The sequence below is a fragment of the Variovorax sp. Root473 genome (genome assembly GCF_001426505.1).
Lineage (GTDB): Bacteria > Pseudomonadota > Gammaproteobacteria > Burkholderiales > Burkholderiaceae_C > Variovorax.
Genome location: NZ_LMEV01000017.1, coordinates 1,679,872 through 1,729,291 on the forward strand (window position 1 = coordinate 1,679,872; position 49,420 = coordinate 1,729,291).

The window sequence follows — 49,420 nt, forward strand, 5'->3', positions numbered from 1 at the left end:
TTCATCGGACAGCTCGGGAAGTCAAAAATTCGGGGTGCGCTTGGCCAGGAAGGCATCGATGCCTTCGCGGTGCTCGGGAGAGTTCGCGTAGTCGTAGGCCGTGGCCAGCAATTGCTGCGCCGCGGCCCCGCCCGCTTTCAGCGCGGTGAAGGTGGCCTTGTGCAGGCGCGCGGCCTGCGGCGACAGCGCCGCGATGCGCGCCGCATGCGCCTGCGCGGCGGCCGGCACCTCGGCGTCGGGCAGCACGTGCAGGAGAAAGCCCGCGTCGTACAGCCGCTGCGCGCCATGCACGCCGGCGGCCAGCAGCATGTCGCGCGCCAGCGCGTCGCCGATGGCGCCATGCACCAGCGCGGCTTCGCGCGGCGCCATCGGAAAGCCCAGCTTCGCGATCGGCGCGCCGAACTTCGACGACGCACCGGCCAGGCGGATGTCGCAGCAGCTGGCCATCTCGACGCCCGCGCCCATGCAGGCGCCTTCGATCTGCGCCACCAGCGGCAGCGGGCAGTCGAGCATCGCCTGCAACGCGGCCCACACTTCGTTCTCGTGGAATTCGCGCAGGCTCGCCTCGTCGAAGCGGAACGAGGGGTACTCGGAGATGTCGCCGCCCGCGCAGAAGGCACCGCCCTCCCCGCGCACGACGACGCAGCGCAGCGCGGCGTCACCGTGCAGGCCGTCGAACACCGCGCGCAGCTCGCGCCACATGGTGCGCGTCATCGCGTTGAGGCGCCCCGGGTTCGACAGCGTGACGAACGCCACGGCGCCATCGCGGCGCAGCGAGACCTGCCGCTCGCTCATTCGAGCTTGGCGCCCGAGGCCTTCACGACGGTGGCCCATCGCTTGATCTCGGCGTTGACGAAGCGGCCGTAGGCGGCGTTCGTGACGTTCGGAATCTCTGAACCGTTCTGGGCCCAGATGGCCTTGAGTTCGTCGGTGGCGAGCGCCTTCTTCATCGTGTCGATGATCTGCGTCTGCGCTTCGGCCGGCGCGCCCTTGGGCGCCCACAGGCCGTACCAGGTGGTGACGGTGTAGTCGGTCAGGCCCACTTCGGCGGCGCAGGGCACGTCGGGGAAGGCGGGGTTGCGCTTGGCACCGGCGACCATGAGCGCCTTGATGCGGCCGGCCTTGATGTGCTGCGCGGAAGAACCCAGGCCGTCGAACATCAGGTCGACATTGCCCGCGATCAGGTCGGACAGCGCGGGCCCCGCGCCGCGGTACGGGATGTGCGTGATGAAGGTGCCGGTCTGCAGCTTGAACAGTTCGCCCGCGAGGTGGTGCGAGGTGCCCGAGCCGGCCGATCCGTAGTTGAGCTTGCCGGGGTTGCGCTTGACCGTGGCGATCAGCTCCTGGATGGTCGCGGCCTGCACCCGCTTCGGGTTGACCACCACCACCTGCGGCACGTTGGCCAGCAGCATCAGGGGCACGAAGTCTTTTTCGAGGTCGTAGTCGAGCTTGGGGTAGATCGACGGTGCAATCGCGTGATGCACGGCGCCCATGAAGAGCGAGTAGCCGTCGGCCGGCAGCTTGGCCGCGATGCTCGCACCCACGGTGCCGCCGGCACCGCCGCGGTTGTCGATGACCAGCGTCTGGCCTGCCGCACGCGAGAACTGGGCCGACAGCGGGCGCGCGAAGGCGTCGGTGCCTCCGCCGGCCGGGAACGGCACCACCATGGTCACCGGCTTGGTCGGCCAGCCTTGGGCATGTACACCACCGCAAAGGGCCACGGCCCCTGCAGCGGCGGCCGCGCGCAGAACATCGCGTCGTTGAAAACTCTGTTGCGTCATCTGTCTTGTCTCCTGTCGTCGTTGTGGAAATTGCCGCCCTCCGGCGGTCAAGGTGCGGGCCGCAGCGCTGCCACGGCGAAGCGAACGGACTCAGCCTTTTTTGAGGAACAGGCCTTCGATATCTCCCGAAACTGCGATCTTGCCTTCGGCCAGCCAGGTGCGATGGCGGTCCAGGCGCTTGAGGTCGTACAGGTAATTGACCATGAGTCCGTACGACTGCTTGAGTCCCTTGGCCGACGGATCGCCGGCCCAGTTGAGCCGCTCGACGCGCGCGCCGTTGCCCAGGTGGAAGCGCGCCACCGGGTCGGCCGGCGTGCCGTCGACCAGCGTGCGGCCCAGGTACTCGGCCGCAGCCTGCAGCAACCACTGGCGCAGCGGCGACTTGGCGTCGAGTTCCGCTGCCGCATCGACCGCGGCCAGCAGGCGCTCGACCGTGGGCGGCACCGAGCCGACGAGACGGCCCAGCTCGGCTTGGCGCTTCTCGTCCACGCGCGGGAGCAGCTCGGCGGCGTTCTTGGCGAGCCAGGTGCGCAGGCCCGGAATGGGCGACAGCGTGGCGAAAGTCTTCAGGCGCGGCAGCTCGTCCTGCAGGGTCTCGACCACGCGCTTGATGAGCGAATCGCCGAAGCTCACGCCACGCAGGCCGGTCTGCGTGTTGCTGATCGAATAGAAGATCGCGGTGGTCGCCTTGGCCGGCTGCACGGGCACGGCGGCCTCGTCGAGCAGCGGCACGATGCCTTCGCTGATGCGGTCGACCAGCGCCACCTCGACAAAGATCAGCGGCTCGTTCGGCAAGCGCGGATGGAAGAACCCGTAGCAGCGCCGGTCGCTGTCGTCGAGCCTGTTCTTCACGTCGGACCAGCTCTTGATGTCGTGCACCGCCTCGTAGCGGATGAGCTTCTCGATCAGCGACGCGGGCGAGTTCCAGTCGATGCGGCGCAGCTCGAGGAAGGCCACGTCGAACCAGGTGGAGAACAGCTGCTCCAGTTCGGCCTCGAGCGAGAGCAGGCGCTTGTCGGACTTCAGGCACGGCAACAGGTCGGCGCGCAAGTCGACCAGAAAGCGCATGCCACCGGGCTCCACCGCGAAGCGCTGCAGCAGCCGCATGCGCGGCGACACCAGCGCGCGGCGCAGGCGCAACTCGGCCTGCCCTTCGTCAGGCGTACCGACGGCGGCCTGGTGCTGGTCGCGCGCGCTCTTGAGCTTGCCCGCGTCGGCGGCGAAATGCTCGCTCATGAGGGCCCAGTAGTCGCGGCGCTCTTCGGGCGAAGCGGCGGCGTAGGCCTGCGCGATGGCATGGGCGCGGCGGCCGCCCTCGACCTCGCTCACGCGCGGATCAATCACGGCCTGCAGCTCGGCGAGCACGCGGCGCAGCATGCGCGGCGACAACGCCTCGTCGGCCTTGCGCAGCGTGGCCTGCAGCCGCTCGACGGTGGTGCGGGCGCTGGGCTTGGGCGCGTGGCGAGTTGGGCCCTTCGTGGCGCCGTGGCTCGCCACGGGAACCTTGGACGATTCGCCCATGCGCAGGCGCGCCTGGAACCACTCGGTCGCACTCATCGATCTGCTCCTGTGCCGTTGGCTGTGCCGGGGATGGTGGTGCGTGTCACGGCATCACCCTGGATTTCTGCTGTTGCATCACTTCGCGCAGCGCCTCGCGCTGGCGTGTCATGTGGGTGCGCATCGCGGCGTCGGCGCCTTCGCTGTCGCGTGCCTTGAGCGCGGCGAACACGGCCAGATGCTCCGACAGGCTCTGGTCGAGCCGTCCCGGCGCGTGCAGCTGCTGCAGGCGCGCGAGCTTCAGGATCTTGCGCAAGTCGCCGATCACCTGCGCCAGCCACTTGTTGTCGGCGAGCTTGATGATCGCCTCGTGAATGATGTGGTTGGTGGCGTAGTAGTCGTTGATGCGCCGTGCCCTGGCGTGGCGCACCAGGCGCTCGTGCAGCGCGTCGAGTTCGTTCAGCTCGGCGTCGCTGGCGTTGCGCGCGGCCTCGTAGGCGCAGCGGCCTTCGAGCAAGGCGATGACCGGAAAGATCTCGTCGAGGTCGCGCTCCGTCACCTCGTTCACGAAGCAGCCACGGCGCGGCTCGTGGCGCAGCAGCCCTTCGGCCGTGAGCACCTTCAGTGCTTCGCGCAGCGGCGTGCGCGAAATCGACAGCCGCTCGCACAGCGCAGCCTCGTCCACGAAACTGCCGGGCGCCAGCGTGCCGTCGAAGATCTGCTCGCGCAGCGTGGCGGCAACTTCGTGGTGGAGGGAATTGGGGACCAGGCGCATGCGTTCGAGACTTTGGGAGTCGGTGGCGTTTCGCGTAATTTCCTGTAATTACGCGTAATTGTGAGCGTCCCAATAGCGCCACGCAAGGGCTGCCCCCAGTCCTTGCGGCCCGGACTTACCCTGAGACAGACGAAAAAAGCGGCGCGCCTCCGAAGGTGCTGCGCCGCGATGTGCAGGTAACCGCGCGGTCAGGCGCGCGCGGTGCTTCCCGCCTTCCCTGCCCGGCCGAACCAGAACCACAGCGCGATACCGGCAATCACCATCGGCACGCTGAGCCACTGTCCCTGGCTCAGGCTGAGCGCGCGCAGCCCCAGAAAATCGTCGGGCTCACGGAAGTACTCGGCCACGAAGCGCAGCACGCCGTAACCGATGAGGAACACGGCGGCCACCTGCCCCTGCTTGCGCTCCTTGCGCGCATAGAGCCACATCACCACGAACAGCAGCAGCCCTTCGAGCAGGAACTGGTAGACCTGCGACGGATGGCGCGGCAGCGTCGATCCGCTTTGCGGAAACACCATGCCCCAAGGCAGGTCGGGACTGCTGAAGCGGCCCCACAACTCACCGTTGATGAAATTGCCCACGCGACCTGCCGCCAGCCCGGTCGGCACGCAGGGCGCAACGAAGTCCATCACCTGCCAGAACGGCCGTGCGCGCGAACGCGCGAACCACACCATGGCCCCGATCACGCCGAGGAGGCCGCCGTGGAAGCTCATGCCGCCCTGCCACACGTAGAGGATCTCGAGCGGGTGCGTGAGGTAGTACTCGGGCTTGTAGAACAGGCAGTAGCCGAGCCGGCCGCCGACGATCACGCCCATGACGCCGAGGAACAGGATGTCCTCGATGTCCTTGCGTTGCCACACGCCGGCCGTGGCCAGCGAGCGGAACGGCTCGTGGCGCAGGCGGCGCGTGCCGAGAAAATAGAACAGCGCGAAGGCCGCCAGGTAGGTCAGGCCGTACCAGTGAATGGCCACCGGCCCCAGCTGCAAGGCGACGGGATTGATCTGCGGATACATGAGCATCCGACGATTGTGCCGTGGCGCAATGACGCCGCCGGCACGGGGACATTCAGGGCAACGTCAGCGCCCGAACTTCCACCACAGCAATCCCGCCACCAAAGCAGGCACCGCGAAGACGAACAGAAAGATCGGCAGCTCCTCGGCCACCGAGTACCCGGCCTTCAGCACGCCCACGGCCATGTTGATGCCCGCGCCGATGAACCACGCCGGAATGAACCATTTGGCCGCCACGGCCAGCGCCAGTGACGAGCCGTCGCCCATGAAGCGACCGGCCAGAAGAAACACCACGAGCAGCGCGAAGCCGCCGCTCATCACCATGATTGTGTGCATCTGCCTTGTCCCTTTGAAAGCATCGTGCCGGATGGGGCCGGATCAGCGCGTGGTGTAGCCGCCGTTGGCGAAGATCGTCTGGCCCGTGATCCACCAGCCCTCGGTGACCAGGAAGCGCACGATGGGCGCGATGTCCTCGATGTCCGTGAGCCCCTTCTTCGAGTACTTGCTGAGCGCGGCGGCGCTGCTGTGGTACGCCACGGCCTCGGGGCTTTCCTGGCCGTAGAAGAACGGCGTGTCCATCGGGCCCGGGCCGATCGCATTCACCGAAATGCCGCGTTCGCCGAACTCCTTGGAGGCTGCACGCGTGAAGTGCTCGACCGCCGCCTTGGCCCCTGGGTAGATCGCATAGAACGGCGTGTAGGCCGCGAGCAGCGAGCTCACCAGCGTCACGATGCTGCCGCCGTCGGCGAGCGTGCGGCCGGCCTGCTGGATGAAGAAAAAGGCCGCCTTGGCATTGGCGTCGAAGCTCTTGTCGTAGTCGGCCTCGGTGGTGTCGAGGATCGGCTTCTTGATCACCACGCCCGCCGTGTTGATCGCCAGGTCGACCTGTCCGAAGTGCTTCACGGCCTGGTCGAACAGGGTCACGTTGTTCTCGACCACCGCGAGGTCGCCCTGCACCAGCAGCGTATCGGCGCCCTTGGCCTTCAGCGCGGCGGCGGTCTGCTCGGCCTCGGCGCGCGAGCTGTCGCTGTTGTAGTGGATGGCGATGCCGCGGGCGCCGCCGTCGACCAGCAGATGGGCGATGAGGGCACCGAGGTTCTTGCCACCGCCGGCGATGACGGCGACCTTGTTCGTGAGCGTGCGTGCGGACATGGATGGATTCCTGTGAAAAGGGTGGATGTGTGACGGGAAGCCTCAGTCTATTGATGGGAACTACCAAGATAAAGCGACCGGATGGCTCTAGACTGTTCAAAAAATCACAAACAATCGAGGCAATACAGCCACTCCCGCCATGGACCGCATCGACCTGCTCAAGGTTTTCCTCAGCGTGGCCGAGACCGGCAGCTTCACCCGCGCGGCCGACCGCCTCGTGCTGCCGCGCGCCGCCATTTCCACGGCGGTGCAGCAGCTCGAAGCGCGGCTGGGCTCGCGCCTCCTGCACCGGACCACGCGACGCGTCGGCCTCACGCCCGACGGCGAAGCGCTGCTGGAGCGCGCCCGCGCGCTCGTCGCCGACATGGAGGACATCGAGCAGCAGTTTTTGCCGGCGCACAGCCCTGTGAGCGGGCGGCTCAAGGTCGATGTGCCAAGCCGCATCGCGCGGCTGCTCATCGCACCGGCGCTGCCCGATTTCTTCACGCGCTTTGCGGCCGTCGAGCTCGAGTTGGGGTCGAGCGACCGCGCCGTCGACCTGGTGCTCGAAGGCATCGATTGCGCCTTGCGCGTCGGACCCTTGGCCAGCAGCAGCCTGGTGGCGCGACCGCTGGGGCACTTCACGCTCATCAACTGCGCCAGCCCCGCGTACCTCGCGCGCCACGGCACGCCGCGCACGCCGGCGGATCTACCGGAACACATCGCTGTGAACTACGCCTCGCCGACCAGCGGCCGCGCCGCGCCGTGGGAATGGCAGCGCGACGGCGAAACCCTGACGCTGCGCATGTACAGCCGGGTGACGGCGAACAATGCCGAGACCTACATCGCGTGTGCGCTGGCCGGCTTGGGGCTGATCCAGATTCCCGCTTACGACGTGCGCGCGCACCTGGCAGCAGGCGAGCTGGTCGAGGTGCTGCCCGACGCGCGCGCCGAGCCGCTGCCGGTGCACCTCGTGGTTCCGCACCGGCGCAACCTGTCGCGGCGCGTGCAGGCTTTCGCCGGCTGGCTCGACACGGTGTTGACCACCTCGCTCGATGCGCCCCCTCCCTCACCCGCTGGCCGGGCGTCGCGCGGCCCCTGAGTCTTCAGGCCGGCACGCGCCCCGCCCGCTCGCGCACGAAGGCCACGAAGCGCGCCAGCGCCGGATGCGACGCCTGAGCGGGCCACACGAGGCTGGTCTCGCAGACCGGCAGCGTCACGCGGCGGCGGCCCACGCCCTTGAACTCGTGGACCTGCCGGTAGACCACGCCCGCGCGCCGGAACTGCATCACGCTGTGCGGCACCCAGGCCGCGCCGATGCCGCCCGACACGAGGTTGACGATGGTCTGCATCTGGATCGCCTCCTGTGCCACCTGCGGCGTGCGTCCGGCCGCGTGGTAGAGGCCAAAGATCGCGTCGTGCAGCGAGGGCACGATGCGGCGTGGAAAGATCACCAGCGGCTCGTCCAGAACGTCGGCCAGCGGCACCGGCCACGCCCCGGCCAGCCGGTGCTGCGCGGGCAGCGCGAGCACCAGCGGCTCCACCTCGACCGGCAGGCAGGCCAGCCCCGGCGGTGCGGCGCCCGGCGAATGCAGCATCAGGCCCGCATCGATCTCGTCGCGCGCGAAGGCTTCGAGCTGCACGTCGCCGGTGGCTTCGACCAATTCCAGCGCCACCTCGGGGCACAGTACGCGGAATTCGCGCACCCAGGCCGGCAGCTGCTCGAACCCGACCGTCGAGACGAAGGCGATGCGCACGCGCCCCACCTGCCCCGCCGCGGCCGCGCGCGCCCGCGCCGGAAGCGCCTGGGCGCGCGCCAGCAGCTCGCGCACGTCGGGCAGCAGCGCCTCGCCCGCCGGCGTGAGGGCCACGCGGCGGCGCGTGCGGTCGAACAGCACCACACCCAGCGTTTTCTCGAGCTGGGCGATGGCTTGCGTGACCGGCGGCTGCGTCATGTGCAGCCGCTGGGCGGCGCGGCCGAAGTGCAGTTCCTCGGCCACGGCCACGAACTGGCGCCAAGCGCGCAGGTCGATGAGGGCATCATTCATAGGCCAAGCATATCAATCCACGCTTCAAATTGGATTGGAACCAATCAATCAGAAGTCCGATACTTGACGCTTCCCCCTCACGATCTCCCCACGACAGAAGAGACACCATGGACACCAAGCCGATCCAGATCAACCGCCGCAGCGCCAACATCGTCGAAGGCAAGAGCCGCGCCCCCAACCGCTCGATGTTCTATGCCATGGGCTACGAAGAGAGCGACTTCAAGAAGCCGATGGTCGGCGTCGCCAACGGCCACAGCACCATCACGCCCTGCAACTCGGGCCTGCAGAAGCTGGCCGACGCGGCCATCGCGGGCATCGAGGAAGCAGGCGGCAACGCCCAGGTGTTCGGCACGCCCACCATCTCCGACGGCATGGCCATGGGCACCGAGGGCATGAAGTACTCGCTGGTGAGTCGCGAGGTCATCTCCGACTGCATCGAGACCTGCGTCGGCGGCCAGTGGATGGACGGCGTGCTGGTGGTCGGTGGCTGCGACAAGAACATGCCCGGCGGCCTCATGGGCATGCTGCGCGCCAACGTGCCCGCCATCTACGTCTACGGCGGCACCATCCTGCCGGGCCGCTACAAGGGTCAGGACCTGAACATCGTGAGCGTGTTCGAAGCCGTGGGCCAGAACGCCGCCGGCAACATGAGCGACGAAGACCTGCACGAGATCGAGAAGCGCGCCATTCCCGGCACCGGCTCGTGCGGCGGCATGTACACGGCCAACACGATGTCGAGCGCGTTCGAGGCGCTGGGCATCTCGCTGCCCTACTCGTCGACCATGGCGAACCCGCACGACGAAAAGGCCAACTCGGCCAAGGAATCGGCCAAGGTGCTGATCGAGGCCATCAAGAAGGACCTGAAGCCGCGCGACATCGTGACCAAGAAGGCCATCGAGAACGCCGTGGCCGTGATCATGGCCACCGGCGGCTCGACCAACGCGGTGCTGCATTTCCTGGCCATCGCGCACACGGCGGGCGTCGAATGGTCGATCGACGACTTCGAGCGCATCCGCAAGAAAGTGCCCGTGATCTGCGACCTGAAGCCCTCGGGCAAGTACCTCGCGGTCGACCTGCACCAGGCCGGCGGCATCCCGCAAGTGATGAAGGTGCTGCTGAACGCGGGCCTGCTGCACGGCGACTGCATCACCATCACCGGCCAGACCATCGCCGAAGTGCTGAAAGACGTGCCCGACGTGCCGCGCGCCGACCAGGACGTGATCCGCCCGATCGACAAGCCGATGTACGACGAAGGCCACCTGGCCATCCTGAAGGGCAACCTGTCGCCCGAAGGCGCGGTCGCCAAGATCACCGGCCTGAAGAACCCGGTCATCACCGGCCCGGCCCGCGTGTTCGACGACGAGCAGTCGGCGCTCAAGGCCATCCTGGACGGCAAGATCAAGGCCGGCGACGTGATGGTGCTGCGCTACCTCGGCCCCAAGGGCGGCCCGGGCATGCCGGAAATGCTGGCGCCCACGGGTGCGCTGATCGGTGCGGGCCTCGGCGAAAGCGTCGGCCTCATCACCGACGGCCGCTTTTCGGGTGGCACCTGGGGCATGGTGGTGGGCCACGTTGCGCCCGAAGCGGCAGCGGGCGGCACGATCGCGTTCGTCAACGAAGGCGACTCGATCACCATCGACGCGCACAAGCTGGTGCTCGAACTCAATGTGCCCGAAGCGGAGCTCGCCAAGCGCCGCGAAGGCTGGAAGGCCCCGGCCCCGCGCTACACGCGCGGCGTGCAGGCCAAGTTCGCGTACAACGCCTCGAGCGCGAGCTCGGGGGCGGTGCTCGACAAGTTCTGAGACACGGCATCAGCCCATCATCCACGCGCCGTAGCCGAAGGCGATAAAGCCTGAACCTACGATCGCGAAGATGGCCCGGGCTTCGAAGTCCATCGCCGGGGGAAAGCTCTGCACCACGAAGTGCAGCAGCGCCCCCGTGCCGATGGTGAGAAAACCCGCACCGAACTGCTTCATCGCACTGTCGTCGGGATAGAGAAACACCAGCGCGAAGCCGGCCAGGAACACCAGGTTCGCCAGCACCGTGCCGCGCGTGCGCCATTTCTTCTGCGTGGGCGTCGGCTCGCGCACCGGCGCCGGCCGACCCTTGCGGCCTTCCTTGAGCGCCATGCCGGTGAAGAACAGCCCGAACATCGTCGGAAAGCCGCCGAAGAGGCCGAGCCCCCACACGATGCCCCACATGTTCTGGAAGTCGGCGACCAGCGCCTGGGCCGGGTTGGCGGTGCTGTAGCGCACCTCGACCGCATCGCCCCACTCTTTCTCGGACAGGCTGCCACCGAGCCCTTTCACGCGGCGCTTCTGGCCGTCGGCGGCCGTGTATTCGACGACGGGCGCGCGCGTGGTGGTGACGTAGCCCTTGCTGTCCTTGCTGCGCTCTTCCACGAACTCGACCAGGCTGCCTTGCGTGGGAGCCGTGCCCGCGATCGACTGGTAGCGCTGCCAGCCCACCGAAACCGCGCCGTACAGGCCGGCGCAGCCGATCAGCAAGGCGCCAATGCCTGCGCCCCAGAAGAAGGTCTTGAAACGCCCGACCAGCGCGCCGACGGCCGGCCCGACCAGCAGCGACAGCCCGAAGACGAGCAAGGCGTGGGTGGCGGCTTCGTCGTCCATGGCGCGCGTCCGGTCGGCATGCGGCGCAGGTGACGCAGCCGTGGGGTCAGCGGCGCGGGCGCTGTTGCCCGTTGCTGGTGCGCAGGCCCATGTTGGCCTTCTGGCGGTCGATGCGCGCCTGCTTGCGCGCCTCTTCGCGTTCGATGACCTTGCGCTTGGTATAGCCCGACGAATCGGCCCAGGCCCACCATGCCAGGGCGAGCGCGAACGGGCTCAGCACGATCCACCAGCTCCAGCCGGCGACCATGCCCACTTCGAAATATTTGAAGGCCACACCAAGCAGGCCCAAGAGCAGAAACCACATCGCGAATCCCCTCAGAGTTGGTCGGTATCGCCGCCGGTGCGTGTGCACCGCGCTACCTACAATCGCGTTGAATCGAATGTAACTCAGCCCTTACGAAAACAGCCCCATGAAAAGAACGATGTTGATGGCAGCCCTGGGTCTCGGCCTCGCGGCGCCCGCCTTTGCCGACCTGGCCCTCGCCACGTCGAAGAACTGCATGAGCTGCCATGCGGTCGAACGCAAGGTGCTCGGGCCGTCGTTCAAGGACATCGCGGCCAAGTACAAGGACGACAAGAACGCAGCCAACGCGCTGGCCACCAAGATCATCAAGGGCGGCTCGGGCGTGTGGGGCCCGGTGCCGATGCCGGCCAACAACCAGGTCAGCGAAGCCGATGCGAAGAAGCTCGCGGCCTGGGTGTTGTCGACGAAGTAAGAAGAAGAAACGAAGCGCGCGGCGCGCCCGCTCAGATGCTCGGGTTGATGTCCGTGGGCAGCGGACGGCGTTCGATGCGGTCCTCGAGCTGCCCGATGTGCGCGGCCACCGTGTTGTCGGTCTGGTCCGAACGCAGCTTGACCGCGCTTTCCAGCTGTTCCATGCGCGCCAGCAGCGCCGCGTGCCGGTCGGCGTTGTGCGACATGTGTTGCTTCTCCTGCGCTTCCAGGAAGTTGCGCAGTTCGGTGAAACGCGAGGCCTCGGCCTTGTCGGCGAGGTCGCGCTGGGTCTGCATTTCCTTCGTGTGGCGCTTGGTCTCCAGCAGCACCGAGCTGTGCAGATACAGCACGTACACGAGGAAGAAAGCCGCGAGCACGGCCGTGAGCCCCAGCATGATCAGCCCCAGCGGCGCCGACACGCTCATGAAGCCGAGCGACACGTCGGTGGGTGCCGACAGCGTGCCCCAGTTCAGCGCAGCAAGCCCCGCGATGAGCAGCACGATGACAAACAGAAAAGCGGATCTCACGCCCATGTGGCGCCTCCTTGCAAAAGATCGAACACGGTGACAACAACGGCCGCGCGCACAGCATGACGCGGCGATGACACCGGTTGTACCTCAGCCCGGAGGCCAGTTCGGCGGACATGACCGCACAAACGGCCATGTCCTACACCTGTGCTCAGCAGGTTCGTGACAACTGTTCCGGAATGGCCGGCCCCGGCCAATCCCGGGTGCAGTTCGTCAGTTCGTCTCGGACAACTGATCGAGGATCGCCGGATTTTCGAGCGTCGACGTGTCCTGCGTGATCGCCTCGCCCTTGGCGATGCTGCGCAGCAGGCGCCGCATGATCTTGCCGCTGCGCGTCTTGGGAAGGTTGTCGCCGAAGCGGATGTCCTTGGGCTTGGCGATGGGGCCGATTTCCTTGGCGACCCACGCACGCAGTTCGTTGGCGATCTGCTTGGCCTCCTCGCCGGTCGGGCGCGAGCGCTTGAGCACGACGAAGGCGCACACGGCCTCGCCCGTCACGTCGTCGGGTCGGCCCACCACCGCGGCTTCGGCCACGAGATCGGTCTTGGACACCAGCGCCGATTCGATCTCCATCGTGCCCAATCGGTGGCCCGACACGTTGAGCACGTCGTCGATACGGCCCGTGATGCGGAAGTAGCCGCGGTCGGCACTGCGCACCGCGCCGTCGCCGGCCAGGTAGATGGTGCCGCCCATCTCTTCGGGGAAGTAGCTCTTCTTGAAGCGCTCGGGGTCGTTCCAGATGGTGCGGATCATCGAGGGCCAGGGCCGCTTGATGACCAGCATGCCGCCCGCGCCGTTGGGCAGGTCTTTCCCCGTCTCGTCGACGATCGCGGCCATGATGCCCGGCAGCGGCAAGGTGCACGAGCCCGGCACCAGCGGCGTGGCGCCCGGCAGCGGCGTGATGACGTGGCCGCCCGTTTCGGTCTGCCAGAAGGTGTCAACGATCGGGCAGCGCTCGCCGCCGATGTTCCGGTGGTACCACATCCACGCTTCGGGGTTGATCGGCTCGCCGACCGAGCCGAGGATGCGCAGGCTGGTCAGGTCCCAGTTCTTCGGGTGCACTTTTTCGTCGCCTTCGGCCGCCTTGATGAGCGAACGGATCGCGGTGGGCGCGGTGTAGAACACGCTGACCTTGTGCTTCTGGATCATTTCCCAGAAGCGCCCCGCATGCGGGAATGTCGGGATGCCTTCGAACACGACCTGCGTGGCGCCAGCCGCGAGCGGGCCGTAGGCGACGTAGGTGTGGCCGGTGATCCAGCCGATGTCGGCGGTGCACCAGAACATGTCTTCGGCGCGGATGTCGAAGGTCCAGTCCATCGTGAGCTTGGCCCACAGCAGGTAGCCGCCGGTGGCGTGCTGCACGCCCTTGGGCTTGCCGGTGGAGCCCGAGGTGTAGAGGATGAACAGCGGGTGCTCGGCATTGACCGGCACAGGCGCGCACTCGGTGCTCTGTCCGGCCAGCGCTTCGGTGAAGGTCTTGTCGCGGCCCTCGACGCGGTTCCACGCGCTGGGCGTGCGCTCGTACACGAGCACGGTCTTGAGCGTGTCGCAGCCGCCCAGCGCAATGCCGTCGTCCACGATGGCCTTCAGCGGCAGTTCCTTGCCACCGCGCAGCTGGTAGTTGGCGGTGATGACGGCCACGGCGCCCGCGTCGATGATGCGTTCCTGCAGTGCCTTGGCCGAGAAGCCGCCGAACACCACGCTGTGGGTGGCGCCGATGCGCGCGCAGGCCTGCATGGCGACCACGCCTTCGATGGTCATCGGCATGTAGATGATGACGCGGTCGCCCTTGCGGATGCCCTGCGCTTTCAGTGCATTGGCGAACTGGCTCACGCGGGCCAGCAGTTCCTTGTAGGTGACGCGGGTGACGGCGCCGTCGTCGGCTTCGAAGACGATGGCGGTCTTGTTCTCGACGGGGGTGCCGATGTGCTTGTCCAGGCAGTTGGCGCTGGCATTGAGCTCACCGTCGCCGAACCATTCGTAGAACGGCGCCTTCGATTCATCCAGGGTGCGGGTGAAGGGCTTGGTCCACTGGAGGTTGTCCTTGGCCAGGCGGGTCCAGAAGCCTTCGAAGTCCTGCTCGGCTTCCTTGCACAGCGCCTCGTAGGCGGCCATGCCGGCAATGCGGGCGCCTTCGGTGGCGCGGGCGTCGGGCGGGAACACGCGGTTCTCGACCAGGACGGATTCAATGTTCTTCGATGCGCTGCTCATGCTCTTGTCTCCTGATTGAATGCGGCCGTAATGTCGGGGCACGCACTTACGGGCCACTGACGGGGTCGATGTTAGTTCGCAGGGTTATCACGAGTGCGTCACTGGGAGACCTCTAGAATCGCCCGACTTTTTTACACCTGTCTTCTTACTTCATGTCCGCCCCCGATCCTTTCGACGCCCGGAACGCACCCGTACCAGCGCGCACTTCCCCGCTGAAGCCCCTGCCCCGGCTCATCTTCGCCAGCCGCTGGCTGCAGTTGCCGCTGTACCTGGGGCTGATCGTGGCCCAGGGCGTGTACGTGGTGCACTTCCTGGTCGAGTTGCTGCACCTGGTGGAAGCCGCCTTCGGCAACAAGGACGCGCTGCAGGCCCTCATCGCGAGCATCGGTTACAAGACCACCGCACCCGTCGGCGCGCTCAACGAGACGGTGATCATGCTGGTGGTGCTGGCGCTGATCGACGTGGTGATGATCTCCAACCTGCTGATCATGGTGATCGTGGGCGGCTACGAGACCTTCGTGAGCCGCATGGACCTCGAAGGCCACCAGGATCAGCCCGAGTGGCTGAGCCACGTGAACGCCTCGGTGCTCAAGGTGAAGCTGGCCACCGCCATCATCGGCATCAGCTCGATCCACCTGCTCAAGACCTTCATCAACGCGGACAACTACACCGACAAGGTGCTGATCGCGCAGACCGTGATCCACATCGCATTCCTGTTCTCGGCCATGGCCATCGCCTACACCGACAAGCTGATGAACGAGGCGGCCGCCGCCAACACACGCCATTAAGAGGGCGTATCCCAGGCCGGCACTTCGGTGAAGCGCTCGGCCAGGAAATCGAGCAAGGTGCGCAGCGCAGACGGCATGTGCTTGCGCGAGGCGTACACCGCATACACCCCCAGCACCTGCGGCTCGTGATCGGGAAAGAGCGACACCAGCTCGCCCGATTGCAACAACCCCGACGTGAGATAGGTAGGCAGCATCGCGATGCCCGCCCCGGCCCGCGCCAGCGCCATCAGGCTGGCCGCGTCGTTGGTCGAGAGGTTGCCGGCCACCGCCACCGAGACCGGCTGGCCGTCGGCCTTGCGCGTGAAATTCCAGAGGCTGCGGCCGAAATACGAATGCGTGAGGCAGTTGCGCTGCGCCAGCTCTTCCACGCGCTGCGGCTGGCCGTGCGCCTTCAGGTAGGCCGGCGTTGCGCAGACCACCGAGCGGCACACCGAGAGCCGGCGCGCGATGAGGTTCGGATCGATCTCGGCCGACACGCGAATGGCAAGGTCGATGCGTTCGTCCACCAGGTTCACCGCGCGGTCGAGCAGCACCAGGTCGACCGCCACGCCCGGATAGCGCCGCACATAGTCGGCCACCGCGCCGGCCAGCTGCGCCTGCGCGAACGAGGTGCTGGCGGTGATGCGCAACTGCCCGCTCGGTGCCTCGGCCGGGTGGCGCACCGCGGCCTGCATGTCGCCCGCGAGTTCGAGCACCTGGCGGCAGCGCGGCAGCAATTCCTCGCCCGCCGCCGTGAGGCTCAGGCGGCGCGTCGTGCGGTGCAGCAGGCGTGCGCCGGTCCATTGCTCCAGCTCGGCCACGTAGCGCGTGACCACCGGGCGCGACAGGTCGAGCTTGTCGGCCGCGGCCGAGAGGCTGCCCGCGTCCACCACGGTGACGAACACCCGCATTGCATTCAATCGATCCATTCGAACGATTTTAGGAATAAAGAAGCGCAGATTTCGAGGTATTTCTTTCGAAACCAGAAACCTAAGATGCGATTCATCCCCTTCTCAACCTCTTGACTGGAGTCCCTCATGAGCCACATCGCCATCCTCGGCGCCACCGGTCGCGCCGGCGGCCGCCTTCTCGAAGAAGCCCTGCGTCGCGGCCACACCGTGACGGCCATCGCCCGCCACGCCAGCGCCAAGCTGGCAGGCCGTGCCAACGTGAGGGCCATCGACCTCGACGTGCTCGACGGCGCCGCCCTCGAAAAGGCCGTGGCCAGGCATGACGCCGTGTTCAGCGCCGCGCATTTCGCCACCGTGCCGCCCGCAGCCGTCATCGAGCCCGTCAAGCGCGCGGGCGTGAAGCGCCTGCTGGTGGTCGGCGGTGCCGGCAGCCTGTTCGCGGCGCCCGGCCTGAAGGTGATCGACACGCCGAACTTCCCCGATGCCTACCGCGCCGAAGCCACGGCCGGCGGCGTGTTCCTCGATGCGCTGCGCAACGAGAAGGAGCTCGACTGGACCTTCCTGTCGCCCTCCGCAGAATTCGTCGAAGGCGAGCGCACCGGCAAGTTCCGCCTCGGCAAGGACGACCTGCTGGTGAGCGCCGAGGGCCGCAGCTGGATCACCTTCGAGGACTACGCGATCGCGCTCATCGACGAGCTCGAAAAGCCCGCGCACTCGCGCCAGCGCTACACGATCGGGTATTGAGACTCGCCCCCAGGCTGCGCGCACTTCGTGTCGCTTCGCCAACCCCATACCGGGGGCGGGCCGGCCGCTTCGGGCGGCCGCGCGCGGCGGCCCCCACGAACAATCCGACGCCCGAAACTCAACGGCCCGTCATGTTCTCCGGCACCACCCACGCATCGAACTGCTCGGCCGTCAGGTGCCCCGACGCAATCGCCGCCTCGCGCAGGCTCGTGCCTTCCTTGTGCGCCTTCTTCGCGATGGAGGCCGACTTGTCGTAGCCGATGTGCGTGTTCAGCGCCGTCACCAGCATCAGCGAGCGCTGCACCAGCTCGGTGATGCGCTCGCGGTTCGGCTCGATGCCCACCGCGCAATGGTCGTTGAAGCTCACCATGCCGTCGGCCAAGAGGCGCACGCTCTGCAGGAAGTTGTGCGCCACCATCGGGCGGAACACGTTGAGCTCGAAGTTGCCCGAGGCGCCGCCGATGTTGATGGCCACGTCGTTGCCGAACACCTGCGCGGCCAGCATCGTCACGGCCTCGCTCTGCGTCGGATTGACCTTGCCCGGCATGATCGACGAGCCGGGTTCGTTCTCGGGAATGCTCAGCTCACCGATGCCGCTGCGCGGGCCGCTGGCGAGCCAGCGCACGTCGTTGGCGATCTTGTTCATGCTGGCGGCGAGCGTCTTGAGCGCACCGTGGGCATGCACCAGCGCATCGACGCTGGCCATGGCTTCGAACTTGTTCGGCGCGGTGATGAACGGCAGGCCCGTGAGCTTCGCGAGTTCGGCGGCGACCTGCTCCGCGTAGCCCTTGGGTGCATTGAGCCCGGTGCCGACGGCCGTGCCGCCCAGCGCCAGTTCGCACAGGTGCGGCAGCGCGGCGCGCACATGCGCCTCGCCATGCGCGAGCTGCGCCACGTAGCCCGAGAACTCCTGGCCCAGCGTGAGCGGCGTCGCGTCCTGCAGGTGGGTGCGGCCGATCTTCACGATGTCGGCGAAGTCTTCGGCCTTCTTGGCCAGCGTGCCGCGCAGCTTGGCGATGGCGGGCAGCAGCTTGTGCGTGATGGCTTCCACGGCGGCCACGTGCATGGCGGTGGGGAACACGTCGTTGCTCGACTGGCTGCGGTTCACGTCGTCGTTCGGGTGCACCAGGCGCCCTTCCCCGCGCTCGCCGCCGAGGATTTCGCTCGCGCGGTTGGCCAGCACCTCGTTGACGTTCATGTTGCTCTGCGTGCCCGAGCCGGTCTGCCAGACCACGAGCGGGAACTCGCCCGGGTGCTTGCCGGCGATGACTTCGTCGGCCGCAGCCACGATGGCGTGGGTCTTCTTCTCGTCCTGCAGGCCCAGCGCGTGGTTGACGACCGCCGACGCGCGCTTCACCTGCGCCAGCGCCTTGATGATCTCGCGCGGCTGCTGCTCGCCGGAGATGTCGAAGTTCTGCAGCGAGCGCTGTGTCTGCGCGCCCCACAGCTTGTCGGCCGGCACGTCGATAGGGCCGAAGGTGTCGCGCTCGGCACGGGTCTTGGGAGAAGTCGTCATGAGAAAAAAAAGCTCCGCAGTCTTGGGTGAGTGCGCCCGCTCACCGAGCGCGATGCCGAGTATCGGCGCAATAAGAATAGCTCGCATCTGACGAGGCCCTTCACCCGCGTCCCACAGCCACGATATGCCCATGGGTTGACTCACGTCATGCCAAAAAGTTATAATCATGGGCTTCCGACGACCAACAAGTCATGTTGGTCACCCTTGCACTACTCGCGGATCAGCGAATCCCGTCGCGGTGCAAGGCCCTCCACGCCGGGCCCAGCCCGGCAAACCGGCCGGATCTTTTTCCGGCCCCATTGCCACGTCACGCTCATCCAGGCGGCGCCCCTCGACCAGGCCCGTTGTCTGCGTATGAAGCATCCGGCGGGCACTGGTTTCGTCGCCAAGTCGTCTTCAGTGCCTGTCGGCAGCCCTCGGGGCTCGCCGGGCCATTGCATGCGCATGCGCAATCTTCATGCGCGCTGTCGGGCAGTTCCCTCATCGGGCTGATGGCGTGGCCGTTGCCGCCCTCCGGGGCGGTGCTGTGTCCACCCTTCACTCAAGGAGCCCCGGCATATGGCCAAAGGAATTCTCATCGACCATGTCTTCAAGGTGTTCGGCGATTCGCCCGAGCAAGCCCTCGAACTGGTCCGCCAAGGTTTTTCGAAAAAGGAAATCCTGGCGCAGACGGGCCAGTCGATCGGCGTGTTCGATGCCACCTTCGAGATCCAGGCCGGCGAGATCTTCGTGATCATGGGCCTGTCGGGCTCGGGCAAGTCGACGCTGGTGCGCCTGTTGAACCGGCTCATCGAGCCGACCGCCGGGCGCATCGTGATCGATGGCGCCGACATCAACGAACACTCCGACAGCAAGCTGCGCGCACTGCGCCGCAAGGACATCAGCATGGTGTTCCAGTCATTCGCGCTGATGCCGCACATGACGGTGCGCGAGAACACCGCCTTCGGCCTGGAGCTGTCGGGTACACGCAAGAAGGACCGCCTCGCGCAGGCCGACCTTGCGCTCGCGCAGGTGGGCCTTTCGGGCTGGGGCGACAGCTATCCCGACGAGCTCTCGGGCGGCATGCAACAGCGCGTGGGCCTGGCGCGCGCGCTGGCATCCGACCCGTCGATCCTGCTGATGGACGAGGCCTTCTCGGCGCTCGACCCGATCATCCGCACCGAGATGCAGTCGGAGCTGCTGCGGCTGCAGCAGGTGCAGCGGCGCACCATCGTCTTCATCTCGCACGACCTCGACGAAGCCATGCGCATCGGCGACCGCATCGCGATCATGAAGGACGGTCACGTGATCCAGGTCGGCACACCCGACGAGATCCTGCGCACCCCGGCCGACGACTACGTGCGCAGCTTCGTGCGCGGCGTGGACGCGGCGGCGGTGTTCAAGGCGGCCGACATCGCGCGCAAATCGCTCACCGTGGTGTGCGAGCACCCCGAGCGCGGCGCACGCGCGGCGCTCAAGCTGCTCGAAGACCAGGACCGCGACTTCGCCTACGTGACGAGCCCGACCAAGCGCTTCCTGGGTGTGGTGTCGGCCGACACGCTGCGCGGCGCGCTCGACGGGCATTCGGGCCCGCTCGGCCTGCAGCCGGCCTTCCTTGAAGACCTGCCGCGCATCGACGCCGAAGCGCCCGTGGCGGGCCTGATCGGCCAGCTCGCGCAGGCGCCGTGCGCGCTGCCCGTCGTGGCCAGCGATGGCCGCTTCTGCGGCGCGATCAGCAAGACGACATTGCTGCGGTTCCTCGACCGCGACACACCGCCGATCGAACCCGTCTCGCCGCACGCCGCCCCCGCACTCGCCGCTGAGCCGCACTGAATCCACGAAGGACCTTGAACGATGAACGACACCACATTGCCTTCCGACCTGAACGCGCCCCTGATGGACGCACCCGTTGCAGACACGCCCATTGCCCTCGATCCGTGGCAGGCGCTCTCGGCCGCGCCCGACACCGCGACCGCCAGCGCCTGGCTTGACGCACCGGCGAACGCCGTCGTCGGTCAGGGCGACACCGCCACCCACGGCTTTGCGCTGCACCGCCTGTGGGACGGGTCGCTGCCCGTCGAGGGCTGGATCAACCAGGGCCTGGGCTGGGTGGTCGAGCACTTCCGCCCCTTCTTCCAGACCGTGCGCCTGCCCATCGACAGCACGCTCAACTCGGTGCAGGGCCTGCTCACCGCCCTGCCCGCGCTGCCGATGATCGCGCTCATCGGCCTGCTCGCCTGGCAGTTCGCCGGCCGCGCGCTGGCCATCGGCACCGTCGTGTCGCTGATGCTGGTGACCGTGCTGGGCATCTGGCCCGAAGCCATGGTCACGCTGTCGCTGGTGCTGACCTCGCTGGTGTTCTGCATGGTCATCGGTCTGCCGCTGGGCGTGCTGCTGGCCAGCAGCGACCGGGCCCAGCGTGTGATGCGCCCGGTGCTCGACGCGATGCAGACCACGCCGGCCTTCGTGTACCTCGTGCCGGTGGTGATGCTGTTCGGCATCGGCAACGTGCCGGGCGTGATCGTGACCATCGTCTTCGCGCTCGCCCCGCTGGTGCGCCTGACCAACCTCGGCCTGCGCCAGGTGCGCCCCGACCTCATCGAGGCCGCGCGCGCCTACGGCGCCTCGCCCTGGCAGATGCTCGTGAAGGTGAAGCTGCCGCTGGCCATGCCGTCGATCATGGCGGGCATCAACCAGGCGCTGATGCTGTCGCTGTCGATGGTGGTGATCGCCTCGATGATCGCCGTGGGCGGCCTGGGCCAGATGGTGCTGCGCGGCATTGGCCGGCTCGACATGGGACTGGCCACCGTCGGCGGCCTGGGCATCGTGCTGCTGGCGATCACGCTGGACCGCCTGACGCAGGCCATGGGCAAGTCGCGCCGCAGCGCCGGCCACCGCTGGTGGTACACGGGCCCGGCGGGTCTCGCACTGCGCACGCTGCAGCGCCTCGTGGGTACGCCCTCACGCGGCCAGCCGCACGCCGACGACGCCGTGCCCGCCCTTTCCACGCAAGCCCCATAACGATCACGGAGGACATCACGCATGAAGACCCCACGCCTCTTCTTCGCCCGCGGCCTCCTGGCACTGGGCTTCGTCGCCTTCGGTGCGACCGCACAGGCCGCCACCGACCTGCCCGGCCAGGGCGTCACGGTGCAACCGCTGAAAAGCTCGCTCGCCGAGGAAGCCTTCCAGACGTTGCTGGTGATGCGCGCGCTCGAAAAGCTCGGTTACACGGTCGAGCCCATGAAAGACCTGGAGCCCGCCACCGAGCACCTGGCCATTGCCAACGGCGACGCCACCTTCATGGCCAACCACTGGAGCCTGCTGCACGCCGACTTCTACAAGAACAGCGGCGGCGACGCCAAGCTGTGGCGCCAGGGCACGTACTCCGACGGCGCAGTGCAGGGCTACCTGATCGACCGCAAGACCGCCGAGCAGTACAACATCACCAACCTCGCGCAGCTCAAGGACCCGGCGATCGCCCGGCTGTTCGATGCCGACGGCGACGGCAAGGCCGACCTCACCGGCTGCAACCCCGGCTGGGGCTGCGAGCTGGCCATCGAAAGCCACCTGAGCGCCTACCAGCTGCGCGACAGCGTGACCCACAAGCAGGGCAGCTACGCCGCGCTCATGGCCGACACCATCGCGCGCTTCAAGCAGGACAAGCCGATCCTCTACTACACCTGGACGCCGTACTGGGTCAGCGCCGTGCTGCGACCGGGCGCCGACGTGGTCTGGCTGCAGGTGCCGTTCTCGTCCGCGCAGGCAGGCGAACAGGCGGACACCCGCCTGCCCAACGGCCGCAACTACGGCTTCCTGGCCAACCAGCAGCGCATCGTCGCCAACCGCGCCTTCGTCGAGAAGAACCCCGCCGCCGGCCGCCTGTTCGAGGTGATGAAGCTGCCGATCGCCGACATCAACGCGCAGAACCTGCGCATGAGCGAAGGCGCGAACAGCATGCAGGACGTGCAGCGCCACACCGACGGCTGGATTCGCGTGCACCAGGCCACCTTCGATGGGTGGATTGCGCAGGCGCGCGACGCGGCCGCCCGGTAGCACCGACGCACACCCGCGCCGGCGCCCTTTCGCCCGGCGCCGGCCTGCGGTATTGGTGGCTGAGATAATCGAGGGCGTTCCCCCTCCAAGAAGACTCCCCACCATGACGACCACGATCCAGCAGGCCGACCTGATCGAATCGATCAGCGCCGCGCTCCAGTACATCAGCTACTACCACCCCGCGGACTACATTGCCCACCTGGCCAAGGCCTACGAGCGCGAGCAGAGTCCCGCCGCCAAGGACGCCATTGCCCAGATCCTGACCAACAGCAAGATGAGCGCCACGGGCCACCGCCCGATCTGCCAGGACACCGGCATCGTCAACGTGTTCCTCAAGGTGGGCATGGACGTGCGCTGGGGCGGCTTCACCGGCTCGCTGGACGACGCCATCAACGAAGGCGTGCGCCGCGGCTACAACCACCCCGACAACACCCTGCGCGCCTCGGTCGTGGGCGACCCGCAGTTCGATCGCAAGAACACCAAGGACAACACGCCCGCAGTGATCTTCACCGAGATCGTTCCGGGCAACACCGTCGAGGTGACGGTCGCGGCCAAGGGCGGCGGCAGCGAGAACAAGAGCAAGCTCGTGATGCTGAACCCCGGCGACAGCGTGGTCGACTGGGTGCTCAAGACCGTGCCCACCATGGGCGCCGGCTGGTGCCCGCCGGGCATGCTGGGCATCGGCATCGGCGGCACTGCCGAGAAGGCCGCGCTGATGGCCAAGGAAAGCCTGATGGACGACCTGGACATGCACGAGCTGCAGGCCAAGGCCGCCTCGGGCGCCGAGCTCACCAAGGTCGAGGCGCTGCGCCTCGAACTGTTCGAGAAGGTCAATGCCCTGGGCATCGGCGCGCAGGGCCTGGGCGGCCTGGCCACCGTGCTCGACGTCAAGATCCAGATGTACCCCACGCACGCGGCCAGCAAGCCCGTGGCGATGATTCCCAACTGCGCGGCCACGCGCCACGCGCACTTCGTGATGGACGGCAGCGGCCCGGTCTACCTCGATCCGCCGTCGCTGGACCTGTGGCCCGACGTGAACTGGGCCCCCGACGAAAAGAAGAGCAAGCGCGTCGACCTGAACAAGCTCACGCCCGCCGAAGTGGCCAGCTGGAAGCCCGGCGACACGATCCTGCTGAACGGCAAGATGCTCACCGGCCGCGACGCCGCGCACAAGCGCATCCAGGACATGCTGGCCAAGGGCGAGAAGCTGCCGGTCGACTTCACCAACCGCGTCATCTACTACGTCGGCCCGGTCGATCCGGTCGGCAACGAAGCCGTGGGCCCGGCCGGCCCGACCACCGCCACGCGCATGGACGGCTTCACCGAGATGATGCTGGCCGAAACCGGCCTGATCGCCATGATCGGCAAGGCCGAGCGCGGCCCGGTCGCCATCGAGGCCATCAAGAAGCACAAGAGCGCCTACCTCATGGCCGTGGGCGGCGCCGCCTACCTCGTGAGCAAGGCCATCAAGACCGCCAAGGTCGTGGGGTTTGCGGACCTGGGCATGGAAGCCATCTACGAATTCGACGTGGTCGACATGCCCGTGACCGTGGCGGTCGATGCCGGCGGCACCAGCGCGCACATCACCGGCCCGGCCGAGTGGCAAAAGCGCATTGCCAGCGGCGAGTTCAAGACCATTCCGCTGGAAGTCGCTTGAACCCGGTCGGCGTGTTCGACAGCGGCGTCGGGGGGCTGAGCACGCTCGCCGCGCTGCAGGCCGAGCTGCCGACGGAACGCTTCGTCTACTTCGCCGACACCGCGAACGCGCCGTACGGCGAGCGCGGCGACGCCTACGTCATCGCGCACTCGCGCCAGGTGGTCGAACACCTGCTGCGCGCGCACGACATCAAGGCGCTGGTGGTGGCCTGCAACACGGCCACCACGGCGGCGATCCATGTGCTGCGCGCCGAATTCCCTGCCCTGCCCATCGTGGGCCTGGAGCCGGCGCTCAAGCCCGCCGTGGCGACGAGCCTTACGGGACACATCGCGGTGCTGGCCACGCGCGGCACGCTGGCCAGCGCCCGGTACGCGGCCTTGCGCGATTCCTTTGCAGCCTCGGCCACCGTGCGGCCCGTGCCGTGCGACGGCCTGGTGAAGGCCATTGAAGGCTTCGACAACCCCACCATCGCCGCGCTGTGCGCCCGCTACATGGCGGAAGCCGGCCCCTTTGGCAATGGCTCGGGCGAGGTCGACACCGTGGTGCTCGGCTGCACGCACTACCCGCTCGTGAAAGACGAACTGCAGCGCCACGCACCGTCGACGCTGCGCTTCATCGACACCGGCGCGCCGGTCGCGCAACAGACGCGCCGCGTGCTGGCGTCGCTCGGCCGGCTGGCAGATGACAGCAGCGAAGGCGGGCTGGTGCTTGAGAGCAGCGGCGTCCTGGCGGTGCTCGAAGCAGCCGCCGCGCGCTGGCTTCCCTCGCGCACGCAAGGCGCCGCGGTGTCTGCGGAAAACGCCGCCTGACCTCGCGATTGGCAATGCGTGCCCTTTTCTTCCTGCGTCATGCACTGCTCCTGGGCCTGGCATCGGCCGCCGGCCTGGGCCATGCCGCCTGCGAAAGCGGGTTGGCCGAGCGCATGCACGCCAAGCTCTATCCGAAGCAGCCGCTAGACGAACGGCTGGCCGCGTGCAAGGTCTGGCCGGCGTTCCCCGGCCGCAGCATCGTCGTGTTGCCCATGCCGCGCGAGACCACGGACAAGGGCGCCAAGGTCTTCGACCTCGCGCTGCTGCTGATCCAGCGGCCCGACAACGGCAACACCGACCGCGACACCGTGATCGGGCGGATCTTCGTGCCCGAGGCGCTCGACGAAGACGCCACCACCGCGATCCAGGAGATCCGCGTCGACACCTCGCGCTACGTGCTGTCGCCCGACACACGCGCCTTCGGCCTGCGCGTGCGCTATCGCGGCAACAGCCCGACCTCGGGCCCGCAGGCCAGCGAGACCGTGCGCCTGTACGTGCAGCGCGGCAACAAGCTGCAGCAGGTGCTGCAGGAGATCGAGCTCGACCACGACAACGGCGGCTGGGACACCACCTGCACCGGTCATTTCGAGAAGCTGCGCACCATGCTGTCGGTCGCGCGCCCCACGAGCAACGGCTTTGCCGACCTGCAGCTGTCGCGCACGCTGGTGCAAAGCCGTGCGCAGGAACAGGACGACCAGGGCTGCGTCGAGAAAGCGCTGCCCGCCAAGTTCAACACCGTGACGCTGCGTTACGACGGCGAGCGCTACAAGGTGCCCAAGTCACTGCAGCAGGTGCCCTGAGGCGCTGGCGCGCCGCTATCGCGCAGCAGCCTTGTCCTGCAGCGCGGCTTTGCGGCCGCGCTGCATGTCGGTCGGCAGCAGCAGCAACAACCCGCCGATGAACAGCACCGCCGTCGAGAGGATTGCAATGCGCTGGTTGCCGCCCGTGGCCCAAGTGATCGCACCGAAGCTCAACGGGCCGATGATGCTGGCCAGGCGCGTGGCGAAGGTCCAGAGGCCGAAGAACTCGGCCAGCTGCTGCGGCGGCGCGAGGTAGCCCGTCATCGCGCGCCCGGCCGACTGGCTCGAGCCCATCGCCAGCCCCGCAATGGCGGCGGCCCACCAGAAGCCGCCCTTGGTCGTCACCCATGCGGCGATCACGCACACCGCAATCCACGCCAGCAACGTGGCAGCCAGCGACAGCTTGTGGCCGACGCGGTCCTGCACATAACCGAAGCCGAAGGCCCCGAGCGCGGCCGCCAGGTTGAGCACGAAGATCAGCACCATCGTCTCGCTCGCGACGAAGCCGATCACCTGCTCCGCATAGATCGCCGCCAGCGTGATCGCCACCGCGACGCCGCCCTGGTAGCAGACGGTGCAGGCCAGCAGCCACATGAAGTCGCGGTAGGCGCGGGCCTGCAGGAATGTGGCACGCAGCTGCTTCCAGGCGCTGTCTTGGCCACGGCTGGCCTGCGGCACGGCACGCTCAGGCAACAGTACGAACGTCGCGCAGGCGGCCACGCCGTAGATCGCCGCCGTGATCAGCATCGTGACCGGCACGAAGTGCGCCGCTGGCAACCCGCGCGCCTGCGACCAGAGCACATAGGCCAGGCAGAGCCCCAGCGCCAGCATGCCGCCGACATAACCGAAGGCCCAGCCCCAGCCGCTCACCTTGCCCATGCCTTCAGCCGTCGCGAGTTCGGGCAGGAAGGCGCCCGTCAGCGACTCGCCGTAGGAATAGAACGCGTTGGAAACGATCACCAGCACCATGGCGAGCGCGACGCCCATCGCACCGCCCGCAAAACTGGGCGTGAGCGCCAGTGCCGCGGTGGCGAGCACGCAGCCCGTCGTTGTCATCATCAGCACGCGCTTCTTGGCCGCGCGCAGGTCGGCCCAGGCGCCGATGGCGGGCATCGTGAACATCACGATGGCATACGAGGTACTGAGGGCCGCGGTCCACGCGAAGGTGGCCCACGGTGCGCCCTTGGCGATGCCACCGACGAAATACGCGGCGAACACCGCCGTGATCACGACCGTGGTGTAGCCCGAGTTCGCGAAGTCGTACATCGCCCACCCAAACACCTCGCGCTTGCGCACGCCAGGGCGCAACGCGGAGGCTGGGAACAGGGCCATGCGGCCTGGCGCCGGGCGGAAAGCCGAAGGGTCAGTGCAGGTGGCGCGGACGGCGGCCACCACCGTGACCACCACCACTGCCGCCGCCCGCGCCACCGGCACCGCGCGGGCGCTTGCCGATTTCGAGCGAGTTCACGAGCGCGTCGAAACGGTCGCTGAAGAGGCGATCAATCTCGGCGACCACGCCACCCAGCTCGGCGCCGTCGAAGTGGCGTTCCATGAGGTTGACCACGTCTTCGACCAAGAGGTCGCGCTGCACCTGCATGATCGCCGCCGGGTTGGGGCCCACGAACAGCATCATGAAGTCGTCGCGCGACTCTTCGTCGGGGTCGCCCTCTTCTTCATCGAAATCGGTGTCGTAGAAGGTGACTTCAATGGCAGCGCCGCGCTCGGAGAGTTCGTTCAGCGCCATGCACATTTCGTCGAGCGCCTGGCGGAAGTCTTCGTCGCCCGGCACGGTCCAGCAGATCTGCAGCGTGTGATCCTTTTGCTCGAAGCGGATGCCGGGTTCTTCTTCGTAGGTGCTGGTGGCACCATCGGCCAGCGATTTGGCGCCCGCGTATTTCCAGAGCGGCTTCAGCGCCTCCTGGATTTGCTCGAAGCTCGTGTCCGCGCGCAGCGGCACGTCGCCGTGCACATGGATCTCAAATGGAGCGTTGTAGCGAGGCATCAAATACTCCCTTGTAAATATGGTGGTACCCGGAACGGGGGTCGAACCCGTATGCCCCGATTAAGGAAGCGGCGGATTTTAAGCCTGAGCATGGCATCCGCACCGGACTAAGGATGGGCTTGGATGAGGCTTGCTGCAGCAGGTTTTCCCCGAGGCCAGTGCCTTCGATCATATCCCGGTGCGCGATGCAAACCGCCCCGGTTCCCCTCCGCCTGGCTCCTAGCCGGCCCCTGGAATCGGGGCCTTTCAGGAGCACCTCATGGCGAAGGTCAAACTCACCAAGTCCGTCGTTGACACATCGCAGGCTCAAACCTGCGACGTGGAACTCCGGGATACGCTCGTTCCGGGCTTCTTGTGCAAGATTACACCAACGGGCCGCAAGGTCTTCATGGTTCAGTACCGCACGAACTCCGGCGTGCGGCGCAAGCCGGCAATCGGCCAGTTCGGCGAACTGACGGTCGAACAGGCGCGATTGCTTGCGCAAGACTGGCTGGCCGAAGTCCGGCGCGGGGGCGATCCCGGACTCGACAAGGCCGAATCCCGCAAGGCGCCGACGGTCAAGGAGCTGTGCGGCCGGTTCATGGACGACCACTCCAAGCCGCACAACAAGCCCAGCACACAGGCCGGCTACCAGTACCAGATCGACAGCTTCGTCATCCCGGCCTTCGGCAGCAAGAAGGTTCACGAGGTCACACGCCACGACATCACCGCGCTGATGAAGCGCATGGAGAAGTCGCCCACCCAGGCTAACCGGGTGCTGTCGCTCGTCCGCAAGATGTTCAACCTGGCCGAGCTGTGGGGCTACCGGCCCGATGGCTCCAACCCGTGCCGCCACGTCCCCAAGTACCCGGAAAAGGGTTCGACCCGGCTCATCACCGACGACCAGATGACCAAGCTGTTCACCTATCTGGAGAAGGCCGAGGCCGAAGGCTTGGAGCATCCCACCCACCTGCTGGCAGTCCGGCTGCAATTCGAGTTCGCCGCACGCATGTCGGAAGTCCTGCTCTTGCAGTGGGATTGGCTCGACCTACCCAACGGCCGGGTGGTCTGGCCGGACAGCAAGACCGGCGATATGTCCAAGCCCTTGAGTGAGGAAGCCCGCCGGCGGCTGACCAATGCTCCTCGCTACGGCGATTCGCCCTATGTCTGCCCGGCGATCCTCGACCACAGCAAGCCCCTCAGCACCCACACCTACTATCAGGCGTGGCGGCGCATCCTTGACCGTGCCGGTGTGCCGAAGGTCGGCACTCACGGTATCCGCCACCGCTCGGCGACCGACATTGCCAATTCGGGCGTTCCCCTAAAGGTCGGCATGGCGCTGACAGCGCACAAGACCGCGGCGATGTTCATGCGCTACGTCCATACCGAGGACGATCCGGTGCGGCAAGCGGCCGAACTAGTGGCGGCCCGGCGCAAGACGATCACGGGTGCGCAACGCCAGGCGGAGGTCGAAGCATGAGAAGGAGGCCCACCCGGGAAATCCGAGACAGTGTCTCGGAAATGTGGACGCGGGCTCGCCCCTTCTCCTTGACTTCCATTCGTCTATAAACGAAAATAACAATGTACCGAATCGAGCACTACCTCTCGGCCGACGTACAGAAGGATCTCTACACCGACTGGCTGCGGCGCTTGCGTGATGCACAAGCCAAGGTGGCGGTCATCCGCCGCGTGGCCCGTATCGAGCAAGGCAACTTCGGCGACCACAAGTTTTGCCGAGATGGCGTGTGGGAGCTGCGCATCGACGCGGGGCCTGGCTATCGGGTTTATTACGGCCTAGCGGGGCAACGGTTGGTGCTGCTGCTGTGTGGTGGCGACAAGCGCACCCAGGATGCGGACATTGACCGGGCGGTGGGCTATTGGCAGGACTGGCAACGGAGAATCGACGAATGAGAGGCAAATCCCATGACGAGGCGATGGCCGAGCTGTACCGCAACGATCCGGCGCTCGCACTTGAAGTCATCAACAACATCCTGGCCGATGGCGACCAAGCCGAACTGATGACCGTGCTGCGCCAGCTTGCGCAGACAGTCGGCGGCGTGCAGGCGGTGGCCGAACAGGCTCACCTTAACCCGACGCAGCTTTACCGCACGTTGTCGCCGAAGGGCAATCCCGCCCTGAACAGCTTGACCGCCATCCTCAAGACGATGGGCCTACGCTTGGCTGTGCAGCCGCTGGCTTCTGCGCCCTCGGCGCACGCGGCTTGATGTTCGATGCCTATGGCAAGCATCGTTCATCCGATTCACTTTGAAGACTACAGCGGCGTTCAATTTGAGCGCCTTGCTTTTGCTTATCACGTTCGTACCGGCTGGCGCGACCTGATCTGGCACGGCCAATCGGGTAGCGACCAGGGACGAGACATCTTCGGAATCGAGGAGTTTGACGATCGACCTTCGCGCAAGACGATTATCCAGTGCGCTAATCGTGACATGCTGACCCTGGCGAAAGCCCGAACCGATATGGAGAAGGCTGTCGAGGCTACTGGCGGTACGCCAGATGCTTTCAAATTCATCTGTCGTGGTGCAGTCTCTGACGCCAGCAGAACACGGATCAGCGATAGCGCTGCTGCACTTGGCGTAGCGCATGTGACGATCTGGTCGAGCGTCGAGTTCGAGGAGAACCTGCGTTTGCGTGGCGAATACCTCTTGCACCGCTTCGTCCAGGGAGTCGAGTTCCCCGAAGCCGAAGCTGAGATCCGAAAATTCGTTGATGACTTCCCTGGCTTATCCGACGCCGAGGCGCTGGGTTTGATGGCTGCCGTATTCGACCGGCCTGCTTTTCGCACACCTTTTCAACAGGAAAGTTCGCTACCCGCCTTCCAGCAAGCTGTTGAGGACACCATTCGAGCACTCAACACCGGAGCGTGGAGAACACGTGAAGGCACCGAAATTCGGCGCATTCCATCGATCCATCACATCAGAGATCAGCGTGTTCGCAAGGTGCTGGCCCAGGTTGTGCGTCAAGTCGATGAACTGCGCCGCATCTTCGTCTCTCGCCTCCGAGAAGGCGAGATCCGGCATTGTGAATGCGGCAAGGCGGACTGCCCCACCTACATGCTCAGTTCTCGTGTAGCGGACGAACTGGATTGCGCCCGTGACCGCATCCTCGCTACCTTTCGCTCGGTGCATGCACCGTTCGATGTTGTCGTCCGCTAAACGCGGAGAGGTCGGCAATGGCGGCGCAAATTGACCTGTTCAGTTCTCAGCATCTTGAAGCTGCCTGCCGTGTGCTTGCAGACACCGAGCGCGGCTTGAGTGGCACACAGATTGGGAGGCTGCTGCAAGAGATGGAAGTGATCGACCCATCGCCGGGCATGACGAAGTGGAAGCGGTTGTTCAACGCGCTCGCCGAGTTGCAGAACAAGCATCAGCGAGGCAACCATCTGATTATGTTCATCAACCGCGCAATGAACCCGGTGAACTACGTGCGCGATCCTGGAACATTTGCTTGGCTGCGGGATGAACTCAATGTCGTGCTGGCGTTCTCTGGCTTCTATGTTCGCGACGATGGCAAGGTGGGATATGCCGACAAGGCGACGACGTTGGATGCAGCCCGCGCACGCGCTGGACGTCTCAAGGCGGCGCTGGAAAGCAGAGTCGTCCATGCGGAGGTCTTGAATTACTGCCGAGCCGAGCTGTTGGACGAGAACTATTTTCATGCGGTCTTCGAGGCGAGCAAGGGTGTCGCCGAGCGAATTCGCATACTGTCGGGGTTGACCGGCGATGGTGCCGACTTGGTGAACAAGGCGTTCGCGGGTCAGCAGCCAATCTTGGTCTTGGGACCACTGAGCACCGAGTCCGAAAAGAGCGAGCAGAGAGGATTTGCGAACTTGCTAATCGGTCTGTTCGGCGCCGTGCGCAATCCCTTGGCCCATGCCCCGAAGACGAATTGGCCTATGTCTGAGCAGGATGCGCTCGACATCTTGACGCTGGTTTCACTGATCCATAGAAAACTGGATGGCGTGCAGAAAGCGGCAGTGTCCTTTTCGTAGGCGTCGCAACGCCGTCCTGATCGATTGTTGTATCGTGATACGACAATCACCTGCCTCCTCTGAATAGACCGTCCCAGCCTGTTGAACGAGATTCAAATGGCTTAAAACAAGGAATCTTCATGTCGCAAGCGGCGTTCAATGTCTTCGATGCGCTGTCCGCTTGGGGCAAGACGCTTTCCAACTGGCAGCGGTGCCTGCTGGTCAAACTCGTTGGCGCCGTCGATTTCCCGGACGAGGCTTTGGATGAGGTCTACCGCGAGTACTTGATGGACCAGCAACTGGCCACCACGGAGATGCCACGCGCCACATGGGACATCGCCTTGCCCCAGATCCAAGGCGGCCCCACAACGGACTCAAGCGTAGTGACCGCCATGACCGCACTGACCGGCGTCAACGCCCTGGCGCCGGGTGAAACACTGACTTTCGGGCGCAAGCTCACTGTGATCTATGGTCCCAACGGTGCGGGCAAGTCCGGCTATGCGCGAGTGCTCAAAGCCGCATGCTTCACCCGTTCCAAGCAAACCGCGATTCTCGGCGATGTGAAGTTGGCCAAGCACAAACAACCCACGCCTAGCGCGACGTTTGCCTTCGACGACGGCTCCAACACGACATTTGTCTACAAGGAGCCTTGCCAGCGACTGCGCGACAACTTCGCGGTGTTCGACTCGACCTGCGTGCGTGTCCATCTGGATGAGCGCAATGCCTTCCAAGTCATGCCTTATCTGTTCGATGTTTTTCCCCGCATGGTGGAGGTCTTCGGAAAGCTCCAGCGCAAGCTGCGCGATGACATCGCTCTACGTTCCCACGCTACGGACAAGTTCGCGATTCCAGGCAGCACGTCCGAAGTCGCTTCGCTGCTGATCACCCTGACGGCACAGACGGACCTCGTTGGCTTGCAGGCATTGGCCGCCTTCGGCGACGAGGAGCGCGCGCGCCTGGAATCGGTTGTCCAGCAACTCGCGACACTCAGGACCACCGATCCCAAGGAGATCATTCGCCAGAATGAGCAGCGCATCATCGATCTGGACGCACTGAAAGCATCGATCTCAGGTTTGCACATGGCTGTATCGCCTGCAGTCGCGGAACAGATCACCAATGCCGTCAAGCAGATTCAGACGCTGACGGAAAAGGCGTCAGCGCTCTCAGCGGCACAGTTGGGCGAGGAGCCGGTGCAGCCCATCGGCACAGCAGCATGGCGTGACCTGCTGGCTGCGGCCATTGCTTACAACGCCGAAGCCTATCCTGACGAGGCGTTTCCACCGAAGGCGGATGCGGCCCGATGCGTGCTTTGCCATCAGGTTCTCGACGAAGACGGCATTGCACGATTGACCCGCTTCTATCAGTTCGCAACCAGTGGTGTCGAAGCGCAGCTTGGCCAGGCCAAGACAACGCTCGCAGGGTATGGCACGAAGTTGTCGAAGATCAGTCTCGCCTTCTTCGACGAGGGCAGTGTCGCGCGCCGGACCTTGACCGAGGTGGATGCCGCAATGGCCGCGGCGGTTTCCAGTCATGTCGAAGGCTATCGGGAAGTCATCGGAGCATTGGCGCGGGCGGTTGCCGGTGCCTTCGACCCTGGCTTGAGCATGTTGGACCATGACCCGGTCTCGGTACGCATCACGGAGTTGGTTGAGCGCCTGAAATCCGACAACGATGCCTTGCGACAGAAGGACCCCAAGGTACTGATGGGGTCGTTGATGGCAGAGGAGCGATTGTTACTCGATCGCCAGGTGCTCTCCGGCCAGTACGATGCCATCGCTGCGGCGGTGGCAGACCTCAAATGGGTGGTGAAGGCCAATTCGTGCATCCGCGGCTTTGCCGTATCCCAACGCGAAGTGACCAGCAAGCAGAAAGCGCTGGCCACAGAACTGGTGGCGCAGGGCTTCATCGCGCGATTCACGGAGAACTGCGCCGCCCTGCAGCTCAAGCTGCCGGTGCAATTCCGCTTCGCGGGCGATGCTGGAACGACTGATCGCAAAATCGAGATTGCCAACGCCAGCGTGGCCGGCATCGACCCGTCTTCGGTGCTGAGCGAGGGCGAACAGACCGCCGCGGCATTGGCCGACTTTCTCACTGAAGTGGAACTCAACGGTTCCTGTTTGGGCGTGGTGTTCGATGACCCCGTGACCTCGATGGACCATGTACGCAAAGAGGCGATCGCACAACGCCTGGTGGACGAAGCCGCCAAGCGGCAGGTGATCGTCTTTACGCACGACATCCTGTTTACGAACTATCTGGCGACGGCTGCGGTGGAAAAGGGTGTCGATTTCGCGGGCCGGACCGTGTGGCGTGGCGAGGCCGAAGAGCCAGGTGTCATCGACAGCCTGGCCTTCCCTCACGAACATTACGAAGGTGCTGCACACGATCGCGCACGAAAGCACCTTGACGTCGCCCGCACGCTGGATGGCGACAAGCAGCGCGACAGCCTGGAGAAGGCGTGTGGCAGCCTGCGTACCGCCTATGAGGACTTCATTCAGCGAAAGCTGTTCGGCAATGTCGTGCGCCGCTGGCGGGAGAACATCACCTTCACCCTCAGTCAGGTGTATTTTGATGAAGGCATTGCTGCACAGGTTCACACGCGCATGGTGATGTTATCCCGATACATCGATGCTCACTCCCACTCGCCAGACTTCCACGAAGTGCCGTTGACGATTGATTTCGTGGTTGACGAATTGGCACAGATGGACCGCATCAAGGCTGAGTACAACACAGCGCGCAAGGCATGGGAGAAAGCCAAGCCCCAGGCGGCGACCTTTAGCTGATCCGGACTTCAATGGCAAAGCCCACGATTGTTCTCGACAAGAACTACCTGCAAGGATCGACGGCGGCGCACATGCTGCAACTCGCGCAGTCGCACCAGTTGCTGATGGCCGACGTACTTTTCTACGAGTTGATCTCGTCGTCCGAACCGGGACGCTCGCGCTGCTTCGCCAAGTTTCCCAAGATCGAGAACCCGGTGATCTTGGTCAATCACGTAGGGGCGCTGCTGAAACAGGAGATAGAGTCGCACGAAGCCTGCGGCAAGCCCTCTACGCGGTACGAGGATATCCGCTTCCAATTCAACGAGGCGCTGACCGGCGCGAACTACGCGCTGCCGCCTTCGGCGGCTGAGGCGCTTCAGGAGCAGACGGCGGAACTTCGTGAAGATGTCGAACGATTTCTTGACCGGGTGCGCTTGATTCCGACCCTAATCCCAAATCTTCTGGAAGGCACCAGCGCGGAGCGACAGTCACTGCGGGAGGCCGCCGAGGAGGTCATCGCGACCAATACCGATGCAATGTTGAAGTTCTACGGGAGCCTGGAAGTCCCTTCGGGCGAACTTCCACTACCGCCTGCCACGATCATGACCCGGGATTGGGCACTATTTCGTTGGCAGCAGGTCCAGTTGCTTTTCGCGCTGGACGCATATTGTCGTTATGGTGGACGTGTTCCCGACACACTGAGCGGAAAAGCCTACGAGAAAATCGAGCACGATGTTCTCGACGCGCACTACCTCCTGTTGGGAACACTGGAAGGATCGTTCGCCACGCGAGAAAAGAAACTGCAGCGGTGGTTTGGTCTGCTTTGTCCCGACGGCCAGCTCTATTCCTAGCCAGTGGCCTTGCGCAGGCATCTTTTCAGATCGTCGGGTAGACCACCTTCTCGTTGTGATCGCTGAAATCGTCGCTCCACGTCAGCTTGATGGAGTGCTTGCTTTTGCTACCCAGTGATATGGACGCAATCAATTCCACCGACTGGAGCGTGTCCAGTGTCTCTAGCGGAAATTTCGAGTCGATGTCCGATTGAACCAGGCAGTCGTTGCCATCGGGAAACGACAGCGACACGTTGCGCGCGGCCGATTTCCCCTTGTTCCAGATTTTCAGCCGTCGGTTGTTGCTGCCGATCTTGATGAACGTCGCGCCGAGGTCCGCTTTCTTAATGTTGAGGATTTCAGTGGCTTCTTTTTCCAGAAGTAGCTTGTTCAGTCGATCCTGGCTCTCAATCAACTTGTTCTGTTTCTGATTGAATCTGAACGTCGTCCAAGTGGCGTACGCGGACAGCAAAAGAGCGCCTATGGCGATGGCATCACCAACACTGATTGGGAAGGGCATCATCGGATCTTGATGTTCTTGCTGCCGCGGAATGCCCTCTTCAGCGATTCGTGCAGTTCCTTCTGAAGATCTTTGACGACGGCTTTCCCGATCTCCTTGGCATGCGCTTGCACGTTCTCATCGTTGGCTCGGATGAGATCATCCTTGGAAATCTGCAACCCACAGTTGCCGCAGGTGAACAGTTCGCTCGTCTGCCCATCAGCGCCGTCGTGTGAAAACTCAGTGCCACCGCACGTTGGGCAATTCAGACAGACCGACCGGTTGTACTTGTCCGCTTTGAACGTCATGCCGTATCTCCGATCGTGTCAACGCTGTGAGCCGTGAATGATCGCAGCGAAGAAAAGAATAGCATCGCTGCACGGGGATCTTTCGTCGACGCGATGCCTATTTATTCTATCTGACAGTCTTCATTGCGTCCCGGCGTGCCGCCGCCGGGTTCGAGGGCTGCGCCCCGCGCTTCGTGCCGAATCGCGGCCATTCGGCTTTGCCCCCTGACGCCTCCGGCCCTTTCGAGCCTGCGCGTTCCGCTTGCCCTAAAAGCCGAGTGTGTGCAGCGGGCGGGTGTGGGCAGTCTTGCTGTTCCCTTCACCGTATCACGGCGTTCTCGCCGTCAAGGGCGGCGCGCGCCATGCGCGCTTGCGTCCTGTCGGCCGTCTGCGACCCCTGACTGCTTGCGCTGCGCCGTGCCCCGGAAGGGTCGGGCAATTCCGCCCGGCATCCTTGCAGGAGTTCACCATGAACAACGCACTCATCACTGACGAGCAGCGCATCGTACTGCTGGCCAACGGCCGCGAATCCTTGGAGAACCCGGACTTTGATCCGGCCCCCGTGGTCAAGCTGTTCACGCCGGACGCCGGCGCGACCTGGCTGCTGACCGAGATTGATCCTGACGACCACGACCACGCTTTTGGTCTTTGCGACCTGGGCCTGGGGGCGCCGGAAATCGGCTGGGTCAGCCTGGGCGAGTTGGCGATCGTGCGCGGCGGGCTGGGCTTGCCGATCGAGCGCGACCTGTCTTTCCGCGCTGAGAAGCGGTTGAGCGCCTACGCGCGCGAGGCGCGGCTGAGCGGGCGGATAGCTGTCTGACTCGGCCTTGGGCGGATGGCCCAGCAGCGCATCCCGTATCGGGATGCGCTTACTGCATCGTCAGCGAGGCCAGTCGTCGCTACGAACGCCTTCAAAGAAGCCAGGGCCGACTTCGATACGCAGTGAAGAGTGACGGCGCAAGATCTTCTGCGCTATCTCGGGCGATGCGTAGTCCGTGAAGTCGAGGAGGTAGCCGTAGACCATTTCACCGCTACTGCCGTCCAACTCCATTGCTTCTACATCGGCGAGATTGCCAACCTCATGCAGTTCGAGGCCCAGCAGTTCGGCATAGGATTGCGATACGCTGCGCGGCGGTGGCTCGCCGTCGTGGTCGTCATCCCCCCAGTTCGTATCGAGTTCCGCTTTGGTGACTTGGCAGTCCACTGACCCAAAGCACTGGCTGCCCAATCGCTCCACGCTCAAAGTGCCCTCCACATTCACGATGTGGCCCGCGTAGGGACGCTCAGTGTCGATGCCCAAGCCAACATGGCCATCCAGGTCGATTTCCAGCGAGCTGCCAACGGGGACGTTTTCAGACTCAACCTCGAAATCGAAATAGACCTCATCAATGCCATCGTAATTGGCGTTGGCCATCTCGCTGTTCACGTCATCGTCTTCGATGACCACCTGATCCACATGCTCACGCAGATAGTTATCGAAGCCTGCGTGAGAGGCGTGAATGTGTGTGTGGGGTGCTCGTTCCTTGAAGGCTGCGTCGATCAGCTCATGCAGTTGGCTTGGCGCGGGGGCTGCGCCAAGTTCGCTGGCGCGCCTATCGAGCGAGTCGTAGTCGAGTACAACGTGGTAGACATTGCTCAAGTCTTTGGGTTCGAGTGCGGCTACCTGGGCGGCCTGGTAGGCGGCAAGGCTCTTGTAGCCGAGTGCAGCAACAATGATTTGCTGCGCATGGCCAAGCTGCACAGGGGCGGCCACAGAAACGCTGTTCTTGCGAACAGAATGGGCAAGGTCGGAAATGCCGATGGGCATACGATTCTCCTGATTTCAGCGCAGGCCAATCGAGCGATTACTTGGCCTACGCCCAGGCGATATCGCATGGTGGTGGCAAGAAATACGGGGGGAAAGCAGAACGCAGTCTTGATTGAGCCGCTCGAAGCTCAGGCGGACAGGGCCTTGCCCACATTGTCCGCGAAAAATCCGCCGAAGACAAATCCCGCGATGCCCAAACTGCATGGGCGTCCCCGGCCACCTGGGAGATGGCCGGTCGCGCTGTCGTGCTGCGCATCGAGCCGCCTGCGGCGTCTCGCCCCTGACGGGCTTCCATCGTTCCCTCGCTCCGCTCGGCTGACGCCTCCGGCCCGGCTTCCAGCTTCGGGCCTGCGCGCTTCGCTTGCCGTGCGGTCGGCGTGTGGGGAAGGCCGTTGCCTTGTCCAGCCGTCTCCCCTGACTTCATCACCTTCACCGCGACTGTAGCCCGCGCCCGTGTGCCGTCAAGGCGCGCAGGGCCGTGTCCTCGGCTGCGCCTGCGGGCCGCACCAACCCTGCGCTTGCCTCCTTGACGGCGCCCGTTCGCGCGCTCCTGACCGTCGCGGGCGATGAACTCAGGAAAGACGGTGGCAACAGGGCCAACCGGGTTCCTCGTGCCGACCGCACCGAACAGCCGAAAGGCTGGGCTCCGAATCTAGGAATCCGGTGTGCGGTTTTCTTCAACAGCCTTTTTGTTCAGGAGAAAGACATGCAACTCGCATCCCGTTTCGCTTCCCGCTCCCCTTCGCTGCGCAGTGACTACCCGCTGTCCGATGACCAGATTCATCGCGTGGCCCCGTCCATCTTCGCGGATGCCCCGCACGAAAGCCGTTCGCAGCGGTACGCCTATATCCCCACCGCCGCCGTGCTGACCGAGCTTCGCAAGGAGGGATTTCAACCCTTCATGGTGACGCAGACCCGCGTGCGCGATGAAGGCAAGCGCGAGCACACGAAACACATGCTGCGCCTGCGCCACGCCAGCCAGATCAACGGCGCAGAGGCCAACGAAATCGTGCTGCTGAACTCGCATGACGGCACCAGCAGCTATCAGATGCTGGCCGGAATGTTCCGCTTCGTTTGCAGCAATGGTCTTGTGTGCGGCGACACCGTGGCGGACGTGCGCGTACCCCATAAGGGCGACGTAGCCGGTTCCGTCATCGAAGGCGCTTTCGAGGTGTTGAGCGGCTTCGAGCGGGTGAAGGATTCCCGCGATGCCATGCGCGCTATCACGCTGGATGAAGGCGAAGCCGAAGTGTTCGCCCGTTCCGCGCTGGCCCTCAAGTACGACCCCACCGACAAGAAGCCCGCGCCCATCACCGAATCGCAAATCTTGATGCCGCGCCGGTTCGACGACCGCCGCCCCGACCTGTGGAGCGTGTTCAACCGCACGCAGGAAAACCTGACCAAAGGCGGATTGCATGGCCGCAGCGCCAACGGACGCCGCCAGCAGACCCGCCCGGTGCAGGGCATTGATTCCGATGTGCGCCTCAATCGCGCCCTCTGGATGCTGGCCGATGGCCTGCGCCAGTTGAAAGCCTGAACCGTTTCCCCGCCGGAGGGGCGGTTCCCCTCCATTCCCTTGTTTCACTCGATTGGAGATTCACCATGAACGCCGTTACCCAAACCGAAGCCCGCGCCGTCAATACCGCCGCCGCTATCCCGTTGGAAGCCGCCGACCCGACCAAGAACCTGATTCTGGTTCCACTGTCGCGGCTGGTGCTGCGCCCCACGGGCCGCAACGTGCGCAAGACCCCGCGCATGTCCATCCCCGAACTTGCCGCAAGCATCCAGCGTGTCGGCCTGCTGCAAAACCTGATCGTGATTGCATCCGCCGATGGCGAGCATTACGAAGTCGTGGCCGGTGGCCGTCGCCTCGCAGCCCTCAAGCTGCTGGCGAAAAAGCACCGAATCAGCAAGGAATGGGAAGTGCCTTGCCTGCTGGTGGCCGATGGCACCGCCCGCACCGCCAGCCTCACCGAGAACGTGCAGCGCGAAGCCATGCACCCGGCAGACCAGTTTGAAGCCTTCGCGGCGCTGGTGGCCGAAGGCCGCCCCATCGAGGACATTGCGGCGGATTTCTCCGTTACGCCGCTGGTGGTGCAGCGCCGCTTGAAGCTGGCGAACGTGTCGCCCCGCCTCATGGCCGACTATCGCGCCGATGCCGTGAGCCTTGACCAGTTGATGGCCCTTGCCATCACCGATGACCACGCCGCGCAGGAAAGCGCGTTCTACGATGCGCCAACCTGGCAGCGTCACCCGTCCAACCTGCGCGAACGCCTCACCGAAAGGGAAATCGACGCCTACCGGCATCCGCTGGTGCGCTTCGTCGGGCTGGACAGCTACGAGGCCGCAGGCGGTGGCATCCGCCGTGACCTGTTCGCCGAAGATGACGCGGGCGTGTATCTGACCGATGCCGCGCTGCTGGAAGGGCTGGCGTTCAATAAGCTGACGGGCATTGCTGCCGAGGTGAAGGCCGAAGGCTGGGCATGGGTGGATGCCACGCCAGGCGTGACCCATGCCGACCTGCACGCCTTCCAGCGTGCGCCGAAGGAGCGGCGCGAACCGAACAAGCGTGAAGCCGCACGCATCGAGAAGCTGCAAACCAAGATGCACGAACTGGCCGAAGCCGTGGATGCTGCGCTGGACGCTGACGATGAGGAAAAGGCCGACGCCTTGCAGGAGGAAGGCGAAACCCTGGGCGAGCAGTTGCAGGTGCTGGAAGATGGCTTGCAGGACTACGGCGCGACCGTGAAGGCCGCAGCCGGTGCCATCGTCACCATCGACCGCAACGGCGAAGCCGTGATTCATCGCGGCTTGATGCGCGAGGCCGAGGCCAAGGCGCTGCGCACGCTGGAAAGGCTGCGCCAAGGTTTCGGCAGCGAAGGCGAAGCCGCGAACGACGACGAAGGCGAGGACGACGAGCCACCCAAGACCGCCGCCATGTCCGACCGGCTGGCGCAACGCTTGAGCGCCCACCGCACCGCCGCGCTACAAATCGAAGTCGCCCGGCATCCGCAAGCCGCGCTGGCCGCCGTGGTGCATGGCATGGTGCAGACCGTCTTGCAGGAACGCCGCTACGGCCGCAGCCGTGATTCTCTGCCGCTGGGCGTGGGCCTCAAAGTGCAAGACCGGCTGGAAGGCATGGCCCCGGACTGGCCGGAAACTCCCGCCGCCGTGGCGCTGTGCGAATTGCAACAGGTGGCGGGCGAAGCCTTGCCGGAGGACAGCGCCGAACTGTTTGCCGCGCTGCTGGCGAAGCCGCAAGATGAACTGGTGCGGCTGCTGGCCGTGTGCGTGGCTTCCACGGTGGACGTGGTGACGCCCCGTGCCACACCGCACCAGCCCGGCGAGGAACTGGCGCAGGCCGTGGGCCTCGACATGGCTGCATGGTGGAAGCCGACCGCAGAAGGCTACTTCAAGCACGTTTCCAAGGCCGTGATTCTGGAAGCCGTGGGCCAGTACGCGCCCGAGCACGTCACGCGACTGGCGAAGTTGAAGAAGGCCGACATTGCCAGCGAAGCCGAGCGGTTGGCCGATGGCACGGGCTGGATGCCTGCCATCTTCAAGACCGAAGGCCCGGAAGCTGCGCCGCAGGAAACGCAGGCGCAGGATGCCCCGGAGGATGCCGAGGCAATGGCGGATGAACCCGCCGAGGCGCTGGCCGCTTGACCCGCGCCGAAGGCAAGCGCCCCGGCCTCGACCGGGGCGCTTCGCTGCAAGGAGAAGCCCCCATGACCCGCATCACCAGCAGCCGCCCGCGCATGGCGGCGATCTACGCGCCCAGCACGGTACGCGCTCGCCGCTGGCACGACGATGGCGACGTGCGCGGCTACCGCCCGCCCTCGGGCTGGTCGGCCCGCGCCGACCTCACCGACATTCACCCCATCACGGGCCGCGCCTTGCCGCGTGCCGTGTGGTGGCTCATCGAGACGAAGGAATAACCGCGTTCAGCACCGCGCCCAGGCCGTTCCGTCCTGGGCGCGGTGGACGCAAAATCCGGGCGCGGCAGTGGCCGCGCCCGGTGTTCAAGGCCAGCAGCCGAGTCAGAACGCCGCCGCCTTCGCGGTGGCTCAGGCGGTGGCGTTGAAGGCATCGCTGTAGCGCGCGATGCCTTCGGGCACTGGCCCATGCAGGGCCAGCGCCATGAAGTAGCCGGGCGGCACGCCCGGCAGTTGCAGGCCCGCATGGGCCTGAAAACCAAAACGCGCGTAATACGCGGGATCGCCTAGCAGCACGCAGCCTGCGGCCTGCATGGCCCGCAGTTCAGACAGCGCCTGCTCCATCAGGCGCGAGCCGATGCCGTGCCCCTGCCTTTGCGGCAGGACGGAGATCGGCCCCAACCCGTACCAGTCCTCAGCCTGGCGGCCGTGGCCGTCGGTGATGGTCACGGGCGACAGGGCCACATGGCCGATGATCTGGCCGTGTTCTTCGGCCACGATGGAAAGCGTCAGTTCGTTGGCAGTGCGCAGTGCGCGCACGATGAATTGCTCGGTGTGGCTGGTGTGCGGCGCATCGGCGAAAGCGGCCGTCGTGACGGCTTCGATGGCAGCAATGTCGTCCGGGGTTTCGTGTCGGAGCTGGAGAGTCATGGGCTTGTCTTGGGTTACTTCCTGAAAATATAGAACGGCCTGGGCGTGTCGGCGCGAGGCGCCGCCGGGCTTTCGGGCTGCGCCCCGTGCTTCGTGCCGAATCACGGCCATTCGGCTTCAATCCCTCACGCCTTCGCGCCTGTGGCGCTGCGCGCTTCGCTTGCGAGGAAGGCTGCGCCCCGCCGCAATGGGCGGAGCTTGTGGGGCTACGCCCCGGCTTGCTGCGGCAGGTTGTGCAAAAGCGTGCCGTCCTCGACGCTGGCGATTCGTTGCCTGTACGTCACGAAGGACGGTTCACCGACACACCGCTCGGCCTCGCCCGATGGAGCTTCCTCACCACGCCTCAAGCATGTGCCGCGAGCTGCGGCTGGGGCGCTCTGGCCTTGTCGTCGGGGCATTGACCTGGCCCGCGTCAGGGCGCAAGCCGGTGAAGCCGTCACGCGGGGATGCCGAGTCGGCCCTGTCTCCATTCGGGAGCGGGCGGCCTGTGCGTCCTTGTCTTGTTGTGAATCCTGGCGGTGGCGCGGCTGCGCCTTGGGCTTCATGGCCGCAACCTTCCAGCGAAAACAATTTCCCCTGCGCTGCGCGCATTCCTCGCGGGACAAATTCTTTTCGCCTCCAGGTTCTCCACGGTGTTGCGACCGCTGCGCGGTGCGGCCAGCCCATCCCCCGCCGGACGGATCACAACAAGGACGCACTGGCGCGACCTTGTTCAACCCGAAAGGAGAAATCATCATGGCCAACATCGGCACCTTCACCGCAGACAAAGACGGCTTCAACGGCCAGCTCCGCACCCTGACGCTCAACGTCAAGGTCAAGCTGGTTCCCAACGACAAGGGCAACAACGAGAGCGCCCCCGACTTCCGCCTGCAAGCGGCTGGCCACGACATCGGCGCGGCGTGGAAGAAAACCAGCGAGGCCGGACGCCCCTACGTGTCCGTGACCCTGGACGATCCTTCATTCCCGGCAACGGTCTATGCCCGCCTGATCGAGAACGAGGACGGCACGCACGACCTGATCTGGTCGCGCAACAAGCCCAAGGCGGCCTGACGGCCGCCCACAGCGCCCCGCCCATTGCGGCGGGGCGCTGTGCTGCTCATCGCAGCACCGCACGCACGGGGTTCGGCAACGGGTGCCTCTTGGCATGTTCACCAGGGCCGGTATTCATCGGTGGATGGCCCGCAGCCCGTGGCGTAGCAAGCCCAGGATGGCGTGTCGGCGCTGCAAGCGCCGCCGGGCTTTCGGGCTGCGCCCCGTGCCGGCAAGCCGTCACGGCCATTCGGCTCCAATCCCTCACGCCTTCGCGCCTGCGGCGCTACGCGCTGGCGCTTGCACTCCAGGGGAAAGCCCTGTGGGCTATCCCCGCCGCGCGATGCTTGGCGCCCCTCGATGCCGCCGAACCGGCTGCGCCGGATCGGCCCGGCCAGCGCCTACGGCTGGGCCGCTGCCGCGAGCTGGCTTTCAGCCTCGCTCATCAGCACCGCCGTGCTGCATTCGAGCGCGCCGGCAATCTTGAAGATCAGCGATAGCGTGGGCTGGTGTTCGCCACGCTCCACCTTGCCCATGTGCGAACGCTCGACGCCGGCCAGGTGCGCCAGCGTCTCCTGGGCGATGCCGCGTTCCGTGCGCAGCGCACGCACCGCCGCGCCGAAGGCTTGAGCCAGCTCGGCGTCGAAGGTGGTGGCGCCGGCCGGTCGGCCGGGCTGGACGGATCGCTTCTGCATGGACAGAAGCGTCGATTCGCAGCACAATTAAAACCACGTTATCTTTAACTCATTCATCAAAAGCTCACTGTTCTGCGCTTCTACAGAAATCCGCATTTGCGGGTTTCAACAAAGGCGCGAAATCACGGAACCGCCATCGTGTTTATGCCCAAATCCGCAGGTACGGCTTTGCGCTTTTGCGCTTCGGCGGATTCGTGCGGCCGGAGGGTGGCGCCATGACGGCACTCATCACCGAGGACGACCGCGCGCGCCTGCTGGCCCACGGCAAGGCCCGCGCCGCTGGCGAGGCCATCGACCCGGTGCCCGTGGTGCGGTTGTTCACGCCGGACGCGCATGTGACCTGGCTGCTGGCCGCGCTCGATCCTGCGGACGGCGATACGGCCTACGGCCTGATCGACCTCGGGCTGGGGATGCCAGAGCTGGGGACGGTGAAGCTGTCCGACCTGGCCGGCATCGTCGGGCCGCGCCAGCAGCCCGTGCTACGCGACCTCTATTTCCGCCCCACGCGCACGCTGTCGGAATACACCCGGCTGGCCGAGCGCGACGGAGCGATCCCGGACTGAATACGGCCTACTGTGACTTTTTCAGTCTGGCGTCATGCCGGGCAGGTCTCAATCGGGATTCTTGCGGCATACCCCGGCCAGTCTGATCGAAACAGTCATGATGCCTGGCTTGGGTTGCGGCAGGCTGGCCGATACGGCGTCCCACGGTCGGGGCGCTGCCACCGCCGCATTGAGACGGAAACCGCAACGCATCGGAGCCAATCGGTCTTGACAACCCCAGTCACCATTTTTACCCATGACGTTCTGACGATGGCGATGTAGCGCGTAGCCCAGCCGTGGCGGCGATTCCTGTTCCCAGGAGGTTGCGTCATGGCCGACCGCGCCGCCGAGCCTTGGTATCCGACTGCCGCGTATCTGTACGTGCTGCATCTGGACAGCCTTGCGCTCGCCTGGGAGTACCTGCGCAGGCACCCCGACTACCGGCTCGACTGGCTGCGCCATCGTCGTCGGTCGCAGGCGGCACAGGAAGCGGCGCAACGCTGGGGCTTGCGCCTGCTGGAAGACCCGGCCCTGGATGCGCGCGACGCGCATCCGGCCTGGCTGCCCGGCCACGCTGCGATGGTGCAGCTCTACCCGGATGAAGATCCGCCACCCGATGCCTCGATCTTCGCGTTCTGGCGCATCCCTGGCCATAAGCAACTGCTCCATGACGGCAAACGGCTGGCGCTGATCGCGCGCAGCCCAGGCCATTGCCTGCGCTTTGCGCTGGCCCCCGGCCTGGAAGACGGCATGGCTGTCGCCTATGCCCATCGCGGCGGCACTGCCGCGCCTGTGCGCGGTCATGTGCCCGGCGTGACCTTCGCCGCCACGCCCAGGCCAACACCTTCCGCGCTGCTGGAACTGCACACCTTGCAGGCGCTCGACGCGACCCTGGCGGGCGCGTCCTCGCGTGAGGTCGGCGAAGGCTTGTTCGGTGCCGACGCCGTGGCCGACTGGTACGCCGACGGCGGCTTGCGCTCCAAGGTGCGCCGCTTGGTGCGGCGTGGCGATGCGCTGATGCGCGGCGGCTATCGCCGCCTAGCACAGCTTGCGCCGCTTGAGAAGGGTCGTTTTGAAGGCGACGCAAAACGACCCTGAGCAAGTGGGCCGCGTTTTCTGAGACTGCCTCCATCCGGTTGCGCTGTGTGGCCGGAGCTTTGAAAGCTATGGAGGTTCACACCATGCGTCCTGCTCCCTTGCGGCCTGCCGCCGCTGTCTCGACCGCTGCCGCGCAGCCCCAACGCTATCTCACCAACGACGAAGCCGCCGAGTACCTGCGCCTGTCGCCGCGCACGCTGGAAAAGCAGCGCGTGATCGGCGGCGGCCCGCGCTTTCGCAAGTTCGGCCGGCGGGTCATGTACGCCGTGGCCGACCTCGATGCCTGGGCCGCCGACCGCAGTTTCGAGACGACTTCCGATCCCGAGTACGCCGAGCACCACTCGGCCGACAGCCGTGCGCGCTGATCGGCGGCGCGTGGATGGCCTTCGCCATGTCCACACCCTTGCAGGAGCGCGAACAGCTCGACCTGTTTCGCGCGCTGCCGGGCGACATGGCGCCACGCGACAGCCAGGACTTGATGGCCTTTCCGTTCTTCTCGCTGGCGAAGTCCAAACGGGTCAAGCCCATCGACTTCCGGGCGGGCAACGTGACGATCCGCGTGGAAGGCACGCAGGAGCACGGCATCGCCACGATCTGGGATGCCGACATCCTGATCTGGGCCGCCAGCCAGATCGTGGAGGCGCGCGACGCGGGCCTGCGGCCTTCGCGCTTGATGCAGGTACGCCCCTACGAGGTGCTGCGCTTCATTGGGCGCGGTACGTCGCTGCGCGACTACCAGCGCCTCAAGGCTGCGCTGGATCGGCTGCAATCGACCACGGTGGCCACGTCCATCCGCGAGACGACCGGGCGGCGATTGCATCGGTTTTCCTGGATCAACGAGTGGAAGGAACTGGCCGATGCCAGCGGCACGCCGCTGGGCCTCGAACTGATCCTGCCGGACTGGTTCTTTGCCGGCGTGCTCGACGCCGCCCTGGTGCTGACCATCGACCCGGCGTATTTCCGGCTCACGGGCGGCATCGAGCGGTGGCTGTACCGCCTGGTGCGCAAGCACGGCGGGCGGCAGCCGGGCGGCTGGCAATTCGACTTCCAGCACCTGTACCGCAAATCGGGCAGCGTGGCGCGCTACTACGACTTCGCCGCCGACCTGCGGGCGCTGGTGGCGCGGCAAGCCTTGCCGGGCTACCTGTTGGGCATCGAGCACGCGTCCGGGATTTCCTCGCCGCTGCTGACCTTCCGGCCCGTGCCGCAAACGGCACGGGGATAACTTCGGGAGAGTCTGTGGATGGACTCGTGCTATCAGGCAACAGAGGTGTCGTGCTATCAGGCAACGAATCCTCGTGCTATCAGGCAACAAAATCGGCCGCAAACCCGCGCCAGCACTGGGTTTCGCGTCCCTCTAACTTCCCTAACTTAAATTCTCTAACTTTTAGTAGAAGCGCCGCGCCACGGTGGATAACCACCACACGGCATGAAAGGCAGCAGCAAAAGCCCGGCTTTCCAGCATGGAGGGCCAAGCCATGATCGTTGCTCTGCTCAATCAGAAAGGCGGCGTGGGCAAGACCACGCTCGCCACGCACATCGCCGGCGAGCTGGCGATGCGCGGGCAGCATGTCATGCTGCTGGACGCCGACCCGCAGGGTTCATCGCTAGACTGGACACAGCGCAGAAGCCAGCAAGGCTTGCCAAGGCTGTTCAGCGCCGTGGGCCTCGCACGCGAAACGCTGCACCAAGAGGCGCCAGAACTCGCCAGGCGGGCCGATCACGTCATCATCGACGGCCCGCCCAGGATCGCTGCCTTGGCGCGTTCCGCGCTGCTGGCGGCCGAGCGCGTGCTGATTCCCGTGCAGCCCAGCCCCTATGACCTGTGGGCCAGCGCGGAGATGGTGGCGCTGATCCGTGAGGCGCAGGTGTTTCGGCCAGCGCTGCGCGCGGCCTTCGTCATCAATCGGCGCGTCAGCACCACCGTGATCGGGCGCGAAGCGCGCCAGGCTCTGGCCGACCAACCGCTTCCTGCGCTGCGCGCGGAAGTGCATCAGCGCATCGTGTTCGCCGACAGCGTCGCCGCTGGCCGGCTTGCACGCGAGACGGCGCCGGACAGCACCGCCGCACGCGAAATCACTGCGCTGGTCGATGAACTATTGCGGTGGACGACATGACAACGACGCCGCCACCGAACAGCAAACGCACGGCCAAGCGCGTCGGCATCGGCGCGCGTCCGCCCGCGAATCCGCACGCCGAGGCGTGGATTCGCCAGGGCGATGCCGATGCGCTGGGCAAGGGCGACCTCTACACGGCTCGCCTGACCCTCGACATCACGCCCGCGATGCGGGCGCGCATCAAGGTGTCGGCCTTCACGCAGGGCGTGACCGTGGCCGACCTGCTGCGCGGCCTGCTGGAGCGGGAGTTTCCAGAGCACCGCAGGGAGAACACCCCATGACTGCATCCGTTTCGTCTGCCGCCGCGCCTGTTGCGTGCGCGGCCACGGCTGCGCACGCAGCACCTTCCGGCCAGCCTGCCAGCACGCCGCTGACGCGCGTGGCGCTGGCCTACATCGAACCGCGCTTCAAGCTCTACCTGCGCTTCGGCGAACCTGCGCGCACGCTCCAGCTCGACCGCTGGCGGCGCTGCGCGGTGTTCCTGCCGGGCGCCATGTTCAGCCGCATCCGCTGGCAGGCCAACGACTACGGCACGATCCGCTGGCAGCTCATGGTGATGCAGGCTTGCACGCCGCTGGATGCGGCGCAGCGCATCCCCGGCGTGCAGCCGGGCGCGCGCCTGCTGCTGCACGCCGAGGGGGAGAACCAGGTGCGCGCCGTGCTGGAGCGCATCGACGCCATCGAGGCGCTAGGCATCGCGCCATCCGCCGCTTCGCCCGTGTACTGGCGCACGCTCGCCAACCGGCTCGCTGCGCGTCTGCCGCTGCCCGAATACACCGCCGAGCGGCACGCCGCCTGGCTGACCGGGAGGGCACTGCCATGACCGCCGTTTCGACTGCCGGCGCCGCGTCGCGTCCTCGCTCGCCCCGCGCACGTTTGCGCGCTCGCCTCGTACTGGCGGGCCTGTCCGCCTGCGGCCTCGCTGCGCTGGCCTGGGCGTCCTTCGTGCAGCCGCTGCCGCGCCTGATCTACAACCCGTCCGACAGCGTGGCGGTCGGCTGGTATCGCGTCAATCCGCAGCGCCACGGCACCGGCTCGCTGCCGCGTCGGCTGGAAGTGGGCAGCATCGTCCTGACCACGCTGCCGCCAGACGCCGCCGCGCTGGCCGCGCAGCGCGGCTACCTGCCGGCGCGCGTGCCGCTGCTCAAGCGCGTGGGCGCCATCGCGCCGCAGGAGGTGTGCATCACTGGCCGCATCGTCCGCATCGACGGCGTGCCTTCGGCCGCTGTGCTGCCTGCCGACCGCTGGGGCCGGCCGCTGCCATCCTGGCAGCAGTGCCGTCGCCTCGAACCCGGTGAACTGTTCCTGCTCAGTGTGACCAACCCGGCGTCGTTCGACAGCCGGTATTTCGGGCCGGTCAGTGTGGGCGCCGTGATTGGCGTCGCGCATCCGGTCTGGCTGGAGTCCCGCCCATGATGGCCGCCGACTTGCTGCACGTTGCCGTGCATCTTGTCGTGCCATCGGGCGTGTCGTGCTGCTGGCCGTCGCCGTGTCGTCGCGCGTGCAGTGCGAGCGCATCCGCGCCGCACTTCGCGCTGCCTTCGGCGCAGCCGTCCAACGTGCAGGTGTCTTGCCTCGAACGCGCCCGGCCTGTGGCCGTCGCTGCGTTCGCCGGCGTGCTGGCTGCTCGTGCAGCAG

The 49,420-nt window shown here is 65.8% G+C and carries 53 protein-coding genes and 1 pseudogene (1 of these 54 cut by a window edge); 32 read left to right on the forward strand and 22 right to left on the reverse strand.

All coding sequences use genetic code 11. The annotated features are described in order from the left end of the window. The 8 genes from ASD34_RS21250 to ASD34_RS21285 all read right to left on the reverse strand — a co-directional run. Window positions 1–5, reverse strand: partial view of a malonate--CoA ligase gene (locus tag ASD34_RS21250; RefSeq protein WP_056581498.1) — the 5' end (the start) only. The gene continues 1,543 nt to the left of window position 1, outside the view; the window shows 5 of its 1,548 coding nt (coding positions 1–5); the start codon lies at window positions 3–5; the stop codon falls past the left edge of the window. A 16-nt stretch (window positions 6–21) separates the two neighbouring features. Next, a complete protein-coding gene (locus ASD34_RS21255) occupies window positions 22–795 on the reverse strand; it encodes an enoyl-CoA hydratase/isomerase family protein (RefSeq protein WP_056581502.1) in 774 nt (257 codons plus the stop codon). Further along, window positions 792–1,781, reverse strand: a complete 990-nt coding sequence (locus tag ASD34_RS21260; protein ID WP_056581504.1) for a Bug family tripartite tricarboxylate transporter substrate binding protein — start codon at window positions 1,779–1,781, stop codon at window positions 792–794. Before ASD34_RS21260 ends, ASD34_RS21255 begins: the two co-directional genes overlap by 4 nt. A gap of 90 nt (window positions 1,782–1,871) precedes the next feature. Continuing rightward, complete coding sequence (locus tag ASD34_RS21265) at window positions 1,872–3,338, reverse strand: malonyl-CoA decarboxylase (protein ID WP_056581507.1); 1,467 nt, start codon at window positions 3,336–3,338, stop codon at window positions 1,872–1,874. Between the two features lie 46 nt (window positions 3,339–3,384). Beyond that, on the reverse strand, window positions 3,385–4,053 hold the full coding sequence (locus tag ASD34_RS21270; RefSeq protein WP_056581512.1) for a GntR family transcriptional regulator: 669 nt from the start codon (window positions 4,051–4,053) through the stop codon (window positions 3,385–3,387). Window positions 4,054–4,241: 188 nt separating this feature from the next. Next, window positions 4,242–5,072, reverse strand: a complete 831-nt coding sequence (gene lgt / locus ASD34_RS21275; protein ID WP_056581515.1) for a prolipoprotein diacylglyceryl transferase — start codon at window positions 5,070–5,072, stop codon at window positions 4,242–4,244. A gap of 57 nt (window positions 5,073–5,129) precedes the next feature. Beyond that, complete coding sequence (locus ASD34_RS21280) at window positions 5,130–5,399, reverse strand: hypothetical protein (RefSeq protein ID WP_056581518.1); 270 nt, start codon at window positions 5,397–5,399, stop codon at window positions 5,130–5,132. A 42-nt stretch (window positions 5,400–5,441) separates the two neighbouring features. Beyond that, window positions 5,442–6,215, reverse strand: a complete 774-nt coding sequence (locus ASD34_RS21285) for an SDR family oxidoreductase (protein ID WP_056581521.1) — start codon at window positions 6,213–6,215, stop codon at window positions 5,442–5,444. Between the two features lie 139 nt (window positions 6,216–6,354). Between ASD34_RS21285 and ASD34_RS21290 the strand changes: the two genes are divergently transcribed. Continuing rightward, entirely contained in the window at window positions 6,355–7,296 is a 942-nt protein-coding gene (locus ASD34_RS21290; RefSeq protein ID WP_056581528.1) for a LysR family transcriptional regulator, read from the forward strand. Between the two features lie 4 nt (window positions 7,297–7,300). Here ASD34_RS21290 and ASD34_RS21295 read toward each other — a convergent pair whose 3' ends face one another. Next, a complete protein-coding gene (locus ASD34_RS21295) occupies window positions 7,301–8,242 on the reverse strand; it encodes a LysR family transcriptional regulator (RefSeq protein ID WP_056581529.1) in 942 nt (313 codons plus the stop codon). A gap of 107 nt (window positions 8,243–8,349) precedes the next feature. On the opposite strand from ASD34_RS21295, the gene ilvD reads away from it, so the two are divergent. Further along, window positions 8,350–10,044 (forward strand): dihydroxy-acid dehydratase, encoded by a 1,695-nt coding sequence (ilvD, locus tag ASD34_RS21300; protein ID WP_056581530.1) that lies wholly within the window; start codon window positions 8,350–8,352, stop codon window positions 10,042–10,044. 9 nt (window positions 10,045–10,053) lie between these two features. On the opposite strand, the gene ASD34_RS21305 is transcribed toward ilvD, so the two are convergent. Both ASD34_RS21305 and ASD34_RS21310 read right to left on the reverse strand, forming a co-directional pair. Beyond that, entirely contained in the window at window positions 10,054–10,872 is an 819-nt protein-coding gene (locus ASD34_RS21305) for a DUF3592 domain-containing protein (protein WP_056581531.1), read from the reverse strand. A 46-nt stretch (window positions 10,873–10,918) separates the two neighbouring features. After that, a complete protein-coding gene (locus tag ASD34_RS21310) occupies window positions 10,919–11,176 on the reverse strand; it encodes a TIGR04438 family Trp-rich protein (protein ID WP_056581538.1) in 258 nt (85 codons plus the stop codon). A 106-nt stretch (window positions 11,177–11,282) separates the two neighbouring features. On the opposite strand from ASD34_RS21310, the gene ASD34_RS21315 reads away from it, so the two are divergent. Then, on the forward strand, window positions 11,283–11,588 hold the full coding sequence (locus tag ASD34_RS21315) for a c-type cytochrome (protein ID WP_056581540.1): 306 nt from the start codon (window positions 11,283–11,285) through the stop codon (window positions 11,586–11,588). A 31-nt stretch (window positions 11,589–11,619) separates the two neighbouring features. Here the strand turns inward: ASD34_RS21315 and ASD34_RS21320 are convergent, their stop codons facing one another. Together ASD34_RS21320 and acs are read right to left on the reverse strand one after the other, a co-directional pair. Then, window positions 11,620–12,120, reverse strand: coding sequence for a hypothetical protein (locus ASD34_RS21320; protein ID WP_056581542.1), 501 nt, complete (start codon window positions 12,118–12,120; stop codon window positions 11,620–11,622). A gap of 207 nt (window positions 12,121–12,327) precedes the next feature. Next, a complete protein-coding gene (gene acs / locus ASD34_RS21325; protein ID WP_056581544.1) occupies window positions 12,328–14,325 on the reverse strand; it encodes an acetate--CoA ligase in 1,998 nt (665 codons plus the stop codon). Window positions 14,326–14,477: 152 nt separating this feature from the next. Here acs and ASD34_RS21330 point away from each other — a divergent pair, with 152 nt between their 5' ends. After that, window positions 14,478–15,113, forward strand: a complete 636-nt coding sequence (locus tag ASD34_RS21330; RefSeq protein ID WP_056581546.1) for a YqhA family protein — start codon at window positions 14,478–14,480, stop codon at window positions 15,111–15,113. On the opposite strand, the gene ASD34_RS21335 is transcribed toward ASD34_RS21330, so the two are convergent. Continuing rightward, a complete protein-coding gene (locus ASD34_RS21335; RefSeq protein ID WP_056581550.1) occupies window positions 15,110–16,021 on the reverse strand; it encodes a LysR family transcriptional regulator in 912 nt (303 codons plus the stop codon). The two genes, ASD34_RS21330 and ASD34_RS21335, sit on opposite strands and share 4 nt — an antisense overlap. 108 nt (window positions 16,022–16,129) lie before the next feature. On the opposite strand from ASD34_RS21335, the gene ASD34_RS21340 reads away from it, so the two are divergent. Then, on the forward strand, window positions 16,130–16,747 hold the full coding sequence (locus ASD34_RS21340) for an NAD(P)-dependent oxidoreductase (RefSeq protein ID WP_056581553.1): 618 nt from the start codon (window positions 16,130–16,132) through the stop codon (window positions 16,745–16,747). A 118-nt stretch (window positions 16,748–16,865) separates the two neighbouring features. Here ASD34_RS21340 and fumC read toward each other — a convergent pair whose 3' ends face one another. Continuing rightward, on the reverse strand, window positions 16,866–18,263 hold the full coding sequence (gene fumC / locus ASD34_RS21345; RefSeq protein ID WP_056581556.1) for a class II fumarate hydratase: 1,398 nt from the start codon (window positions 18,261–18,263) through the stop codon (window positions 16,866–16,868). A gap of 558 nt (window positions 18,264–18,821) precedes the next feature. On the opposite strand from fumC, the gene proV reads away from it, so the two are divergent. The 6 genes from proV (at window position 18,822) to ASD34_RS21375 (ending at window position 25,564) form a co-directional block, all read left to right on the forward strand. Next, the gene (proV, locus tag ASD34_RS21350; RefSeq protein WP_056581559.1) at window positions 18,822–20,075 is read left to right on the forward strand and encodes a glycine betaine/L-proline ABC transporter ATP-binding protein ProV; all 1,254 of its coding nucleotides are present in this window, start codon (window positions 18,822–18,824) and stop codon (window positions 20,073–20,075) included. A 21-nt stretch (window positions 20,076–20,096) separates the two neighbouring features. Beyond that, on the forward strand, window positions 20,097–21,263 hold the full coding sequence (gene proW, locus ASD34_RS21355) for a glycine betaine/L-proline ABC transporter permease ProW (protein WP_056581563.1): 1,167 nt from the start codon (window positions 20,097–20,099) through the stop codon (window positions 21,261–21,263). 21 nt (window positions 21,264–21,284) lie between these two features. Further along, a complete protein-coding gene (gene proX, locus ASD34_RS21360; RefSeq protein WP_056581566.1) occupies window positions 21,285–22,298 on the forward strand; it encodes a glycine betaine/L-proline ABC transporter substrate-binding protein ProX in 1,014 nt (337 codons plus the stop codon). Window positions 22,299–22,401: 103 nt separating this feature from the next. Further along, window positions 22,402–23,955: a fumarate hydratase gene (locus ASD34_RS21365; RefSeq protein WP_056581571.1), complete on the forward strand. Its 1,554-nt coding sequence runs from the start codon at window positions 22,402–22,404 to the stop codon at window positions 23,953–23,955. Beyond that, on the forward strand, window positions 23,952–24,764 hold the full coding sequence (gene murI, locus ASD34_RS21370) for a glutamate racemase (RefSeq protein WP_056581574.1): 813 nt from the start codon (window positions 23,952–23,954) through the stop codon (window positions 24,762–24,764). Before ASD34_RS21365 ends, murI begins: the two co-directional genes overlap by 4 nt. A gap of 14 nt (window positions 24,765–24,778) precedes the next feature. Continuing rightward, window positions 24,779–25,564, forward strand: a complete 786-nt coding sequence (locus ASD34_RS21375; RefSeq protein ID WP_056581578.1) for a hypothetical protein — start codon at window positions 24,779–24,781, stop codon at window positions 25,562–25,564. 15 nt (window positions 25,565–25,579) lie between these two features. On the opposite strand, the gene ASD34_RS21380 is transcribed toward ASD34_RS21375, so the two are convergent. Further along, window positions 25,580–26,896 (reverse strand): MFS transporter, encoded by a 1,317-nt coding sequence (locus tag ASD34_RS21380; protein ID WP_056582598.1) that lies wholly within the window; start codon window positions 26,894–26,896, stop codon window positions 25,580–25,582. Between the two features lie 31 nt (window positions 26,897–26,927). Continuing rightward, a complete protein-coding gene (locus ASD34_RS21385) occupies window positions 26,928–27,566 on the reverse strand; it encodes a DUF6806 family protein (RefSeq protein ID WP_056581581.1) in 639 nt (212 codons plus the stop codon). Window positions 27,567–27,825: 259 nt separating this feature from the next. Here ASD34_RS21385 and ASD34_RS21390 point away from each other — a divergent pair, with 259 nt between their 5' ends. The 7 genes from ASD34_RS21390 to ASD34_RS21420 all read left to right on the forward strand — a co-directional run bounded on the left by ASD34_RS21390 (window position 27,826) and on the right by ASD34_RS21420 (window position 35,143). After that, entirely contained in the window at window positions 27,826–29,025 is a 1,200-nt protein-coding gene (locus ASD34_RS21390; protein WP_056581584.1) for a tyrosine-type recombinase/integrase, read from the forward strand. A 101-nt stretch (window positions 29,026–29,126) separates the two neighbouring features. Further along, complete coding sequence (locus ASD34_RS21395; protein WP_198149213.1) at window positions 29,127–29,456, forward strand: type II toxin-antitoxin system RelE/ParE family toxin; 330 nt, start codon at window positions 29,127–29,129, stop codon at window positions 29,454–29,456. Further along, window positions 29,453–29,770, forward strand: coding sequence for a DNA-binding protein (locus tag ASD34_RS21400; protein WP_056581600.1), 318 nt, complete (start codon window positions 29,453–29,455; stop codon window positions 29,768–29,770). Before ASD34_RS21395 ends, ASD34_RS21400 begins: the two co-directional genes overlap by 4 nt. A 12-nt stretch (window positions 29,771–29,782) precedes the next feature. Next, a complete protein-coding gene (locus ASD34_RS21405; RefSeq protein WP_056581602.1) occupies window positions 29,783–30,718 on the forward strand; it encodes a hypothetical protein in 936 nt (311 codons plus the stop codon). Window positions 30,719–30,735: 17 nt separating this feature from the next. Then, window positions 30,736–31,554, forward strand: a complete 819-nt coding sequence (locus ASD34_RS21410; protein WP_056581607.1) for a TIGR02391 family protein — start codon at window positions 30,736–30,738, stop codon at window positions 31,552–31,554. A 119-nt stretch (window positions 31,555–31,673) separates the two neighbouring features. Further along, the gene (locus tag ASD34_RS21415) at window positions 31,674–34,313 is read left to right on the forward strand and encodes an AAA family ATPase (RefSeq protein ID WP_056581610.1); all 2,640 of its coding nucleotides are present in this window, start codon (window positions 31,674–31,676) and stop codon (window positions 34,311–34,313) included. An 11-nt stretch (window positions 34,314–34,324) separates the two neighbouring features. Next, window positions 34,325–35,143: a hypothetical protein gene (locus tag ASD34_RS21420; RefSeq protein ID WP_056581614.1), complete on the forward strand. Its 819-nt coding sequence runs from the start codon at window positions 34,325–34,327 to the stop codon at window positions 35,141–35,143. 25 nt (window positions 35,144–35,168) lie between these two features. Here ASD34_RS21420 and ASD34_RS21425 read toward each other — a convergent pair whose 3' ends face one another. Next, window positions 35,169–35,642 carry a hypothetical protein gene (locus ASD34_RS21425; RefSeq protein WP_056582600.1) on the reverse strand — a complete coding sequence of 158 codons (474 nt, stop codon included), beginning with the start codon at window positions 35,640–35,642 and terminating at the stop codon, window positions 35,169–35,171. After that, complete coding sequence (locus ASD34_RS27215; protein ID WP_082548881.1) at window positions 35,642–35,929, reverse strand: ECs_2282 family putative zinc-binding protein; 288 nt, start codon at window positions 35,927–35,929, stop codon at window positions 35,642–35,644. The genes ASD34_RS21425 and ASD34_RS27215 overlap by 1 nt, the downstream gene beginning before the upstream one ends. A gap of 448 nt (window positions 35,930–36,377) precedes the next feature. On the opposite strand from ASD34_RS27215, the gene ASD34_RS21430 reads away from it, so the two are divergent. Further along, window positions 36,378–36,728 carry a DUF2958 domain-containing protein gene (locus ASD34_RS21430; RefSeq protein ID WP_056582602.1) on the forward strand — a complete coding sequence of 117 codons (351 nt, stop codon included), beginning with the start codon at window positions 36,378–36,380 and terminating at the stop codon, window positions 36,726–36,728. Between the two features lie 60 nt (window positions 36,729–36,788). Here the strand turns inward: ASD34_RS21430 and ASD34_RS21435 are convergent, their stop codons facing one another. Next, window positions 36,789–37,715: a hypothetical protein gene (locus ASD34_RS21435; RefSeq protein ID WP_056581617.1), complete on the reverse strand. Its 927-nt coding sequence runs from the start codon at window positions 37,713–37,715 to the stop codon at window positions 36,789–36,791. 706 nt (window positions 37,716–38,421) lie between these two features. Between ASD34_RS21435 and ASD34_RS21440 the strand changes: the two genes are divergently transcribed. The 3 genes from ASD34_RS21440 to ASD34_RS21450 all read left to right on the forward strand — a co-directional run bounded on the left by ASD34_RS21440 (window position 38,422) and on the right by ASD34_RS21450 (window position 41,653). Further along, window positions 38,422–39,252, forward strand: coding sequence for a DUF932 domain-containing protein (locus ASD34_RS21440; RefSeq protein ID WP_056581620.1), 831 nt, complete (start codon window positions 38,422–38,424; stop codon window positions 39,250–39,252). A 65-nt stretch (window positions 39,253–39,317) separates the two neighbouring features. Next, window positions 39,318–41,381 (forward strand): ParB/RepB/Spo0J family partition protein, encoded by a 2,064-nt coding sequence (locus ASD34_RS21445; protein ID WP_056581626.1) that lies wholly within the window; start codon window positions 39,318–39,320, stop codon window positions 41,379–41,381. 62 nt (window positions 41,382–41,443) lie between these two features. Further along, entirely contained in the window at window positions 41,444–41,653 is a 210-nt protein-coding gene (locus tag ASD34_RS21450; protein WP_056581629.1) for a hypothetical protein, read from the forward strand. 129 nt (window positions 41,654–41,782) lie between these two features. Here the strand turns inward: ASD34_RS21450 and ASD34_RS21455 are convergent, their stop codons facing one another. Next, window positions 41,783–42,301, reverse strand: a complete 519-nt coding sequence (locus ASD34_RS21455) for a GNAT family N-acetyltransferase (RefSeq protein WP_056581635.1) — start codon at window positions 42,299–42,301, stop codon at window positions 41,783–41,785. A gap of 735 nt (window positions 42,302–43,036) precedes the next feature. Here ASD34_RS21455 and ASD34_RS21460 point away from each other — a divergent pair. Continuing rightward, window positions 43,037–43,351 (forward strand): DUF736 domain-containing protein, encoded by a 315-nt coding sequence (locus ASD34_RS21460; RefSeq protein WP_013517162.1) that lies wholly within the window; start codon window positions 43,037–43,039, stop codon window positions 43,349–43,351. 380 nt (window positions 43,352–43,731) lie between these two features. On the opposite strand, the gene ASD34_RS21465 is transcribed toward ASD34_RS21460, so the two are convergent. Beyond that, entirely contained in the window at window positions 43,732–44,025 is a 294-nt protein-coding gene (locus ASD34_RS21465; protein WP_056582604.1) for a helix-turn-helix domain-containing protein, read from the reverse strand. Window positions 44,026–44,240: 215 nt separating this feature from the next. Here ASD34_RS21465 and ASD34_RS21470 point away from each other — a divergent pair, with 215 nt between their 5' ends. The 9 genes and pseudogenes from ASD34_RS21470 to ASD34_RS28355 form a co-directional block, all read left to right on the forward strand. Then, the gene (locus ASD34_RS21470; protein ID WP_056581638.1) at window positions 44,241–44,588 is read left to right on the forward strand and encodes a DUF2958 domain-containing protein; all 348 of its coding nucleotides are present in this window, start codon (window positions 44,241–44,243) and stop codon (window positions 44,586–44,588) included. Between the two features lie 309 nt (window positions 44,589–44,897). Continuing rightward, window positions 44,898–45,665, forward strand: coding sequence for a DUF2285 domain-containing protein (locus ASD34_RS21475; protein ID WP_056581641.1), 768 nt, complete (start codon window positions 44,898–44,900; stop codon window positions 45,663–45,665). A gap of 83 nt (window positions 45,666–45,748) precedes the next feature. Beyond that, the gene (locus ASD34_RS21480; RefSeq protein WP_013721771.1) at window positions 45,749–46,030 is read left to right on the forward strand and encodes a helix-turn-helix transcriptional regulator; all 282 of its coding nucleotides are present in this window, start codon (window positions 45,749–45,751) and stop codon (window positions 46,028–46,030) included. A gap of 14 nt (window positions 46,031–46,044) precedes the next feature. Next, window positions 46,045–46,890: a replication initiator protein A gene (locus ASD34_RS21485; protein ID WP_369882130.1), complete on the forward strand. Its 846-nt coding sequence runs from the start codon at window positions 46,045–46,047 to the stop codon at window positions 46,888–46,890. 253 nt (window positions 46,891–47,143) lie between these two features. Continuing rightward, a complete protein-coding gene (gene parA, locus ASD34_RS21490; protein WP_056582609.1) occupies window positions 47,144–47,782 on the forward strand; it encodes a ParA family partition ATPase in 639 nt (212 codons plus the stop codon). Next, window positions 47,779–48,063 carry a hypothetical protein gene (locus ASD34_RS21495; RefSeq protein WP_056582611.1) on the forward strand — a complete coding sequence of 95 codons (285 nt, stop codon included), beginning with the start codon at window positions 47,779–47,781 and terminating at the stop codon, window positions 48,061–48,063. Before parA ends, ASD34_RS21495 begins: the two co-directional genes overlap by 4 nt. Continuing rightward, the gene (locus tag ASD34_RS21500; protein ID WP_056581644.1) at window positions 48,060–48,605 is read left to right on the forward strand and encodes a DUF2840 domain-containing protein; all 546 of its coding nucleotides are present in this window, start codon (window positions 48,060–48,062) and stop codon (window positions 48,603–48,605) included. Before ASD34_RS21495 ends, ASD34_RS21500 begins: the two co-directional genes overlap by 4 nt. Then, window positions 48,602–49,198, forward strand: coding sequence for a S26 family signal peptidase (locus ASD34_RS21505; RefSeq protein ID WP_056581647.1), 597 nt, complete (start codon window positions 48,602–48,604; stop codon window positions 49,196–49,198). The genes ASD34_RS21500 and ASD34_RS21505 overlap by 4 nt, the downstream gene beginning before the upstream one ends. After that, a pseudogene (locus ASD34_RS28355) lies at window positions 49,195–49,420 on the forward strand (hypothetical protein); the annotation flags it as partial. The gene ASD34_RS21505 and the pseudogene ASD34_RS28355, both read left to right, overlap by 4 nt.

Excerpts from the sequence above, each read along its gene's own strand:
- ASD34_RS21255 (WP_056581502.1), bottom strand. The coding sequence starts at position 795 with ATGAGCGAGCGGCAGGTCTCGCTGCGCCGCGATGGCGCCGTGGCGTTC.
- ASD34_RS21260 (WP_056581504.1), bottom strand. The coding sequence starts at position 1,781 with ATGACGCAACAGAGTTTTCAACGACGCGATGTTCTGCGCGCGGCCGCC.
- ASD34_RS21265 (WP_056581507.1), bottom strand. The coding sequence starts at position 3,338 with ATGAGTGCGACCGAGTGGTTCCAGGCGCGCCTGCGCATGGGCGAATCG.
- ASD34_RS21270 (WP_056581512.1), bottom strand. The coding sequence starts at position 4,053 with ATGCGCCTGGTCCCCAATTCCCTCCACCACGAAGTTGCCGCCACGCTG.
- lgt (WP_056581515.1), bottom strand. The coding sequence starts at position 5,072 with ATGCTCATGTATCCGCAGATCAATCCCGTCGCCTTGCAGCTGGGGCCG.
- ASD34_RS21280 (WP_056581518.1), bottom strand. The coding sequence starts at position 5,399 with ATGCACACAATCATGGTGATGAGCGGCGGCTTCGCGCTGCTCGTGGTG.
- ASD34_RS21285 (WP_056581521.1), bottom strand. The coding sequence starts at position 6,215 with ATGTCCGCACGCACGCTCACGAACAAGGTCGCCGTCATCGCCGGCGGT.
- ASD34_RS21290 (WP_056581528.1), top strand. The coding sequence starts at position 6,355 with ATGGACCGCATCGACCTGCTCAAGGTTTTCCTCAGCGTGGCCGAGACC.
- ASD34_RS21295 (WP_056581529.1), bottom strand. The coding sequence starts at position 8,242 with ATGAATGATGCCCTCATCGACCTGCGCGCTTGGCGCCAGTTCGTGGCC.
- ilvD (WP_056581530.1), top strand. The coding sequence starts at position 8,350 with ATGGACACCAAGCCGATCCAGATCAACCGCCGCAGCGCCAACATCGTC.
- ASD34_RS21305 (WP_056581531.1), bottom strand. The coding sequence starts at position 10,872 with ATGGACGACGAAGCCGCCACCCACGCCTTGCTCGTCTTCGGGCTGTCG.
- ASD34_RS21310 (WP_056581538.1), bottom strand. The coding sequence starts at position 11,176 with ATGTGGTTTCTGCTCTTGGGCCTGCTTGGTGTGGCCTTCAAATATTTC.
- ASD34_RS21315 (WP_056581540.1), top strand. The coding sequence starts at position 11,283 with ATGAAAAGAACGATGTTGATGGCAGCCCTGGGTCTCGGCCTCGCGGCG.
- ASD34_RS21320 (WP_056581542.1), bottom strand. The coding sequence starts at position 12,120 with ATGGGCGTGAGATCCGCTTTTCTGTTTGTCATCGTGCTGCTCATCGCG.
- acs (WP_056581544.1), bottom strand. The coding sequence starts at position 14,325 with ATGAGCAGCGCATCGAAGAACATTGAATCCGTCCTGGTCGAGAACCGC.
- ASD34_RS21330 (WP_056581546.1), top strand. The coding sequence starts at position 14,478 with ATGTCCGCCCCCGATCCTTTCGACGCCCGGAACGCACCCGTACCAGCG.
- ASD34_RS21335 (WP_056581550.1), bottom strand. The coding sequence starts at position 16,021 with ATGGATCGATTGAATGCAATGCGGGTGTTCGTCACCGTGGTGGACGCG.
- ASD34_RS21340 (WP_056581553.1), top strand. The coding sequence starts at position 16,130 with ATGAGCCACATCGCCATCCTCGGCGCCACCGGTCGCGCCGGCGGCCGC.
- fumC (WP_056581556.1), bottom strand. The coding sequence starts at position 18,263 with ATGACGACTTCTCCCAAGACCCGTGCCGAGCGCGACACCTTCGGCCCT.
- proV (WP_056581559.1), top strand. The coding sequence starts at position 18,822 with ATGGCCAAAGGAATTCTCATCGACCATGTCTTCAAGGTGTTCGGCGAT.
- proW (WP_056581563.1), top strand. The coding sequence starts at position 20,097 with ATGAACGACACCACATTGCCTTCCGACCTGAACGCGCCCCTGATGGAC.
- proX (WP_056581566.1), top strand. The coding sequence starts at position 21,285 with ATGAAGACCCCACGCCTCTTCTTCGCCCGCGGCCTCCTGGCACTGGGC.
- ASD34_RS21365 (WP_056581571.1), top strand. The coding sequence starts at position 22,402 with ATGACGACCACGATCCAGCAGGCCGACCTGATCGAATCGATCAGCGCC.
- ASD34_RS21375 (WP_056581578.1), top strand. The coding sequence starts at position 24,779 with ATGCGTGCCCTTTTCTTCCTGCGTCATGCACTGCTCCTGGGCCTGGCA.
- ASD34_RS21380 (WP_056582598.1), bottom strand. The coding sequence starts at position 26,896 with ATGGCCCTGTTCCCAGCCTCCGCGTTGCGCCCTGGCGTGCGCAAGCGC.
- ASD34_RS21385 (WP_056581581.1), bottom strand. The coding sequence starts at position 27,566 with ATGCCTCGCTACAACGCTCCATTTGAGATCCATGTGCACGGCGACGTG.
- ASD34_RS21390 (WP_056581584.1), top strand. The coding sequence starts at position 27,826 with ATGGCGAAGGTCAAACTCACCAAGTCCGTCGTTGACACATCGCAGGCT.
- ASD34_RS21395 (WP_198149213.1), top strand. The coding sequence starts at position 29,127 with ATGTACCGAATCGAGCACTACCTCTCGGCCGACGTACAGAAGGATCTC.
- ASD34_RS21400 (WP_056581600.1), top strand. The coding sequence starts at position 29,453 with ATGAGAGGCAAATCCCATGACGAGGCGATGGCCGAGCTGTACCGCAAC.
- ASD34_RS21405 (WP_056581602.1), top strand. The coding sequence starts at position 29,783 with ATGGCAAGCATCGTTCATCCGATTCACTTTGAAGACTACAGCGGCGTT.
- ASD34_RS21410 (WP_056581607.1), top strand. The coding sequence starts at position 30,736 with ATGGCGGCGCAAATTGACCTGTTCAGTTCTCAGCATCTTGAAGCTGCC.
- ASD34_RS21415 (WP_056581610.1), top strand. The coding sequence starts at position 31,674 with ATGTCGCAAGCGGCGTTCAATGTCTTCGATGCGCTGTCCGCTTGGGGC.
- ASD34_RS21420 (WP_056581614.1), top strand. The coding sequence starts at position 34,325 with ATGGCAAAGCCCACGATTGTTCTCGACAAGAACTACCTGCAAGGATCG.
- ASD34_RS21425 (WP_056582600.1), bottom strand. The coding sequence starts at position 35,642 with ATGCCCTTCCCAATCAGTGTTGGTGATGCCATCGCCATAGGCGCTCTT.
- ASD34_RS27215 (WP_082548881.1), bottom strand. The coding sequence starts at position 35,929 with ATGACGTTCAAAGCGGACAAGTACAACCGGTCGGTCTGTCTGAATTGC.
- ASD34_RS21430 (WP_056582602.1), top strand. The coding sequence starts at position 36,378 with ATGAACAACGCACTCATCACTGACGAGCAGCGCATCGTACTGCTGGCC.
- ASD34_RS21435 (WP_056581617.1), bottom strand. The coding sequence starts at position 37,715 with ATGCCCATCGGCATTTCCGACCTTGCCCATTCTGTTCGCAAGAACAGC.
- ASD34_RS21440 (WP_056581620.1), top strand. The coding sequence starts at position 38,422 with ATGCAACTCGCATCCCGTTTCGCTTCCCGCTCCCCTTCGCTGCGCAGT.
- ASD34_RS21445 (WP_056581626.1), top strand. The coding sequence starts at position 39,318 with ATGAACGCCGTTACCCAAACCGAAGCCCGCGCCGTCAATACCGCCGCC.
- ASD34_RS21450 (WP_056581629.1), top strand. The coding sequence starts at position 41,444 with ATGACCCGCATCACCAGCAGCCGCCCGCGCATGGCGGCGATCTACGCG.
- ASD34_RS21455 (WP_056581635.1), bottom strand. The coding sequence starts at position 42,301 with ATGACTCTCCAGCTCCGACACGAAACCCCGGACGACATTGCTGCCATC.
- ASD34_RS21460 (WP_013517162.1), top strand. The coding sequence starts at position 43,037 with ATGGCCAACATCGGCACCTTCACCGCAGACAAAGACGGCTTCAACGGC.
- ASD34_RS21465 (WP_056582604.1), bottom strand. The coding sequence starts at position 44,025 with ATGCAGAAGCGATCCGTCCAGCCCGGCCGACCGGCCGGCGCCACCACC.
- ASD34_RS21470 (WP_056581638.1), top strand. The coding sequence starts at position 44,241 with ATGACGGCACTCATCACCGAGGACGACCGCGCGCGCCTGCTGGCCCAC.
- ASD34_RS21475 (WP_056581641.1), top strand. The coding sequence starts at position 44,898 with ATGGCCGACCGCGCCGCCGAGCCTTGGTATCCGACTGCCGCGTATCTG.
- ASD34_RS21480 (WP_013721771.1), top strand. The coding sequence starts at position 45,749 with ATGCGTCCTGCTCCCTTGCGGCCTGCCGCCGCTGTCTCGACCGCTGCC.
- ASD34_RS21485 (WP_369882130.1), top strand. The coding sequence starts at position 46,045 with ATGGCCTTCGCCATGTCCACACCCTTGCAGGAGCGCGAACAGCTCGAC.
- parA (WP_056582609.1), top strand. The coding sequence starts at position 47,144 with ATGATCGTTGCTCTGCTCAATCAGAAAGGCGGCGTGGGCAAGACCACG.
- ASD34_RS21495 (WP_056582611.1), top strand. The coding sequence starts at position 47,779 with ATGACAACGACGCCGCCACCGAACAGCAAACGCACGGCCAAGCGCGTC.
- ASD34_RS21500 (WP_056581644.1), top strand. The coding sequence starts at position 48,060 with ATGACTGCATCCGTTTCGTCTGCCGCCGCGCCTGTTGCGTGCGCGGCC.
- ASD34_RS21505 (WP_056581647.1), top strand. The coding sequence starts at position 48,602 with ATGACCGCCGTTTCGACTGCCGGCGCCGCGTCGCGTCCTCGCTCGCCC.